Origin of the sequence: Paenibacillus sp. FSL K6-1122, assembly GCF_037977015.1 — a bacterium.
Lineage (GTDB): Bacteria > Bacillota > Bacilli > Paenibacillales > Paenibacillaceae > Paenibacillus > Paenibacillus amylolyticus.
Window position 1 is genome coordinate 6,738,924 of the sequence record NZ_CP150272.1, and the last position, 57,671, is coordinate 6,796,594.

49 protein-coding genes and 1 pseudogene (1 of these 50 only partly in view) are annotated in these 57,671 nt (G+C 48.8%); 7 read left to right on the forward strand and 43 right to left on the reverse strand.

What is annotated here, in order from left to right; translation table 11 throughout:
* Nucleotides 1-116 precede the first annotated feature (116 nt).
* Genes cydC through NSQ20_RS29965 form a run of 4 tightly spaced genes read right to left on the reverse strand, consistent with a single transcriptional unit; the run spans nt 117 to nt 6,386 of the window.
* Complete coding sequence (gene cydC / locus NSQ20_RS29950; protein WP_340031401.1) at nt 117-2,054, reverse strand: thiol reductant ABC exporter subunit CydC; 1,938 nt, start codon at nt 2,052-2,054, stop codon at nt 117-119.
* A 1-nt stretch (nt 2,055) separates the two neighbouring features.
* Nucleotides 2,056-3,969, reverse strand: coding sequence for a thiol reductant ABC exporter subunit CydD (gene cydD, locus NSQ20_RS29955; protein ID WP_340031402.1), 1,914 nt, complete (start codon nt 3,967-3,969; stop codon nt 2,056-2,058).
* Nucleotide 3,970: 1 nt separating this feature from the next.
* Nucleotides 3,971-5,026: a cytochrome d ubiquinol oxidase subunit II gene (cydB, locus tag NSQ20_RS29960; protein WP_255319948.1), complete on the reverse strand. Its 1,056-nt coding sequence runs from the start codon at nt 5,024-5,026 to the stop codon at nt 3,971-3,973.
* Complete coding sequence (locus tag NSQ20_RS29965) at nt 4,971-6,386, reverse strand: cytochrome ubiquinol oxidase subunit I (RefSeq protein WP_076251795.1); 1,416 nt, start codon at nt 6,384-6,386, stop codon at nt 4,971-4,973. The genes cydB and NSQ20_RS29965 overlap by 56 nt, the downstream gene beginning before the upstream one ends.
* A gap of 383 nt (nt 6,387-6,769) precedes the next feature.
* Between NSQ20_RS29965 and NSQ20_RS29970 the strand changes: the two genes are divergently transcribed.
* From NSQ20_RS29970 to NSQ20_RS29985, 4 genes are read left to right on the forward strand one after another with little or no spacing between them, the layout of a single operon-like run.
* Nucleotides 6,770-8,062: a hypothetical protein gene (locus NSQ20_RS29970; RefSeq protein WP_340031405.1), complete on the forward strand. Its 1,293-nt coding sequence runs from the start codon at nt 6,770-6,772 to the stop codon at nt 8,060-8,062.
* The gene (locus tag NSQ20_RS29975) at nt 8,059-9,054 is read left to right on the forward strand and encodes a glycosyltransferase (RefSeq protein ID WP_340031407.1); all 996 of its coding nucleotides are present in this window, start codon (nt 8,059-8,061) and stop codon (nt 9,052-9,054) included. The genes NSQ20_RS29970 and NSQ20_RS29975 overlap by 4 nt, the downstream gene beginning before the upstream one ends.
* Before the next feature lies 1 nt (nt 9,055).
* Nucleotides 9,056-10,597 carry a glycosyltransferase gene (locus NSQ20_RS29980; protein ID WP_340031408.1) on the forward strand — a complete coding sequence of 514 codons (1,542 nt, stop codon included), beginning with the start codon at nt 9,056-9,058 and terminating at the stop codon, nt 10,595-10,597.
* Complete coding sequence (locus tag NSQ20_RS29985) at nt 10,594-11,265, forward strand: class I SAM-dependent methyltransferase (RefSeq protein WP_340031409.1); 672 nt, start codon at nt 10,594-10,596, stop codon at nt 11,263-11,265. The genes NSQ20_RS29980 and NSQ20_RS29985 overlap by 4 nt, the downstream gene beginning before the upstream one ends.
* 271 nt (nt 11,266-11,536) lie before the next feature.
* On the opposite strand, the gene NSQ20_RS29990 is transcribed toward NSQ20_RS29985, so the two are convergent.
* From NSQ20_RS29990 to NSQ20_RS30010, 5 genes are all read right to left on the reverse strand, one after another.
* Nucleotides 11,537-13,573 (reverse strand): glycosyltransferase, encoded by a 2,037-nt coding sequence (locus tag NSQ20_RS29990; RefSeq protein ID WP_340031410.1) that lies wholly within the window; start codon nt 13,571-13,573, stop codon nt 11,537-11,539.
* A 78-nt stretch (nt 13,574-13,651) separates the two neighbouring features.
* Complete coding sequence (locus NSQ20_RS29995) at nt 13,652-15,622, reverse strand: glycosyltransferase (RefSeq protein WP_340031411.1); 1,971 nt, start codon at nt 15,620-15,622, stop codon at nt 13,652-13,654.
* Nucleotides 15,579-17,861 (reverse strand): glycosyltransferase, encoded by a 2,283-nt coding sequence (locus NSQ20_RS30000; protein WP_340031413.1) that lies wholly within the window; start codon nt 17,859-17,861, stop codon nt 15,579-15,581. The genes NSQ20_RS29995 and NSQ20_RS30000 overlap by 44 nt, the downstream gene beginning before the upstream one ends.
* A gap of 78 nt (nt 17,862-17,939) precedes the next feature.
* Nucleotides 17,940-19,385 (reverse strand): DUF6385 domain-containing protein, encoded by a 1,446-nt coding sequence (locus tag NSQ20_RS30005; protein ID WP_338707274.1) that lies wholly within the window; start codon nt 19,383-19,385, stop codon nt 17,940-17,942.
* A gap of 45 nt (nt 19,386-19,430) precedes the next feature.
* A complete protein-coding gene (locus NSQ20_RS30010) occupies nt 19,431-19,928 on the reverse strand; it encodes a DUF6385 domain-containing protein (RefSeq protein WP_338707275.1) in 498 nt (165 codons plus the stop codon).
* Nucleotides 19,929-20,125: 197 nt separating this feature from the next.
* On the opposite strand from NSQ20_RS30010, the gene NSQ20_RS30015 reads away from it, so the two are divergent.
* Complete coding sequence (locus NSQ20_RS30015) at nt 20,126-20,659, forward strand: hypothetical protein (protein WP_340031415.1); 534 nt, start codon at nt 20,126-20,128, stop codon at nt 20,657-20,659.
* A 30-nt stretch (nt 20,660-20,689) separates the two neighbouring features.
* On the forward strand, nt 20,690-21,271 hold the full coding sequence (locus tag NSQ20_RS30020; protein ID WP_036671589.1) for a hypothetical protein: 582 nt from the start codon (nt 20,690-20,692) through the stop codon (nt 21,269-21,271).
* 427 nt (nt 21,272-21,698) lie between these two features.
* On the opposite strand, the gene NSQ20_RS30025 is transcribed toward NSQ20_RS30020, so the two are convergent.
* The 25 genes and pseudogenes from NSQ20_RS30025 to lspA form a co-directional block, all read right to left on the reverse strand.
* On the reverse strand, nt 21,699-21,947 hold the full coding sequence (locus NSQ20_RS30025) for a hypothetical protein (RefSeq protein WP_340031416.1): 249 nt from the start codon (nt 21,945-21,947) through the stop codon (nt 21,699-21,701).
* A 34-nt stretch (nt 21,948-21,981) separates the two neighbouring features.
* Nucleotides 21,982-22,764, reverse strand: coding sequence for a hypothetical protein (locus tag NSQ20_RS30030; protein ID WP_076320090.1), 783 nt, complete (start codon nt 22,762-22,764; stop codon nt 21,982-21,984).
* Between the two features lie 645 nt (nt 22,765-23,409).
* A complete protein-coding gene (locus tag NSQ20_RS30035) occupies nt 23,410-24,756 on the reverse strand; it encodes an MFS transporter (RefSeq protein WP_340031417.1) in 1,347 nt (448 codons plus the stop codon).
* Nucleotides 24,757-24,825: 69 nt separating this feature from the next.
* Nucleotides 24,826-26,004, reverse strand: a complete 1,179-nt coding sequence (locus NSQ20_RS30040; protein ID WP_340031418.1) for a winged helix-turn-helix domain-containing protein — start codon at nt 26,002-26,004, stop codon at nt 24,826-24,828.
* 192 nt (nt 26,005-26,196) lie between these two features.
* Nucleotides 26,197-26,991 (reverse strand): ATP-binding cassette domain-containing protein, encoded by a 795-nt coding sequence (locus NSQ20_RS30045; protein ID WP_036606660.1) that lies wholly within the window; start codon nt 26,989-26,991, stop codon nt 26,197-26,199.
* Nucleotides 26,992-26,993: 2 nt separating this feature from the next.
* Nucleotides 26,994-27,914 carry an ABC transporter permease gene (locus tag NSQ20_RS30050; RefSeq protein ID WP_036606658.1) on the reverse strand — a complete coding sequence of 307 codons (921 nt, stop codon included), beginning with the start codon at nt 27,912-27,914 and terminating at the stop codon, nt 26,994-26,996.
* Between the two features lie 133 nt (nt 27,915-28,047).
* Nucleotides 28,048-29,097, reverse strand: coding sequence for an ABC transporter substrate-binding protein (locus tag NSQ20_RS30055; RefSeq protein ID WP_047840843.1), 1,050 nt, complete (start codon nt 29,095-29,097; stop codon nt 28,048-28,050).
* Nucleotides 29,098-29,419: 322 nt separating this feature from the next.
* Nucleotides 29,420-29,704 carry an Rpn family recombination-promoting nuclease/putative transposase gene (locus tag NSQ20_RS30060; protein WP_245838424.1) on the reverse strand — a complete coding sequence of 95 codons (285 nt, stop codon included), beginning with the start codon at nt 29,702-29,704 and terminating at the stop codon, nt 29,420-29,422.
* Nucleotides 29,705-29,864: 160 nt separating this feature from the next.
* Nucleotides 29,865-30,503, reverse strand: a complete 639-nt coding sequence (locus tag NSQ20_RS30065; RefSeq protein ID WP_036606722.1) for a winged helix-turn-helix transcriptional regulator — start codon at nt 30,501-30,503, stop codon at nt 29,865-29,867.
* 21 nt (nt 30,504-30,524) lie between these two features.
* A complete protein-coding gene (locus NSQ20_RS30070; protein WP_036606654.1) occupies nt 30,525-31,412 on the reverse strand; it encodes a rhodanese-related sulfurtransferase in 888 nt (295 codons plus the stop codon).
* Between the two features lie 240 nt (nt 31,413-31,652).
* The gene (locus NSQ20_RS30075) at nt 31,653-32,759 is read right to left on the reverse strand and encodes a hypothetical protein (RefSeq protein WP_340031419.1); all 1,107 of its coding nucleotides are present in this window, start codon (nt 32,757-32,759) and stop codon (nt 31,653-31,655) included.
* Between the two features lie 60 nt (nt 32,760-32,819).
* The gene (locus NSQ20_RS30080) at nt 32,820-34,325 is read right to left on the reverse strand and encodes a HAMP domain-containing sensor histidine kinase (RefSeq protein WP_340031421.1); all 1,506 of its coding nucleotides are present in this window, start codon (nt 34,323-34,325) and stop codon (nt 32,820-32,822) included.
* A complete protein-coding gene (locus tag NSQ20_RS30085) occupies nt 34,322-35,032 on the reverse strand; it encodes a response regulator transcription factor (protein ID WP_076320093.1) in 711 nt (236 codons plus the stop codon). Before NSQ20_RS30085 ends, NSQ20_RS30080 begins: the two co-directional genes overlap by 4 nt.
* Before the next feature lie 395 nt (nt 35,033-35,427).
* Nucleotides 35,428-36,267: an Rpn family recombination-promoting nuclease/putative transposase gene (locus tag NSQ20_RS30090; protein WP_036606647.1), complete on the reverse strand. Its 840-nt coding sequence runs from the start codon at nt 36,265-36,267 to the stop codon at nt 35,428-35,430.
* A gap of 85 nt (nt 36,268-36,352) precedes the next feature.
* Nucleotides 36,353-37,232, reverse strand: a pseudogene (locus NSQ20_RS30095) (AraC family transcriptional regulator).
* Nucleotides 37,233-37,485: 253 nt separating this feature from the next.
* Nucleotides 37,486-38,895 carry an MATE family efflux transporter gene (locus NSQ20_RS30100; protein WP_036606645.1) on the reverse strand — a complete coding sequence of 470 codons (1,410 nt, stop codon included), beginning with the start codon at nt 38,893-38,895 and terminating at the stop codon, nt 37,486-37,488.
* 236 nt (nt 38,896-39,131) lie between these two features.
* A complete protein-coding gene (locus NSQ20_RS30105; protein ID WP_340033070.1) occupies nt 39,132-39,995 on the reverse strand; it encodes a carbohydrate ABC transporter permease in 864 nt (287 codons plus the stop codon).
* A gap of 217 nt (nt 39,996-40,212) precedes the next feature.
* A complete protein-coding gene (locus NSQ20_RS30110; RefSeq protein ID WP_036606643.1) occupies nt 40,213-41,094 on the reverse strand; it encodes a sugar ABC transporter permease in 882 nt (293 codons plus the stop codon).
* 38 nt (nt 41,095-41,132) lie between these two features.
* Complete coding sequence (locus NSQ20_RS30115) at nt 41,133-42,452, reverse strand: extracellular solute-binding protein (protein WP_036606641.1); 1,320 nt, start codon at nt 42,450-42,452, stop codon at nt 41,133-41,135.
* 126 nt (nt 42,453-42,578) lie between these two features.
* Nucleotides 42,579-43,361, reverse strand: coding sequence for a response regulator (locus NSQ20_RS30120; protein ID WP_036606639.1), 783 nt, complete (start codon nt 43,359-43,361; stop codon nt 42,579-42,581).
* Entirely contained in the window at nt 43,358-45,115 is a 1,758-nt protein-coding gene (locus tag NSQ20_RS30125; RefSeq protein ID WP_081745844.1) for a sensor histidine kinase, read from the reverse strand. Before NSQ20_RS30125 ends, NSQ20_RS30120 begins: the two co-directional genes overlap by 4 nt.
* A 566-nt stretch (nt 45,116-45,681) precedes the next feature.
* The gene (locus NSQ20_RS30130) at nt 45,682-46,509 is read right to left on the reverse strand and encodes a carbohydrate ABC transporter permease (RefSeq protein ID WP_036606635.1); all 828 of its coding nucleotides are present in this window, start codon (nt 46,507-46,509) and stop codon (nt 45,682-45,684) included.
* A complete protein-coding gene (locus NSQ20_RS30135) occupies nt 46,509-47,375 on the reverse strand; it encodes a sugar ABC transporter permease (RefSeq protein ID WP_036606633.1) in 867 nt (288 codons plus the stop codon). The genes NSQ20_RS30130 and NSQ20_RS30135 overlap by 1 nt, the downstream gene beginning before the upstream one ends.
* Nucleotides 47,376-47,399: 24 nt before the next feature.
* Nucleotides 47,400-48,638 carry an extracellular solute-binding protein gene (locus NSQ20_RS30140; protein WP_235200711.1) on the reverse strand — a complete coding sequence of 413 codons (1,239 nt, stop codon included), beginning with the start codon at nt 48,636-48,638 and terminating at the stop codon, nt 47,400-47,402.
* Between the two features lie 449 nt (nt 48,639-49,087).
* On the reverse strand, nt 49,088-49,579 hold the full coding sequence (gene lspA / locus NSQ20_RS30145; protein ID WP_036606631.1) for a signal peptidase II: 492 nt from the start codon (nt 49,577-49,579) through the stop codon (nt 49,088-49,090).
* Nucleotides 49,580-49,757: 178 nt separating this feature from the next.
* Between lspA and NSQ20_RS30150 the strand changes: the two genes are divergently transcribed.
* Nucleotides 49,758-50,285, forward strand: a complete 528-nt coding sequence (locus NSQ20_RS30150; RefSeq protein WP_081745843.1) for a heme-degrading domain-containing protein — start codon at nt 49,758-49,760, stop codon at nt 50,283-50,285.
* Between the two features lie 78 nt (nt 50,286-50,363).
* Here the strand turns inward: NSQ20_RS30150 and NSQ20_RS30155 are convergent, their stop codons facing one another.
* The 9 genes from NSQ20_RS30155 to NSQ20_RS30195 form a co-directional block, all read right to left on the reverse strand.
* Nucleotides 50,364-51,311 carry a nucleoside hydrolase gene (locus tag NSQ20_RS30155; protein WP_340031422.1) on the reverse strand — a complete coding sequence of 316 codons (948 nt, stop codon included), beginning with the start codon at nt 51,309-51,311 and terminating at the stop codon, nt 50,364-50,366.
* A gap of 58 nt (nt 51,312-51,369) precedes the next feature.
* The gene (locus tag NSQ20_RS30160) at nt 51,370-51,774 is read right to left on the reverse strand and encodes a DUF350 domain-containing protein (protein WP_017691702.1); all 405 of its coding nucleotides are present in this window, start codon (nt 51,772-51,774) and stop codon (nt 51,370-51,372) included.
* On the reverse strand, nt 51,756-53,159 hold the full coding sequence (locus NSQ20_RS30165; RefSeq protein WP_340031423.1) for a glutathionylspermidine synthase family protein: 1,404 nt from the start codon (nt 53,157-53,159) through the stop codon (nt 51,756-51,758). Before NSQ20_RS30165 ends, NSQ20_RS30160 begins: the two co-directional genes overlap by 19 nt.
* A gap of 4 nt (nt 53,160-53,163) precedes the next feature.
* Nucleotides 53,164-53,448 (reverse strand): hypothetical protein, encoded by a 285-nt coding sequence (locus tag NSQ20_RS30170; protein WP_036671603.1) that lies wholly within the window; start codon nt 53,446-53,448, stop codon nt 53,164-53,166.
* The gene (locus tag NSQ20_RS30175) at nt 53,448-53,915 is read right to left on the reverse strand and encodes a hypothetical protein (RefSeq protein WP_340031425.1); all 468 of its coding nucleotides are present in this window, start codon (nt 53,913-53,915) and stop codon (nt 53,448-53,450) included. The genes NSQ20_RS30170 and NSQ20_RS30175 overlap by 1 nt, the downstream gene beginning before the upstream one ends.
* Nucleotides 53,916-54,304: 389 nt before the next feature.
* The gene (locus NSQ20_RS30180; RefSeq protein WP_340031426.1) at nt 54,305-56,386 is read right to left on the reverse strand and encodes an ABC-F family ATP-binding cassette domain-containing protein; all 2,082 of its coding nucleotides are present in this window, start codon (nt 56,384-56,386) and stop codon (nt 54,305-54,307) included.
* A 98-nt stretch (nt 56,387-56,484) separates the two neighbouring features.
* Entirely contained in the window at nt 56,485-56,646 is a 162-nt protein-coding gene (locus tag NSQ20_RS30185) for a hypothetical protein (RefSeq protein WP_017691697.1), read from the reverse strand.
* Nucleotides 56,647-56,757: 111 nt separating this feature from the next.
* Nucleotides 56,758-57,042: a hypothetical protein gene (locus NSQ20_RS30190; protein WP_076216814.1), complete on the reverse strand. Its 285-nt coding sequence runs from the start codon at nt 57,040-57,042 to the stop codon at nt 56,758-56,760.
* Between the two features lie 53 nt (nt 57,043-57,095).
* A protein-coding gene (locus NSQ20_RS30195) for a glycosyltransferase (RefSeq protein WP_036671606.1) crosses the window boundary here: on the reverse strand, nt 57,096-57,671 show its 3' portion. 423 nt of this gene lie beyond the right edge of the window; only the last 576 of its 999 coding nucleotides appear in the window; the start codon falls outside the window, past its right edge; it ends in the stop codon at nt 57,096-57,098.

Sequence of the window (57,671 nt, forward strand, 5' to 3'; positions counted from 1 at the left end):
GAAAAGGGGATGTCCCATAAGTCATGAATATGACAGGGGACATCCCTTGTTTGTGTTATTTTGTTTTAATGAACCTGAGACACGCTATTCGCTTCCATTTGCCGAGAAAGTTCCTGCTATCTGGAAGCGGCAGTAGGCAGCTTGCCCTCTACTGTCTGCAAGTCAGACCACCCCGGCCGATCAAGTTCGATTAGACGGCGGTATCGCTCTTCCCCAGCCAGCAATTGTTCGTGAGAACCTTGCATGGCAATCTTTCCATTTTCCATAAAAATAAGTTCGTCCATCTGTTCCGCACCAATCAGGTGATGGGTGACCCAGATCATCGTTTTGCCTTGCAAGTTGTCCAGGATGGTGCGCATCAACTCTCGTTCCGTCACCGGATCAAGCCCTACGGTTGGTTCATCCAATATAATAACAGGTGTCTCCCGAAGCAGTACCCGGGCCAGAGCGATCCGTTGCCTTTCCCCACCGGAGAAACGCAGGCCCGTCTCCAGCATTGGCGTATCATATCCCTGCGGCAAAGATTCGATTAGACCGGATAACCCTACTTGGGCGGCCACCTGACGAATCTCCTCATCCGTTGCATGTGGACGACCAATCCGCAAATTATTGGCTACCGTGGTGTCGAACAGGTATGGGCTCTGATTCAGTACTGCGATGACATCCGTGACACTCTCACCCAAGGTCTGCACAGACATATTATTGATCAGAACTTTCCCCGCAGACGGAAGTAATGCCCCCTGAATCAGCTTCAACAAGGTTGATTTGCCGCCGCCGCTTCGTCCAAGAATAGCTAATCGTTTGCCTTGTGGCAGATGAAGGGATACGTCCTGTACGGCGTAGGAATCATCCGCTGCATAACGATAACTTACGCGATTAATCTCGATGTCTGCTCTGAGTTTGGGTGGAATGCGAAGACGAATTCGTCTGTCTGGGATAACATTCGCAGCTGGCAAGGACTCCGATGTCTGTCCAGCCATCACGTTGCCGTTTTTTACTACAGAGATCGATTCGCCCGTTCCATCAGCATCACCAACTCCATTCTGCAACGGAAGATACCCTTTCCCTTCGAGCTGTTTCAAGCGATCCAGTGATTCCCGGTACTGTGGAAGATGCTCCACTGCATCCCCTACAGGCAGAAGTGATTCCGTAAGTGGAAATAACACCAGCACAAAAGCAACAATCATCACGGCAGGCAATTGCCCGATAGAAGCGGCATTTCCGGCCCATAACGTAACCGATACCACCAGCAGGCCAATGACAGACTGAGCCATCAGATCACGCCAGCGTGTCCAGCGCCGCAACTTGCGACGAATCGCGTCGACCTGTTCCTCCGCTTCTTCCTGTTGCTGAACAAATTCGGCCACTCGTCCACTTGCAAGCCAATCTCCCAGTCCAAGTACACCGTCGGTCAGACGGGTATACAACCTGCTGTTTTCCTTTTTCATCCGTACACGCCATTTCCACGTCACTTTCAGGGAGATCGCAGGTAACACGGCAACGAGAAATAACATATACAAGCCCATCCACACCGCAAATCCCAGATCAACACTGCCAAAGGCAATCACAGCCCCACCGTACATCACAAGTGCGGTAACGGCGGGAAAAACGGTGCGCAGATAAATATCCTGCAACCGCTCCACATCATCGGCGAGTGCTCCAAGTACATCCCCGGTCTGCATACGAGAACGCAGGAACAGGGCCTGTGGCTCCAGAATGCGATATAATTTCACCCGTTGATCGGCCAACACCCGCAGTACGGCATCATGTCCTGCCAATCGCTCGATATATCGAAACACGGCGCGGAATATCCCAAATGCACGTACACCAACAATAGGTACATACACCATCAAAATATTTTCAGGACGCAGCGCAGACTTGGAGATCAGAAATCCGGAGGTGAACAGTAGCAGTACCGCACACAAGGCAGCACATGTACCCAGCGCAATAACTGCGATGAATCTCCAGCGGTACTGTGCCACATACGGAGCAATCCAGCTATTTTTTTCTTTTCCGTTACGGACGGTCTCCATATGCTCATATCCGGACTTCATTTTATATCGCCTCCATCTGGGCCTGAATCATCTGATAATATACGCCTTGTCGTGCCAGTAACTCCTGATGTGTTCCCGTCTCTGCCACTGTGCCGCCATCCATGACAATAATCCGATCCATATGCGGCATCCAATGCAGACGATGGGTAGCCAAAAATACAAGTTTCCCTTCAAATAGCGGCAGCATCGTCTGTTTCAGTTCATACTCTGTCTCTACATCCAGATGAGCTGTCGGTTCATCAAGCAGCAGGATGTTTCGTTTACTAAGCAAGGCCCTTGCCAGCGCCACGCGTTGCTCCTGCCCACCACTGAGCTGTCTGCCACCAGCCCCAATGGGCTCATACAGTCCACCGGATAATGAGGACAGTAGCTTGGTTAATCCAGCTGCGCTAATGGCCTTGGCCACTTCCGCATCCGAAGCCTCCGGCATATAGAAACGAACGTTATCGGCCAGGCTTCCACTGAAAATATACGGATGCTGTGGGATAGCTGCCGTCTGTCTTTGCCAAGATTCGAGCATATCTGGTGTAACCGGCTGGCCGTTAGCCAGTACTTGACCCGAAGTAGGCAGCTGAAATCCAGCCAATACGTCAATCAACGTGGACTTGCCTGCTCCGCTGGCACCAATAATACCGATTTTGCCAAGACCCGTGATCTGAAATGTGACATCCTTTAGCGAATAAGGACCTTCATCATCATGCCGTACCTGTACATCCGTTAGTGCTAGTCTGCTACTCTCATTCCAAGAGAACACTGAGGAAGAGGAAGAAACAAGCTCAGGAGTAGTAGAAACAGAAGCAGAATCAGGAGCAAGATGCCCCGCAGCCATTTTATCATTCAACACGACACGTATGGTCGAAGTAGCGGCTTTCCTTTTACCCAAAGACAATGATGCATATCCCGTCCCATCCTCTGCCATGTCCGCATGCGCAACAACATTTGCATAGGCTTCTTTTTGTTTCTGTTCAGCAGCTTTCCCCCGTTCAATCACTTGGTTGATAGCCGCTCCAGCTTCCTTACCGTCCAATGTGGCATGATAATCAGCGCCGAGCATACGTACAGGCAGGAAATATTCAGGTGCCAAGATCAGTACCGTCAGCGCAGGGCCAAGTAGCATATGCCCTTCTGTCAGACGTAATCCCAGACCAACTGCTACGGAAGCAACGGACAACATCGTAAAGAAATCGAGTGCAAACGAAGAAAGAAAAGCCATGCGCAGAGTAGACATCGTTGCTTTCCGATACCGCTGACTGACCCGCAAAATGGACCCTTCATGTGTTTTGCTCTGTCCCAATGTTTTTAGCGTTTCTAGTCCACGCAAGGTATCAACAAAATGGTTAGCGAGTGCTTTGTAAGATCTGAATTGTCCGTCTATCTTACGCTGAGCTGCGAGGCCAATCAGAATCATGAATACGATCAGGATTGGGAGTGTCAGCATCAGAATAACCCCGGACATCAGATCCAGCTTGAACACATACAGCAAAATGACGATGGGTGTGAATCCTATGCCCAGCATGCGAGGAATAAATAGTTCCAGATACGTCTTGTATTGAGCTGTTCCCTCACGTGCCAGTGTGACCAGATGGCCTGTGCCCTCTGTCTTGGCATAACGCGGCCCGAGCCTGAACCACTGCTCCACCATCTGTCTGCGCAGATCAGTCCCTGTCCTCTCCGCATATCGTGAAGTCACGAGTTGTAACCAGAAGGATAGGGCGTAGCGGGCGGCAAAAGCAGCCAGGAACAGCAGCAGTACAGGGTACTGCTCCGTTACGGATGAACCTTCAAACAATGCCGTGATGGCCTGTGCCAGCCATTTGGCTTGCATAATGATCGTCATCGCCTGTAGCAGCACCAGCGCTGAGGCCAGCGCAAGTACCGGCCGGATGCCCGGCAGCTTCATCAGCCCCCGTCCCATATTAGTACTCCAGGTGGTGCTGCTCGTTCAGACGTTTGCGGAAGATATAATAACTCCAGATCTGATAGCCAAGAACAAACGGCAGCAATGTGCAAGCTACAATGGTCATTACTTTCAATGAATACGCTCCCGATGCGGCATTGTATACAGTCAGGTCATACGCCGCCCCAAAGGAACTCACCATCACTCTTGGGAAAAGTCCGATAAAGACCGAGGCAAAGGCAATTGCAATCACTGTTCCAGTCATACCAAAAGCCCAGCCTTCACGCTTCTGACGAACAAAGTATGCCGCAAGTGCAAGCGAAACTGCGCCAAGTACAACCATGATCCAAAGAGCCCAGCCGCGTACGGCGAACACATCCGTCATGAAATACGTCATTAACGCGTAAACGGCGAGCAGTGCAACCAGCGGCAGCATCAACTTTTGCGCTGTCTTCAAGGCACGCTCTCTGAGATCACCTACTGTCCGTAGTGATGCAAACAGCAATCCATGAACCAGACACAGCAGCGTTACACTCAAGCCACCAATCACGGTGTACGGATTAACAATATCGAGGAATCCTGCACGCAACTGCATCTCCCCATCAATGGGCAGACCTTTCATCAATGTGGCAAAGACCACGCCGAACAGGAAAGGCAAGAGCGCGCTGGAGACAACAATGATGATGTCCCATGTTTTGCGCCAGCGTTGCTGTTTCATTTTACTGCGGAATTCGAAAGCAACTCCGCGGCCAATCAAGGCAAGCAACACCACCACAAGTGGCAGGTAAAAACCACTGAACAACGTGGCATACCAGTGCGGGAAGGCAGCAAACATTGCTCCCCCCGCCGTAATCAGCCATACTTCATTACCATCCCAGAACGGACCGATCGAGTTGATCAGAGTCCGACGTTCACGGTCTGTTTTGGCGATAATGCCTGTAGACATCCCCACCCCAAAATCAAAACCTTCCAAAAAGAAGAAACCAACAAACAATACGGCAATCAGCAAAAACCACAACTCACTTAGTGACAACGGAATAACCTCCATCCACGCCGAACGGATCGGCCGATTCATCGTGATCTTCTGGCTTCTCGACCGCAAACGGTCCTGCTTTGATCTCACGTACGAACAGGTATACCATCACGATTCCGAGAACCGTATACGCAGCGGTAAAAGCGATGGTCGAGAACAGGATCGTTCCTGCGGATACGTTCGGCGAGACCCCGGCTTCGGTTGTCATATAGCCAAATACTGTCCATGGCTGTCTTCCTACCTCGGTCATAATCCAACCTGACGTATTGGCGATAAACGGCAGGGAGATGGCGAACACCATCAGATGCATAAACCACTTTCCAGCGACCTCCAGCTTCTTACGCATGGCTAGGAACGTACCGTATAGCGCCAATGCAATCATTAAACCACCCGCTGCGATCATAATGCGGAAACTCCAGAATGTTGTCCGTACCGGCGGGATGTAGTCCCCCGGTCCATACGTCTGTTCATACTCAGCTTGAAGCTCCTTCATACCTTTGACACTACCGGAGAACTTGCTGTAGGACAGATAACTGAGCAATCCAGGGATTTTGATCTCACCCGTACTCTCCTGTTTATCCGGGTCAATAAAAGCGACCACCGTCCATGGTGCCGGATCTTCTGTCGTTGTCCATGTGCCCTCACTGGCTGCCATCTTCATCGGCTGTGTCTCCACCAGATATTGCGCCTGGAAGTGTCCGGAGAAAGCTACACCAAATGAAGAAACAAGAGCGATAATGATCGCGATATTAAACGATTTGCGGAAGATCTCCACATCCTGCTTTTTCATCAATTTGTAGGCACTGATCCCGGTTACAACGAAGGCTCCTGTCATCAATGCCCCAAAGATTGTATGTGGGAACTCGACGAGCAACTGACCATTCGTGATGAGTGCAAAGAAATCATTCATCTCGGCTCGGCCGTTGTTAATCTCAAACCCAACAGGATGTTGCATAAATGAATTGGCTGCCAGAATCCACAGCGCGGACAGGAATGTGCCGACAAACACCAGCCAGATGCAGGCTAGATGCACTTTTTTGGACAAACGATCCCATCCGAATATCCACAATCCAATAAATGTAGACTCCATAAAAAACGCCAGTAGCGCTTCAATAGCCAGTGGCGCACCGAACACGTCTCCGACAAATCGGGAGTACTCGGACCAGTTCATACCAAACTGGAACTCTTGCAAAATACCTGTGACTACCCCGACGGCAAAGTTAATCAGGAACAGCTTGCCCCAGAACTTCGCCATCGTTTTGTAGATTTCCTTACCCTTAACAACGTACAACGTCTCCATAATCGCAACCAACAGTACTAGACCGATGGATAGCGGGACAAAAAAGAAATGGAAAATCGTTGTAAGTGCATATTGGATACGCGATAACATAATCGGATCCATACCGTTACCCCTTCTTTCTGTTCACTTCGCAGTATGCGTATTTGGCATTGAAGCTGCACCTTCGCTGTCTGTCCGCCAAATACGTTGATGAACGTATTGTGCCAGATTACCTATTTTATACATGTGAGAATTATCACAATCTTCCTCTCTAGAGCAAAAAAAAGTGATCCTGGTCACACAAAAGATAAAATTCAGCCTTTTATCACAGCTTGCCAACTTCATCTATTCATGGAAGATACTCATGTTTGGGACGGAATGCCCATATGTTAGTCTCAGGCATATCATGCGAAGTACCGTGAGGGCTTTACATATGAAGTGAAAGCATGAAACACATGCAGAGCGAATGACGCTCCATATTACAGTCAAGGTGAGGTGAACTATTCATGGAAAAACCTGCACCACTACCAGGTGAAGACACCGAAGCCAGCCTGGATAAGGCCAGTACAACACTGCCCCCTGTCCGGTATGTTCTCTTCCCTCGCAAAGGAGGCTGGTCATCCTTTCCCTATCCCGATATTGCTGCACTGCTGTCGATCGAGGGAGAGGTCTACTATGTCAGCAGCCTGACGCAAACAGAAGATGTACCTCCGGTCATTACCATCATCTCCCTCCCTGAGGCTGAGCAGCTATTGCTGGAACCTCGCACCGTAGCCGTAGTCGCCCATCCCTACTGGCTAATGGCTACAGCTTCGCTGGAGCCTGAGCTATGTATTGCCCTGCTCCCTGAGCCTGCTGGAAACGAAGCAGAATCTCCGCTATGGGAGAGCAGTATTTCCAAACTGGTCGGCATCGCCGATCTGGTAGGCACATCCTCCGAAACACGTTATATGAAGCTGTTATTCCAAGGCGTACGTGCCATCTGGCTGGGCGGAGAAGACCCTGCACCTGCGGGTACGATGCAAAAGGATGATCTCGAAGTCCCTCTCCGGGACTACGAACTGCTCTTCTTGCATGCGCTGCGGCAGATCCTGTCAGGCACTCCAGATAGCGTCACCCTGCTTCAATGCAGTGTACGTGCCGACTTCTACCGTCAGTTGCGTGCCAAAGCAGGTGCACATGAGACGATATCCTTTTTGCTGGCAGCCTATGAGTACTTGCTTGAAGATCCTCGGGCTATCCATTCACTGCAAGAGGCCTTTACCCACGCGGTCTTGAACGGTCGCAGTGATTGTGTGGTCTCCCACTATCGCTTCCTGTCTGCCATTCATGCCCGGTCCGGACAGTTGGAGGACGCCCTGCGGGTGTACGGAATTAGTGCAGCCGATGAACAAGAACGGCATCATTATGAACAGCTCTGTCGCTGGTTTGAGGCGGGAGAGGATCAACTTGTACGAGCGGAACTACTCCGTATGAACGATGATTACGGAAACGCCCTGCGTATCCTGGACGAACTTGGCGGAGAAACGGCGAGACATTGGAAATTCCGCATTTACCAGGAGACTGGACGTGTGGAAGAAGCACTGGCTCTGGTGCATGCAGTCGATATTCAGGATGATGCCAGTCGCCGGGATTATCAGCAATTATCCGGCAGTGCGCTGGCACTGCGAGGGGAACGACACGGGGCAGTCCGACATTTCCTTGAGACAGCACTGGAGGATGAAGATGCGCTGGCCCGGATTGTCGAGCTGGAGCTGTTGGATCATGCTGTACAGCAATTGCTTGGGGAGGTGCCATGATGCTGGACCCGAAGAAGCGTAGACAACAGTTGAATGGGCCAATGGTGCACAGGAATATCCGAACCGAAACCACTTACACGCCAACCGAAACAGTCGATCGAACACATACAGACGCATTGGAAAATGGCGATCACACCCCGGATCATGCACAACCAACGCAGGACATCCGAAGCCAAGTGCATCACTGGAATGATTCACAAGGTCAGGCAGAACAGAATGCTGCTGTAACACAAGAGGAAACAAGTGTATTCAAAGAGCCTTTCTCCATTCGTCGGGTTCGCAAAAGCAAAGGCAACAAGCTGACCGCCATGCTCCAGGTTCGCAATGAACGTGGCCGATACCTTGAAGAAGTATTGCATGATCTGAGTGAGTTCGTGGATGAAATCGTCATTGTGGACGATGCCAGCACAGACGGAACACCGGACATATGCAAAGCCTATCCAAAGGTGGTCCGTCTGGAGGTATTGGAGAAACCACTGTTCGCCGAGGAATGGCGACTTCGCAACACCTTGTGGCAAGCGGCTGCGGGAACATGTCCCGACTGGTTGCTCTCAGTTGATGCGGATGAGCTGTACAGCTCAGAGGCCAAGAAAGCCATACGCACTCTGATTAATCAGGAGTATGCGGACTGGTTTGCATTCCGATTCTACGATATGTGGGGTGGCCGGACCCACTACCGGGAAGATGATCTCTGGTCTCTGCACAAACGGCATACCGCTTCACTTGTACGGTATATGCCTGGATATCCTTATTTTTATCCACAACAGAATCATCATGTTCCCCGCCTTCCCTTGTCCTGCACGGTATTGCCTGGGGTCAGCACGGAATTGAAGGTTCAGCATCTCGGATGGGCAGGCAGTCTGGAGGACCGGGTTCGTAAATATTTGCGTTACAAGCGCATTGATCCTAGCGGTGAGTGGGGCAATCTTGCACATTACGAGTCTATTCTCGATCCGGAACCTCGGTTGATCCCCTGGAAGGAGGGACCGTGAGATGGGCGTGGTGAGTATTCTGACGCATAGTTTCACCGACGGGTACAACCGGGAATTCGGTCGTGTATTTGGTGGTGGACTGGAACGTTACATTCTGGATCTGTGCAGTGTCATCCGGGGACTCGGGCATATTCCCGAAGTTCATCAGCTGTCCTATTTTGAAGAATTCCAGACTCGGACGGAGCAGATTGACGTATTTGGTTATTCGTACGACATGGATAATGTACCGGAAGCCTTTGACCGGATGGCAGCCGCAGCGCGCGGCCCCGTGATCTATGCCAGCTGTCTGTGGCAACCCATTACCTACAAACCTGGCAGTCTTGGCATCTGTCACGGCATTAACTGGGATCGTCCCGGACTGCCACTGGAGACCAAACAACAAGTCGCGGAACATATTCAACTGGCTCTGGATGGACTCGTGCGCATTGTATCCGTGGATTCCCATTTCCAAACCTTTTGCCGGGCTGCGTGCACCTATACCGATCCAAGGCAGGTTGTCCTGATTCCCAATGCGGTGGATACGTCTTATTTCACACCAGCCCCACCAACACGAACCTTCGAGCAGAAACAGGAAGACGAATGGCTTGTCGCATGGAAGAATGATCTGGCGAGTCATGAAGAAAATGTTGGTGCAGTTATATCAGGGGTGCAAGCTGTAAAAGGCAAGGGTGGAATGAGTCGTGATGGAGCGAACAGTGGTAAGGCTAACGGAGATGGAGGTGGGGATACAGATAGCGATCCAGAACCAGAGGGGAAAGAAACGGTAGATCTCCATTTACAGTTATCGAAACGGGAAGAAGTCGAGGCAGATGGCGAAACGTATAGGTTTGCTCATAATCACCGGAATTCAAAGGATTGGGCTACGGAAATTCTAGTAGAAGCAGATGTTGAGTATCAGATTAATGGTCCGATTCAGGGACAGGTTGAAAAGAAAACTGTGGATGCCCGTATGACCTCTCCCCGACCAATTCGCATTATCTATCCACGCCGCATCAGCATGGAGCGGGGTATTATTCCAATGATGTTGGCGGCGGATAAACTACTTGGAGCCTTTCCAGATCTGGAGGTTGAATTTGCCGGGGAACTGGTTGAAGGCAGTACAGTCGGGAGAGTCTTTCGTTACTGGCATCGTACTCATCCACATGCGGAGCGAATTAACCAGCGCACGTATGATTTCCGGGATATTCGGGAGGCCTACCATCAGGCAGATATCGCTGTGATTCCAACTGTGTTCTCGGAAGGCACCTCCTATGCCTGTCTGGAAGCGATGAGCTGTGGACTTCCGGTAATTGCCTCCAATGTTGGCGGATTGAATGATCTGATTCAGGATGGTTTTAATGGACTGCTGGTACCTCCTGGTGAGCAGGAACTAACCGCTGCACTGGTACGCCTTGTACAGGATCGGGCCGAGCGAGAACGACTGGGAATCTATGCGCGCGAGACTGCACTGTCCTATGATCTTGCCAGGTGGCGGAGCCGGTGGAGCACGGTGTTGGAATCTTTTTTGGCAGAGACAGGATTGAAGGAGGGAATTCGGGGATGATGGATACGCCCAAGGCAACGGAATTCATGGAATCAAGATACATTCGGCAAAGTGACCCTAAAACGGACACACTGGTCTTCCCGCTGCATCCGGCATGGTGGAGCCGTCCCTACGAATATGAATGGGCCCGGCGGTTTGCACGTCCAGATGATGTGGTCCTTGATGCAGCCTGCGGCATCTCCCATCCATTCAAATTCTGGCTTGCAGAACACTGCCGCGAGGTTCACGCCTGTGACTGGGATGAACGCATTTTGTCTGAAGAGGCGATAAGACTGGATATTGTTTCTGATTTTGGGGAGCAAGCCGCTCAGGATCTGCCGGAATCAACTCTCGTCCGATTGCACCGTGCACAGGCTAATCTGGCCCAGCTTCCGTACGAGTCGGGTAAGTTTGATCGGGTGTTCTGTATCTCTGTACTGGAGCATCTGGATACAGGCACGATGCTGCGAGCTTTTCGTGAATTCGCTCGGGTGCTGAAACCAAACGGACAGTTAATCGCTACCTTTGATGTGCCCGAGATGCGGCCTGATCTGCTGGAGACAATCATGGCTGTCACCGGATTAACCATTGAAGATAAGCTGAATGTGAAAGAGCCAGACGATGCCATCTGGTCTGATATGTACGGCACGCCGATCCGCTGTTTTCGAGCGGTGATATGCAAAGGTTGAGACAAATTGGGTTACTTAGAGTTAAGTGCAGAGTGGAAAATTGAGGGCTTGAGAGCTCGACCCATTAGCAACGGAACAATACACGGTTCGGGAAATGCTCCGATTACCGGTAGCTCCGTTGCTTTTGCAATTTCAATCGGATGGGCTAGTGCGGGAATATGTGGGGATGTACAGGGGTTGGAGGTTGGGGACTAGAGACTAGAAATAAGAGATTAGTGATTAGTGATTAAGGATTAAAGATTAAAGATTAAAGATTAAAGATTAAAGGAAATTATAGGTGTACCAGTAACATGTTGCACTGGTTGGTGTACTCTTTGGCATAGGCTGCGCCGGGTGCTGTCAGGCGCAACAGGTTTTGCAGGCCCGGCGGGATTGTCGTCGCCGGGCGACCTGTGGCGGCAGGTTGCCGCGCAGTGAGTTGGGCCGAATTGGCCCATTCACGCGCCAGGTTCTGCCGCCCGGCGAGCAGCGCGAGCGTGCCCGCGAGGACTGCGTGAGCGGTGCGCTCCGAGGCGGGCACTTCGTCCGCTTGGGGCTGCTGCGCGCCGTCAGGCGTGCCGCATAGCGCAAGCAGCCCTTCGCGGACGCTCGCGGGTGCGCGCAGCAACCCGCAGCGTGCCGCAGGCGGAAGCGCTGCAAGCAACGCCAGCGCACCGCGAGGCGGCAGGGCTTGCAGCAGGCGCAGCCATGCGGCCCAGGCGCCTACGCCGGCGAGCGCTTGCGCAGCCGCGAGCACGCCGCCCGGCGCAGGCGCGGTCGGGCCGCCTGGCGCTGCGCCGCGGGGCGGGCTGCACGCCAGGCCGCTGCTGCGGGCCGTGGCCCCGCGCAGCAGCAGCGCCTCGGCGGCGTGGGCCGCGGCGGGCATCGCTGCCTGCTGGCGAGCCGCCGCTCGGGCGTTGCGCCCGCCGGGCTGCTTGTGGCCCAGCGCCCACAGCGCTAGGGCCACCTCTGGCCCGTGCTGCGCATGCGCCGCCCAGGGCTGCAAAGCCGCCCGAGCCGAGGCGTCCTCGCCCAGCTGGGCCAGCGCAAGCCCGGCGGCCAGCGGCTGTGCCCGCAGCGGGCCAGCAAGCGCCGCCGCATGGCGTAGCAGCCAATCCGGCCGATGCGCGGCAAGCGCGGCCGGGATCAACGCTTGCCATGCCGCAGGCGGCAAGCTTACCCGGGCGGCTGCGCTGGCGATGGCATGCGGCCGCCCTGTGGCTGCGGCCAGCAACAACAGCCGCTGCCATGCAGCCATGCTGCCGGGTTGCATGCTCAGCGCCGCCGTGTACGCGGTTTCTACCTCTGCCCAACGGCCAGCCCGCTCATATGCCATGCCTTCCAGCGTCAGGCTACGATAGGTCCCAGCACCAGAGACTGATGTATACCTGCTGGCTGTGGAAGCAGCTGATTTAGCCTGTTTTAACCAATTCAAGGCCACGTCCTCTCTCCCTTGATCCAGTTCAAGTACAGCACCAAACTCCAACAAATCCGGAAAATCCTCATACACGGGCGCCCATGCTTCCACTACAGCAAGCGCCCGTTCCGGGCTGCCAATCTCTCGCCAGGCGTAAGCCGTTTTCAGCACCAGATCCGAGTGATATCCACACTCCGGCTTAAGCTGTGCCAATAATGGCTGTAACAAACGGAGTGCTTCATCATACTTCGCTTGCTGAAACCATTCTGCGGCCAGAGCATATAACAACTCCGGTTGATCGCCCTCCTGATTCAACGCGAAACGAATCAACTGCATATTCCGTGCACCTTTATTTTTGTCGGTAATCACCTGCTCCAGATATCCGTAATGAATGACTTCAAGTCCAGAATGAAGCACACCTTGCGGAGCCAGTGCCATGATGGAAGAAGCAATCTCTTCATGAATTCTGCCCTGAAAGGCAATTCGGGGATCATTTCGGAACAAACGACACACCGCATCCGTCACATGCTCTTCACCGGACATACCCAGCAGACTTGTGACCTGTATCCAGTATCCCCACACGTCAGCCCTACTTGCCGCTAACAACCGCATGAGTTCTGTCTTCATCTGAGGGGTCTGTGCCCATACCTCATCCGCATCAAGCACCAGAATCCACGGTTTCGTAGCAGCGGCCAGTGACAGATTACGGGCTTCACTGAAATCTCCGTTCCATTCCGTACGAATTACAACGGCACCATGGAGACGCGCAATTTCAGTTGTATCATCTATCGAACCTGTGTCCACAACGATGATCTCATCCACAACATCCTTGACTGCATTCAAGCACCGCTGGAGTGACACAGCTTCATCCTTCACGATCATACACAAGCTAATCCCTATGCCCATATTCATCACCACCCCTCACCAAAGGAGTTCAGCCGCACCAATTAGCCCGCTGAATTAAGTTGAACTCCCGCTGCCTGATCCCTCTCAGCTCTCAAACCCGTCCGCTCCCGGCAACTCCAGCCGAATATGCTGAACGACAGGCCAACAACGGTGCCGCTGTCCATCTGTATGCTGAGCGAACACCTCCAGATGATGGTCCGCAGCACTGACCAATCCTTTCACCAGCCAGCTGGTTCCCGTCAGGGTATCCGAAGCCCCAGGGAACGAATCAATGTCACTCACCTTCCCGTTTTCCTTTTTCCCTTCCATCTCTTTCTCCTTCTCTCCCACTCGAACGCTCTGTTCCACCGATAACCCTTCTCCAGCCAATTGCTGTCGACACATCTGAATCAGGCTATGCAGCTCTTGCCATCTCCCGGACTGTACACATCCTTCCATCATTAGTCCGAGGGCCTGCCAGCCATCATACTCTGCTCCTGTAACGGTTCCGTCTATGCTGGAGTCCATCTCCTTCTTCGTTGTTGCTCTCAGACCAGCAATTCGTCCTGTCTGCACAGCAGGTTCCTCATTCGTTCCTTCACCCACCTGCGAACTACGCTTCAACCACAAGGTCAATGGATCATCTCCGTTGACTTTCTTCCCCTCGATCCACTCCAAACGTTCGAGCCATCGTGCAGACGAGATCGCGAGCAGCCCTTTTTTCCGCTGCACAGGTTCCAGTTTCAGACGCGCCTTGTTCCATCTTCCCTGTTGGATTTGGAGCATCGCCTCCGCCACAGATAAACGCTCCCTCATCTCTGCGGAGGGTTGTGAGTATATACCCGATAACAATTGCAGAGCCGCATCATAACAACGAGATTGCTCCAGAATACCCAATACTTTGTGTGTAGCCTCTTCCGAACTGAGTGCAAAGCGCTCCCTCACCAGCTCTGGAATCTGATGTTCCTGCCCGGAGACTCGCACAATTCGAAATATCCGATAGAGCGGAGGTAACAGACTCGATTTGGCACGTACCGCTTCCACGTAAGCATCCACCGCACCCTCCAGATCCGCCCTTCCTTCCAGTAATCGTCCTAACGTATACCACGTCTGATAGGTGCCGATGCCTTCTTCCGTATGGTATATGGGTGGAGGTGGTCCCATACGGACAGCTTCACGCAGCGAATATTCTGCCCGATCTGCATCACCCAATGCGTCTGCACATACCCCGCGATGGTGCATCAGATCCGTGTACTCTGGAAAGAGTTCAAGCGCAGCATCAATACGATCTAATGCCTCCTGCCAGCGATTCAGATGCTGGAGACAACGAACTTCATATTTGAACAGCAAATGCGCGTAACTGGTCACCGCAGGATCAATCCCCATCCGAGCCACACCAAACGTCTCCAAGGCCCGCTCCGCTTCCCCCACACGCAGATACTCGACACCCAGATTATAGTGATGGAACGGTTGATTAGGTTCTTCCTGCACTACCTGTTGCAGCAGGCGAACATTGCGGTTCACCTTATCTTTGCGCTCCACAATCGCCGTCTGATACCCATAATGATGGATGACCATGTCCGTCACATGAAAAGCAGCCTCTGAATTCCTACGGCAAATCGCCGCCGCAATCTGCTCATGAATTCGACCTTCGAACCGATGCTCCGGGGCATTACGGAAGAGACGCAAAACCGGATTCACGGTAACCCCCTGCTGACCCGTACCTGTATAGTTATGAATGTTTAAAAACAATCCGTCACATCCGCTGACCAACGTCCAGCTCCTGATCTGCTCCCGCGCAGCCCTATCGAGCGCCTCGTCCGCATCAAGAAAGAGAATCCAATCGCTGGAAGCGCGCTCCAGGCCAGCATTCCGTGCTGCGGCAAAATCTTCGCACCACTCAAATCGCACAACCAACGCGCCATATTGCTGCGCAATCTCCGCGCTGCGATCCGATGAACCGGTGTCCACTACAATAATTTCGTCCACCGCTCCCTGGACACTGGCAAGACAATGAGGCAGTAACTCTTCCTCATCCTTCACGATCATGCATAGGGAAATTCGTTCCGCTCGCAAGCTGATTCCTCCTTTCCTTTGCATGGAAAAGCGTACGCCACGGCATACCCTCGGTCGTTCGCAGCCTTTGTTCCAGTGCATTATGTTGTGCAGCGAGTACACCTGAAGAAGGAGATCGAACCAATTCCTGCCGAATCGCCTCCATTGCCAATCGCATGTAACATACAGCTGATCCAACTCGGGCCTGCCACATATCAGGCTCCCGCTCCAGAGCCTGCTCGAACAGAGACAGCGCTTGATCGTTGTGGCCTTTTGCATACAGCGTTTCACCCAGCCAGAATAACCCTTCGGCATCCAGCTCACTCTCGGTCATGCACTGAATCAGGATGTTCGCGGCTACCATGGTATACCCGTGACGATACAGCAGACTTGCAAACTTTCGCCTTCGAGTTAAAGTCGTTCCCCAATGATCACACATCATCATGGCCCGCAACTCATGCAGTTGCTCAGCAAGTGTGAGCTGTCCTGTCTTTACGGCTTGCTGCACAACCTTCTCTGCTACCATTTCTGCCTGCGGACCCCATTGAATAAGCTTCTGTTCTTGTGACGCAGGTTCCATGCTTCGCGGCTCTTTCGATAGCTGATCCAGCAGTCGATCCATGACCTTCCAAACGTTCTTTTCTTGTGGAAGCGTAGTTGCGAGGAACGCCTCGGATAATCTTAATCCGTTGGCCCAACAAGCCAGTGCCCAATCCATTCTGTGCTCAGCCAGCAGATTGTCTTCATGCACACACCCCACGTTCCAGTGTTCTTCTGCCAGTTGCAGTGCTTCGGAAACCCTATTCGCACACAACATCCAATGTATTTGATCCGCTACATGGATACGAGCAGTACACGAATCTGCATCCAGCATTTTCAATGCCTGTTCATATGCTCCACAGCCTGTTAGAACATGAATCATTTGCACCAGATGATCCTCATTTGTCACTGCATATGAATGGGGCATTTCACCACGAATCAAATCACCGTGATCTGACTCTCCGATTCCTCTGCTTCTGGTAAGTAATGTTTCTGCTATGTTCTCATCCGTTTCACCGGATTGTTGCAGCACGTCTGCCAACCCCGCCCATGCTGGAGCATATGTGAACATGCTGTCCAGAGCCAGCCCGTACAGATGTGCAGACTCTTTATAGAATCCCCGTTTCTGTGCAAGTCTTGCCATCGCAGTATAGGCTCTGTAACTGTTAGAACCCGCTTCCGTTACATATGACGCGTCTAACGTGCTACCGCCATCACTGTGTCCAACACGGTCTATTCCCTCCCGACAGTCCGTTGCTCGAGCATACGATTGATATGCACGCTCCTCCAAACCTTGCAGCTCCAACGTCTCCCCATACAACAGGTGCAGATCAGCATAAGATGGATAACGCTGTCTTTCCACAGCCAGAATTGCATGCGCCTCGTCGTAACGTTCCGATCCCACAAGAGTCTTTGCATAATCTCTAACCAGTGTAGGTCGATATGGTGCGAGCAACTCTGTCAGGTGTAATGATTCACTGAACGCTTCAATTGCCTTTTCGACCTCACCAAGCTGGCAATACGTTACTCCCAGATTGTACAGGTGAAAAGGCTGTGCAGGCTCATCTGCGAGTTCCCGCTCAATCAGTTTCAAATTACGTCTTGGCTTATGCTCTTGCGCAATCGTTGAAGCCAGATATCCATCATGAACCAGACATAGTGGAGCAAGCGGTTCAGTTTCGATCAATTGGTTTTGTTCATCTGTATAGGTCTCGCTCTTATTCATATCAGTAGCCTGATCTAGGACAAGCTTGCTTGGGAAACAACGAACCAACTGCTCATGGACGCGTCCCACATATCGATACTCCTGATGAGCACGGAACAGCCTCACCGGCCGAGAGATAACGCTCTCTTCTACCCCTTCGCCGTATCGATTTTCTATGGTAATACGTAATCTTGAAATGCTTTTATGGACTTTAGGTAAATAATTCAGCAGTTCTTCCAATCCCTGCGTAACGTACTCGTCGGCATCCAAACACAGGACCCATTCCGTGCTCGCCAGAGGCAGGCTGATATTTCGTGCATGGGCAAAGTCATCTTCCCAACAGGCGTGCAACACCGTTGCTCCATACGTTCTGGCGATCTCGGGTGTACGGTCAGATGAGCCAGTATCGGTGATAAAACATTCCATGCTGATATGCTTCAAGCTGTCGAGACAGCGGGGCAGGTGATGTTCTTCATTTTGCACAATCATATGAATTCCAAGTAAACGGTTCTTCAAATCCAACCACCTCCAATACAAAAAAGTACATGAAGTCCACCAAAGGAACTCCATGTACCTATATGACAAATAAATGGGTTATGTGCCTTGTCCATTGAAGAACACATCAATCGTGCTTGGTGCACCGATTAGGCTGGAGCGGTAGGAAAGACGCGTGTATTTGAGAAAACGCTGCGGTACCAATACATCGACTGACCCGGACAAAATGCCCGTTACCGTCGTCACATCCGTGTACCAGTTCGTTCCATTGGCGCTGATCTCAACAAGAGCATCTACCCGGTTTACACCCGGCCCCCGGTTATATACAAAGAAAGAATACGTGCCAAATACACTGGTCGTAACCGCCGGGAGCGCTGTGAAGGTGTTGGCGGTCGGGGTGCTTATGAGTTGGGACTCCTGGAAACTCTTCTGTGAAATGGATGTCACACTGCTAAGTGTTCCCGCTGTAATTGTAGCACCCAGCACACTGGTAATCGTTCCGTTCAACAAATTTGTCAGGGTTCCTGCGGTGATCGTTGCCCCGAGTACACTCGTAATCGTACCGTTCAGCAGGTTCGTCAATGTACCAGCAGTTACGGTTGCGCCAAGTACGCTTGTAATGGTTCCGTTCAATAAGTTCGTCAGGGTTCCGGCTGTAATCGTTGCTCCCAGTACACTCGTAATCGTACCATTCAGCAAATTGGTCAACGTACCCGCTGTTACCGTTGCACCGAGTACACTGGTGATCGTACCTGCGGTAATCGTTGCTCCGAGTATACCTGTGATGGTACCCGCCGTGATGGTCGCTCCAAGCACGCTAGTGATCGTTCCAGCGGTAATCGTCGCTCCCAATACACTGGTAATCGTACCATTCAGCAAGTTCGTCAATGTTCCTGCGGTCACCGTGGCCCCGAGCACACTCGTGATCGTTCCGGCGGTAATCGTTGCTCCCAATACACTGGTGATCGTACCATTCAGCAAGTTCGTCAGTGTTCCTGCGGTCACCGTGGCTCCGAGCACACTCGTGATCGTTCCGGCGGTAATCGTCGCTCCCAATACACTGGTGATCGTACCATTCAGCAAGTTCGTCAGTGTTCCTGCGGTCACCGTGGCCCCAAGCACACTCGTGATTGTACCGTTCAACAAGTTTGTCAGCGTTCCTGCTGTTACAGTTGCCCCGAGTACACTTGTAATCGTTCCCGCCGTGATCGTTGCTCCCAATACACTTGTGATCGTACCATTTAGCAAGTTCGTTAATGTACCCGCTGTAACTGTGGCTCCAAGCACACTGTTGATCGTACCTGCCGTGATCGTCGCTCCAAGTACACTCGTGATCGTTCCGTTCAGAATGTTGGTAATGGTTCCGGCGTTAATTGTAACCGTGGTCAGACCTGAGATGTTACTGATGGTTCCGTCCAAAATAATGCCAACCACGTTCCCGCTTGTATCCGTTCTGACAGGCTGGGCTGTGCCTGTACTATCCTGGCCAAAAATCAACGTTCTCAGATTATCCGGATTCGTATTAAACGTTGTAAAGTTAGGCATGTGCCTCGTCCTCCTCCCTGGTCAAATCTGTGAGATCATACTCCCTTATGGCATACGCTGCGCCTGAAAGTAAACATCGAGCCGGGTCGGATGATCCGGTTCAACGGATCGAATTGCAAGCCGGGTATAGTGCAAAAATCGCAATGGTACCAGCGCTTTGGTCTGGCCTCCCGCGACCACCTCCTGGCTGTCCACAGCATAATCCACGGCATTGGGGCTGATCTGGATCTGTACAAGAGCCGGATGTTTTCCCCGATTCACAACGCCATAGGTATACATGCTGAGTGATGAGGTGTCTTGTGCCGGGAGTGAATCCATGCTGCTACTGGTTTCGGCTCCGACATACGTATGCTCTGTAAAACAATGAATAGCACCAGGAAGTTTCGTACGTGAGGAAGCACCCTGCTTGAACCGGGGACGAGTAATCCGGGAACAAGGGGGTTTCAGCAATTTAGCGCGGCAGGAATGACGGGAGCGGCGGCGACTGACATATTTAGTTGGTTGCTTCGTTCTCTTCTTGCTTTGCTTCGCTGTTCGACTCATCTCGATTTCCCCTTAAAAAATGTGCTTACGCATCGTATGCCCGGATTGGATATACGGGCACGGCAACCGCCGTTATTTCCAGATATACGGCTCAGTCCCCAATCCATTTTGCTTCTTTCACATACACTGCAAGTACAATGAAATACGAATCAATCGGAATGTTGCTCAAATGAACTGGTCTATGGGAGGTGGATGAGATGACCAACTATAATGTATTCAACCAATCTAATCGTCCCCTGTTTACTCAACTGACCAATACCTTCTCAGCCCCGGGCATTGAAGCGTCACCAGACAGCGGTGCAGCTGCTGCAGGCAGTTTTTTTGCCCTGACGACCAACAATACCTTAATTCCTTCCAACCAGAGTCTTCTTCTACAGATCCTGAATGCGGCCGGCAGCGGCCGAACAATACGTATATCCAGCCTCACAGGAGGCACAACAGCGGCAGCTACTCTTGTTATCTATTCAGGAGGAACCGTGACTGCTGGTAGCACACCAGTGCCTGTCAATACGTTACTTGGAAATACCAACGCCAGTGTAGTTACCACAAGACAAAATACAGGTACTCTGGGGGGAACCTTCACGAGCATCGCAAGTATTCCGCTCACCGCAGGAATGTATTCACTGGATCTGAATGGCTCCATTATTGTTCCACCGGGACAAACATTATCCATTAGCGTAGGCACGGGGAATCAGACTGCAGCCATTAATCTGTTCTGGTGGGAATTCTGAGTTTGACCCTGATAAAAGGAGGTGCACACTGTGCCGAACAATAATGTATTCAACCCGTTAAGCCAGCCCGTCTATACGTCCAACACCAACACGTATATTTCTCCCGGCATTGTTGCACCTCCGGAGAATAATGCTGGCAGTACAGGCAATCTGTACAACGCAGGTTCCACCAACTCCACAACACTGGGGTTGCTGGGAGGAACGGTGATCGCCACCGTACAATTGGCCAATCCCGCAGGGAGTGGGAAAACCCTATACGTCTCACGGCTCTCTGGTGGAATTACGGTATCACTCAATCTATTATCTTCCTTCAGTGGTTCCATGAGTCTGAGCGCTAATGGAACACTGACATCGCCCACCACACTAACATCAGTAAACAGCAATCTTTCCAGCAGCAATACCAGCGTAGCCACGGTACGGTTCTCTGCTGCTACACCTTCAGGAGCGACCCCATTGATGGCTATGCCCCTTCAAGCAGGGCCGTTTCTGTCCAATGAATTTGGCCGTTACGTGGTTCCTCCGGGTCAAGCGATTAACCTCTCTGTCAGCGGATCACTTTCAGTTGGTGGGCTGATGGCCTCCACTGCTTATTTTGCTTGGTGGGAAGTATGATTCGTTCAATATATAACATTCTAGGATAGCAAACGGCCGACAGACATTAAAAAGAACCGGCATATGCCAGTTCTCGCCATGTTTTAATCTCTTTAGTGTCTATCTTTCTTATTTCCCTAAAAGCATATGGATTTGTACTTCGAAGATCGAACCATCAAAAAAGCACTCTATCATAATCCGTTACCTCTACCGATTGTTCAGCACAGAGCATAATGAATTGCTCCCACTCCGGTTTTAATAAGTTATCTACACTTATACCTTCTAAGTAGTTACGAGAATGTAATGGCCACCTAATGTGGCGGCGACACGTAAAAATTCATGCTTGCAGTGTGTTATATTCTCACGGACATAAAATCGATTCATTTAAGATCAAAAAGAGCACCCGTATGGATGCTCTCTAAGAATGAGTAAAACGATGATTTATTATTCAATGCAATTCTTTCTTTTTGTCCATTTCAGCCCATACTAGATAAATAATTCCTAGACATAGTGCAATTATTTCTGGGACAAAAGAAAAGGATCTAGTAACTGACAAAGCGTACTCAAACATACCCTCACCTAAAACATTATCTTTGCGGCCCATAATTGCCGCAACAATAAAATGTGTACTATTTCTCGAAATAAACAATATGGCAGAGATGACAAGGAGGGTAATACCAGCTGCCCGTTTATTCATATAATCATTCCTCCTTGGTATCAATAGATTTGTTTTAATTCGGAACTGTATCAGTTTCCATTATTACATAGAGCCCATCAGGCAATCCTGCATTTCCTTTTTTCGCGATATAAACGTCTAGAAAATATGTCTCATCAGTTATTTTCACATTGGTCTTACCATCGAAGTTCCATAGTTCTTCATACATTGTACCAAAAGAATTACTCATGTTGGGAGTATATTGCATCCATGAGTATTTTTTTGGAGGTATTGGTTGAGCAATTGAATCAGTGTTAGAGTATGAGTTGCTCCACGATGCCCCTACTGATACCCCTGCAGTAAATGCTTTTTTTGTATGAGAAGCGGATAAACTAACGTTACTCGTAAAGGATTGTGAAGCCGCAAAGGAGATAGTTCTAGTGGCAGTTTGTGTCCCAGAATTATAAACCGGAACGGAAATTCTGCGAGCTAAATTTTGCCGATACACTGTAGGTACGAAGCCAGCCTGAACGTATCTACTTCGATCAATCAAAGCAAATGGTGTAATCAAATCATCATCATTAGAACGACTCTTTAAATCCCCAATATTAATTCTATTAGTCATAATACTTTTCTGTGCCTCTAAAAGTTGTTGTTTTTCCTCATTTTCCTTTATTAAAAGATCATACTGCTCAGTATTAAGCTCTTTTTTCACCCCATCTTCAACGATAAATGCTCTTGATACATTAGACTCGGCCGAGACTGTATTTTCAGTTTCAGCAAAAGCAGCTGAGCTGGTACCTCCTACCAGTGCTACTACTAAAGACAGAATTACAGGAAACTTCAACTTCAACTTCATTTTTCACTTTCCCCTCTCTTAGGTTTATTTACGTACAACCAAATACAATTAATGTATTAAATGTATCTGATTATAATAAGAACACCTTATCTCAGTGTAAAGTTATGGAATTTTATAAAAAAATAATAATTTATTATCCATATGAGAAAATAACATCCATATTTATAGGTTTCCACACCAGATCCAAGATATAATCACTAAAAAAATACCGATGAGGATCACCGTTTCTTTGAATATTCAAGCTCAATCAGAACAACACGTACTCTTCATCTAAGAATAGTTTTGGGAATTGATCTCTCACTTTTTCTTCCTTTAGAATTTACAATCATTTTATAAGAAAATAGTTGAGCGTCACTGCTCCAGGGTTTAGTAACCTATAATTCACGGATTCTTTCCTCTTATTCATGTTCAGGATAAGGAACTATATCAGGATCAAGTAATGCATCATCAATTCCTAAAATATTGAAGATACGCTTGTCGTATCTTATTTACATGTAAGTTCGCTTCTCTCGGCTTTGGTAAAACCATGATTATCTCCTCACTCTTTTATGGTAGGAACAGCTAGCTATTAAGAGAGCCCCAAGTTTTAATACGGCTAGTTGTCTGACTGTGGATACAATGATGTTAGGAATTGGGTCAAAGCTGTCAGGCCGATTCCTGCGGAATGTTCTCTTTGGCTTCCGTTATGAGAGGCTGTTTCCTCTCCCATAAGATACGTTGTAGCAGTATGCCGGCAAGACCAATTACCAGCGTAGCGAGACCGATATATTGAAAGGTGGGGCTCGGCCCCGCAACTCGAATGAGCGCTCCACCTGCAAGTGGAGCTACAACCAGTACAACACTGGATAACGAGTTTTGAATGCCAAAGACGCGCCCTACATAGGCAGGAGGGGTCTCCTTTTGCAACAAATAATTCAGTGTTACCATAAAGAGTCCATTACCCAGCCCAATGCAGAGGCCCCAGATAATGACCCAAATTTCAGGTGTTTGTGGGCCGATCCACCCCAGCGCAGCGATTCCGGCACCCACGAACAGATATCCTCCACCCAGTCCCCACCCATACCCAATTCTAGGCAAGCGATTTAACAACAAAATGATGACGACTGCCCCGGCTCCTGCCGACGACCCCAACCAGCCGAGCAGTGATTCATTACCTGGCTTGATCTCCCGAAACAGGGTCGTAAACTGATAATCAATCATGAGGATGGCCATGAGTCCAAAACAGCCGAACAGAATCGTACTCAGTACGGTGCGACTGCTCTGTATAAAACGCCAGCCTTGCTTCCACTGGGAGAACAAAGATTCCGATCCATCTTTTTCACTAGCAGCACTCCCGTCTGATTCAAGGGACTCCGATTTCTCCACCAAACGCCGCAAGGGCCATAATACCGCACCTGACAACAGGCGGGTACAGGCATTAATAACAATACAGATTTGTGGTGAGAAAAAGGCCAAAATGACTGCACCCAGAAGTGGTCCCGCCACTTTCGAACACTGGCTCACAAAACCGTTTAGGGATGATGCCTGAAACAGATGCTCCTCTGCCACCACCTGGCGGGTTAACGCCTGCTGAGCTGGAACGTGAAAAACTCCCATCGTGGCCCGCAGGGCAAGAAGTGGAAGCAACCATGCCGGGCTTGGCGCGAATAAAATAGCAATGGTTAATCCCACGGTGATCACGTCACACAAGATCATGATCTTTACTTTGTGCAGTCGATCAGCCAGAGCACCTGCAAAGGAGCCCAGCAGTATGCCTGGGACAGCCATACATACAGGAATAAGTGCAATGATCAGTGGGTCAGCACCCCAGCGGTAAGCCACCATCACCTGGATCGCAAGTGCATCGAACCAATCTCCAAACGTAGCCAGTGAGTATGCGATAAACATGCGGACAAACTGGAGGTTAGTCCATAAGCTTTTGGAAGATTCCGCAGATGAGGCGGGTGATTCGGTGGATTCATTAGATGTGGGTTCATTTGAAATGACGGTCATACATGTACTTCCTCCCTTGATTACAGCCGCTTGCGGTCTGTATGTTCCTTGGCTGTAATCATAAGGGCGTTATATCAGAGGAAGATCAGAGGATGGGGAGGTATGAGATAAAAAGTTACGTATTTCATCTACAATTTGTTGTCCATATGCGGGTACACCGTAACTTTTGCCGACCTCCGCATACACTTGACGATACTTACTGCGAATTCTACCTTCAATTCGATGATGACCCAGGAATAGGAGAATCTGATATGCAGCATTCAGATATAGCGGTGCGTTCAGCGACATTTTCAATACATCCAGACCGTCATCCATTCTTAACTCTGCCTCACGAATCCGTCCCTGCCGAAGTAACCATAATCCTTCCATCATCTGAAAACGCCCGATCTCTCGCAGATACGGGGCATCCTTCAATCCTGATTGCAGGACTGCCATCTGAGCCTCAACAGCTTCACCGCTGCCACCCCACAGTTCCACATACAACGCTGCAAGTGCTACAGGCAGTCTGAAATTCTTGAGCTCGTCAGTCTCTATTACACGATATGTTTCTTCCAGCTGCTCTTTGGCACGTTGATATTGGCCCACCTCTACATAGACTTCAACGATGTTGAGAATGCGGAGTTCGCGAAGCTGATCGGCAGACAATGCAGCTGAATTCAGCGCCTGTTCATACAACTGAATACTATCCACTGGCTCGATCAGGGGGTGCACGAAAATCAGTAGCCAATATAGTCGCTCCTCAAAGGGAATTTCTTTCGTTGTAATCAGCCATTCCAGATCTCCCTGTATAAAACGGATATACAACTGATAATAAGGGGCAATCTGAATGCCAAGTGCTTCCTGTTGTTGAACCAGGGTCTGTATGGCGTTTCCCTGCCCAAACACATGATATTTACGAAGTAATCCGTGAATGACCTCCTGCATTTCTGGGTCCTGAGCAGAGGGGCTAGCGGGTAGAGCGGACTTGTTCTCATACACAGCAAGCCGATATCCGTAGCCCCGTACTGTATCCAGACGGATCTCATCCCAGCGTTTCAATTTCTTGCGCAGGCGATAGATATGATCGTCCACAGTGCGTTCAACCGGATATTCAAGCGGCCATACCCGATCCAGCAGTTGACTGCGGGTGAAGGCTTTCTCCTTGTTTTCATACAGGAAATGCAGCAGTGCAAATTCCTTGGCGAGTAGACAAATGGATTCCGTTCGCCGTGTTACCGTATATGTCCCTTCATCCAATTGCAAAGACATGCCTGGTTCCTCCTACTATGTATAATTCGCTGATCCGAAATCGTATAGATTCATTCCATTTTTTCAACGTGTTCAACATACCATAAAAACCCTTTGCGAGAACGCAAAAGGTTTTTATCGTCTAACTTATAGATGGCTTAGATTGTGGATTACGGTACGTATAGCTGTTCTTCCAACAAGTGTTCCCTTGTCTTAACCCAGCACGACACGATCATCTGCCATTTTTTTGCCGCTAATCCGTTCGAATTCACCAAGCAACTCAGGGACAGTCAACGTACGCTTGCGCTCTTCGCTGACATCCAGAATTATTCGGCCTTTGTCCATCATGATCAGACGGTTACCCAGACGAATGGCCTGCTCCATATTGTGCGTCACCATCAATGTAGTCAGTCTCATCTCACGCACAAGTGTCTCCGTCAGTTCCGTGATCAGTTCGGCACGTGATGGGTCAAGGGCTGCCGTATGCTCATCCAATAGTAAAATTTGCGGCTGGGTAAACGTAGCCATTAACAGGCTAAGTGCCTGGCGCTCCCCGCCAGACAAGAGACCCACTTTTGCATTCGGCCGCTTCTCCAGTCCAATTCCCAGCTTCTCCAGTTGCGTGTTGAAAATCTCCCGTCTGGCACGGGTAACTCCGAAGCCCAGTCCGCGTCCTTTGCCACGTTTGTATGCCATCGCCATATTTTCTTCAATGGACATATGTGGTGCTGTTCCTGCCATTGGGTCCTGAAACACCCGGCCAATCCAGCTGCTACGTTTATGCTCCGGCAGGTTTTTAATGGAGCGGTCATTGATCAGTACATCGCCCATATCCGGCTTCATCACACCCGAGATGATGTTCATCAGCGTAGATTTACCGGCCCCGTTACTACCAATCACCGTCACAAAGTCTCCCGGGTTCATCGTCAGATTCACACCGACTAGCGCGGTCTTCTCATCCGTTGTACCTGGGTTGAACAGCTTGGTTACTTGCGTAATCTCCAGCATGATCACATACCTCCCTTCGCCTGTTGACCCCCGGATCGCATCAACTCTTCCGTTCGTTTGCGAGCCAGACTACGCTGCTTCATGGAGCGTTGCATCGTTGGGAATACAAGAGCAATAATAACGATCACCGCGGTGATCAACTTCAGATCAGATGTATCAAACCATTCAACCTGTAGGGCAAGTGCAACCACAATCCGGTATATAATTGAACCAACGATCGCTGCAAGTGTAGCCCAGAATACCGTTCTTGCTCCAAGAATGGCCTCACCGATAATGACGGAAGCCAGTCCTATAACGATCATACCGATGCCCATCGTGATGTCTGCAAAACCTGATTGCTGTGCAATGAATGCACCGGACAGGGCAACCAATCCATTGGATAAGCTGACCCCTACAATGGTAGTCACATCCGTATTTGCACCAAAGCTGCGAATCATACGTTTGTTATCACCTGTCGCGCGGAGTGCCAGTCCAACATCTGTTTTCATGAACAGATCGAGCATAATTTTAAACACCAGCACGACGATGATAATTAACACCATGACATGCTCACCTGAGAATGGATTATCCATACCCATAATGGATTTATTCGGTGCGCCAAGAATACGCATATTAATGGAGTAGAGCGCGATCATCATCAAAATCCCGGATAATAATCCGTTGATTTTGCCTTTGGTATGAAGCAGACCTGTACAAGCCCCAGCCACCATGCCGCCAGCCATTGCCGCCAAACAGGCTAGCCAAGGAGAGAAGTCATTGGAGATCATAACCGCCGCGATTGCGCCTCCTGTTGTAAAACTTCCGTCTACGGTAAGGTCAGGAAAATCGAGTATGCGGAACGTAATATATACACCAAGTGCCATCAGTGCATATAAAAGCCCCAGCTCGATCGCCCCTTCAATTGAATTCCAGCTTATACTCACACTACTTCCTCCCTGTCTATCGAAAAGAATGAGGCGAACCCGTTGCATGTTCGCCTCGCATCCATACTGCCGGATTACACTCCGGTCAGATTATTGAATCAATCTCATAACTCATTAAATTTATGAATTGATTCTATTGAATAATGTTGTTTTCCTGATCTTTTACTTCCGCTTTCATCTCATCCGTAACCGTGATACCTTGGGCTTCAGCCGCTTTCAGGTTCAGGATCAGATCCAGTTTGTCCGGAACGGTGACTTTCATATCACCAGGTTTTGTACCATTTTTCAGAATGTCCGCAGCCATCTCACCCACCTGATATCCATGGTCATAATATTTGAAGCCAACGGTTGCGAAAGCTCCTTTTTCAACAGTATCCCGATCACTGGAGAAGAACGGAATTTTATTACTGTTTGCCGTTTGGATGATCGTATCAACCGCACTCACGACAGAGTTATCAAGCGTGATGTAGAAAGCGTCTACTTTGCCAACCAGAGAATCCGTAGCCTGTTTTACTTCTGATGTATTCGTAACTGGTGCTTTCACCAGCTTGATATTATGTGTTGCGAGCGCTTTTTCAGCGTTATCTGCCATAACCACCGCATTTGGTTCACCTTCGTTAATGACCAAGCCCACCGTTTTCACATCCGGCAGATTTTTGGCGATAAAGTCAGCCAATTGTACAATAGCCTCCGGATTCGTGTCGGATGCACCTGTAACATTGCCGCCCGGCTTATCCATATCGGTCACCAGTTTGGCACCCAGTGGGTCTGTCACTGCTGCAAACAACAATGGCTTGTCCTTCACTTGTTGAGCCAGCGCCAGCGCAGATGGTGTTGCGATGCCGAGTACGAGGTCATTTTTGGAATCACCCGAGATTTTCTGTGCAATGGACAGGTTGTTCGTCGAATCACCTTGCGCGTTATTGTAATCAATTTTGAGGTTCTTGTTCTCTTCAATGCCCGCTTCCTTCAGGGCTGCGATGAATCCTTCACGTGTAGCATCCAGAGATGGATGTTCAACAATCTGCGAGATGGCAATCTGATATGATTTTTCCTCGCTGCCTCCACCTGTTGTAGTCCCTGATCCTTCGGATTCCGAGCCTGTACCGCTGTTATTTCCGCAACCTGCTGCAACGATCATTGAAGCAACCATCATCAGTGACATCCAAAATTTCTTTTTCATGTGTGAGAACCCCTCTCCATCTTATAAAATGTGGTTACCCTTATCGAGATTCCATTGACACGATAGGGCGGGACAAAACAAACGCTTCAACGCATTGTTGCTTTGATCGACAAAAGCAGACAAATATAGACTTTTCTCATGCGACTGAAGTCCATGACCCGTGTTGGTGTTTTATTGTTCCCCTAATATTAAGGGGCCTCCCGATATCCGTCAATGGTTGAACCGCTTCCAATTTACTTTCATCGTATGGTTGTGATAGAAAACATTACATAACGAAAAAAAAGCAACCCGCAAGTTATGCGAGTTGCCTAGTATATCTAGCTTATTTTTCTTGCTGGATTGCTTTCACTTCAGCAGAGGTTAGTCCCGTCGCTTTGACAATGGTCTCTCGATCAAAACCTAAATTGAGCATATTCATTGCGATTTTCCGCTTGCTCTCAGTTTCACCTTCTTTGATCCCTTCTTCTCGTGCGCCTTCCATCATGGATACTTGATCCCGTAAAAACTTTTGACGTGCTTCATATTGTTGGCGGAACTCTTCATCCTCGCTCAGTTCCTTCAATAGATTCATGGCCTTTTTCAAAGCCGGTTCGGGTTCGTGCATCATTAACGCCTCCCATCTAATATTGAGTTATGTATAAAACATCTGGATGTTATTTCAAATTATATCACGCATCTCACCATAAATATAACGTGTTTACGTTATTTCTATTTAAAAAAAAGAGACTATTTCGACGAATCGAAACAATCTCTTGTGTATAAACCAATTAATTCCCCGACGCTTCGCGAATCTCATACTTGCACCTTTTGCCGCCATCGGCGTAACATTCAGTACGCTCCACCTCAGCTTGAAGTAGCGAGCGGAACAGTTCCAGTTCACAGCGGCAAGCCTGCTTGTAGACACTCGCGACTTGTACAATCGGGCAGTTCATTTCCGTAATGACGTAGGTTCCATCGTCTTCTCTGGACGCATCCGCCATATATCCGTTGGCATTCTGGATTCGAGCGAGTTCCTCCACCCGTCCAGCCAGATCCTGGCCCTCCATCTGTGGCAATCCGCTGCGAAGCAGCTTGTCCCGGCGACTCTCGAACAATGCATCTACCACACCGCTCCCGGCTGAGTCAGACAATTCTTCAAGCAGTTCCAGCGTAAGGGAGGAATATGATTTTGGAAAAAAGCTGTCCCCACGTACCGTCAATTGGTACACCGAGGACGGACGTCCGGCCGTAGCCCGGGCCTCCCGAACCTCAATCCAGCCGTCCTGCTCCAGTGCCGTCAGATGACGGCGAATGGCCATGCCGGTCAGACCCAGATCAGCTGTCATTTCCCTCGCGGTCAATGTACCTTGCTGCTTCAGCATGAACAAAATCCGTTCACGCGTCGTTCGTTCCTCTTCGCGCTTCACGATCAGCACCTGCTCTCCTGCTTATGCGTGTACCGGTGCTGCCTCCCGGCAGGCATCCGAGCAAAAGCGGTTATGCGTCTCTTCGCAATCCTCACAGCTTACATGCTGTAGGTTGCAGGTTGGACAATTAATATATCGGTCATGTGTCGTTCCACAGTGATAACAGCTGGCAATGACAATATCCTCTTCTGTCCGGTTAATCGGTACAGAGATCCGCTCGTCAAACACGTAACACTTACCATCGAACAGATGGCCTTGTACTTCCGGATCTTTACCGTACGTGACAATACCGCCGTCCAATTGAGCCACATCCTGAAATCCTTCATTGATCATGAACCCGGTCAGCTTCTCGCAGCGAATGCCGCCAGTGCAGTAGGTAATAATCGTTTTGTCCTTCATGTCACCCAGGTTCTCGCGGATCCACTCCGGAAACTCACGGAACGACTCCACATCTGGACGGATGGCCCCGCGGAAATGACCAATTTCGTATTCATAATCATTGCGACCATCGATAACGATAACGTCATCACGTTGTAGATGTTCATGGAACTCTTTCGGCGAAAGGCGTTTGCCGCTAGTCACATTTGGGTCAAGTTCATCTTCCACACGGAAGGTTACCAGCTCTGCTTTGTGACGAACAAAGATTTTTTTGAACGCATGCTCCTCGACATCATCAATCTTGAACACCATGTCGCTGAACAGCGGATTAGCCAGCATATCTTTCATGTACTGTTCCGTCTGTTCTGGCGTTCCGGATACCGTACCGTTAATGCCTTCGGATGCGATCAGAATACGGCCTTTCACACCAAGGTCCTTACAGTATTGCAGATGCTCTTGTGTAAACGTCTCGGGGTCTTCAATCTTCACGAACTTATAATATAAAAGCACGCGGTACGCGCTGTTACACATGTATATCACCTGTTCCTATTCCATGTTGTTATTGGCCGGATCATCCGGCAAGACGACTACGTTGCAACCTTACTTCTAAAAAAGAAAATAAACAGCCGCCCGAAACATCGTCTCGAACTGCTGCCTGACATTCGACTTTTATTCCTGCATTCTAGTTTATCGGAAGCGGAACAGCTTAGTCAATATAAATGTATAGAAAGGCATGAAAGATATGGAACATATCTTTCTGCACCATTCACCCTATTCCGAGATCGTAATGACCGAGGTTACAAAGTGATACGATTCATTCTCCAATACCGCCTGTGATAACAGGATTTTATTTCCTTTCGGGCTCCAGGCGAGTGGGTCAGAAGCGTTGTCCATATCGGCCGAGATCTGGAACTGTTCTGCCGACTCCGTGTTGGAGACAAATAGCCCTTTCTCATTATCATTCTCAGAATTGATGGTGTATGCAATCTTGGAATCATCACCCGACCAGCTTGTGCCGAAAATCTGTGTGCCTCTGGCAAGCGTGGCCTTCTCATTGCCTTCCAGATCGGTGAGCACCAGCGCCCGTTTGGTATCCGCTGTTCTTTTCACAATCGCAAGCCTTGTTCCATCATTAGATGGGATGACCCACTCCACACTTTTCAGCACCTGTTTTACTTCACCCGTCTTCGCATCGTATGCATTCAACTGGCCGTCCTCGCCCGTAATATAATAGAGCATATCGCCTGACACCTTGATACTCCGTACATTGAAATTACCTGTTTCCACCAGTATCTTTGTTGTACCGTCCACACTTGCCGAGATCAGATCACCCTTCATATTGGGGAAAACGACATGTTCATTATCCAGCCATGCGCCTTCTTGGATGAATCCATCCTCCTTGCCAGCAGGGGTTGTCTCCCCGTTATGCAGGTTCAGGAAGTAGCCTTTGCCCGTATTTTCCTCCGGCTCGCGGTAGAACAGGTACTGACCATCCGGTGATACCAGCGGTGCACCCAGACTGGCTTCACTTTCTTTGAGCGGCGTGTCTGTGCCTTTCGTCAGATCATACATATATAAATTATGCGGGTATCTTTCCTGGCCTTCAACCGTGACGGGTTTCAAGGACTTGTTCTCTTTGTCGGATACAATCCAGTCGTCACTTAGCCATGCGATCCCGCGCATATTCGGCAATTTATCAATTTTCTCCAGCTTGAAGCTCTGGTACACGGACGTGTTGGTATTATCTTTTACCGTAATATCCGTGCCCGTTTTCCCGCCTTGTGCGTTGCCCCCCGGCTCCGTTGTTCCCCCGCATGCCGCTGTCGTTAACAGGGCAATGGCTCCGAACGTGCCCATAGCTGCTTGTTTCCAATTCATGATGGTCCCCCCTGGTTTCTCTTGCTATAGACCAAGCATATACATCGCATACTTCCAAAGTTATTCAGACTTGTTTCGAACTTGTAAACTTGAATCAGCCAAAGGGAACATGAGCTGGAACGTCACACCTTCCCCATCTTCTGGATCGCCCGACAGCAGGGTGATTGTACCGCCCTGTTTTTCAACAAACTGCTTCACGAGAGATAGCCCCAGTCCGGTTCCGCCGGTTTTTCTGGCTCTGTCTTTGTTCACGGTGTAAAAGGGTTCAAAAATTTTCTCCCGCGCCTCTGCCGGAATCGGCGTACCCGAGTTGTAGATGCGAATGACTGCTTGACGCTCCTGCATCCGTAATTCATTCTTCACCCGGATCACACCATCCGGAACGTTATATTTGATGGCATTATCCAGCATGTTGATGAAAATATGCATAAGACTCTCCCGATCGCTGCGGATCACCGCCGGTTCAAGATCCAGTTCCATGTTCAGCGCAAACTTCTCCGCTTTCCCACGCATCCGGCCACAGGCATCCTTCAGTAGCGCGCTGACCTCTACATCTTCGGCCTGGTTCTCAAAGTCATACTTCTCCAAGGCAGATAAATGTAAGACTTTCTCGACCATCTCGTACAGCCGCTCCGTTTCTTTGCCAATGTTACTCGTGGCATCATCAAGCAGTTGCGGATCATCCTTATACATGTCGAGCAGCTCCACATAAGCTTTGATCGATGTCAGTGGTGTCTTGAATTCATGGCTGATGTTACCGATATATTGTTTCTGCTGCTGTTCCAGCGCTTGAAGTTTCTCAATCGCCAGTTGCAGCTTCTGCTGCTCCGCATGCATGGCTGTGATATTTTGCTGAATGGATGTACTCATATAATAAATGCCCTGCCCCAGCTCCCCCAACTCATCCTTGCGCTTTAAAGGAGACTCCGTAATGTAATTCCCTTCGCGAATGGAATCTGCGGACCTCTTCAGTCGGGTAATCGCAACGGCAAACCGATTGTAGAACAGATAACCTAATATGAAGCTCAGCGCAACAACGACAATGCCCGCCCATATGAACAATTGAAGGATGCGAGTATAGAATTCATGGTAGCTTTGGACCGGATATTGCATCCATACAGCACCCATCTGTCCATCCGGACCGTCCAACGGTGCCGCATAGAGCAAGGTATCCCCTTGTTCATGATAGGCAATTTTATTTTGCAGTGCATAGTTGAGCGTATCCTGAACAATCGCACTCTCCCCAGAGCTGATCGATGAACCGACTTGTTGGCCTTTCATATCATAGAGCGCTATCGGCAATCCGGTAGAGTTGGCCAGTTCCTGTGCAAGCCTGCGGCCGTTTTGTTGTAAAAAAACGTCCTGTTCCAGATGAACGGACTCCGTGTAGTAGGACTGTCGCACATTCAGATTCACCAGCCGTGTCTGCTGTGATAAAATACCTTCAATTTGTGACTGCTGATTGCGTTCAATACCGCGCAGAACCAGTGAACTAAGCACAACCACCGTTAGGATAAGCAATGCTGCCAGAAAAACACTGAACTTCAGCTTGATGCTGACTCTCATATGGCCCCGCCTGTTTCAGGTGCAGATGCTTTGTAGCCAATCCCGTATACGGTCTGTAATTTTTGCTGATCCGTATCTCCAATTTTTTTACGCAAACGCTGGATGTGAATGTCAACGGTCCGTGTCCCACCCGCATACTCCATGCCCCAGACCCGGTCCAGCAGGTCGTCTCGTGTGTACACACGCTCGGGATTGGACATGAGAATGGTCAGCAGGTCGAACTCTTTTGGTGTCAGATCCAACTTCTCCTCATTCACGGTCACCGTGCGGTGAGCAACATGAATACGCAGTGTGCCATTCACGATGGCCTGATTCTTCGAATCGTCAGGTGGTGGACTGCTTTTCTCGACACGGCGCATCAATGCTTTTACCCTTGCGAGCAGTTCACGGATCTCGAATGGTTTGGTCATGTAATCATCGGCGCCCATTTCCAGGCCAACGATTTTGTCCACGATATCATTTTTGACGGTCAGCAAAATAATGCCGATATCCTCGCGGTCCTCCAGCCTGCGGCATACGCCGTATCCATCAAGCCTGGGCATCATCACGTCCAGAATCATGACCTGTGGGTGAAACGATGCGACCTTGACCAAGGCCTCTTCGCCGTCCCTCGCAGTATCTACTTCATATCCTTCGCGCCGCAGCGCGTAAGCAATGGCACTGACAATACTTGATTCGTCATCTACCACGAGCACTTTTTTATTCATGGGATTCATCCTCTACGTTACACGAGATAACTTCAAGTGCAGTACCGTCTTCTGATCGCTGTTATCCCCAGATTTCTTTAATCCCCTTCTTCCAAAGGGGAAATCCGGTGATAAAGGGCGTAGCATATGCTTCCGAAGTAGCTTTCTGACAGAAAGCTTTGAACTTCGTTTCTTCAGACTGGTTCTGCACTCTTCGTTTTCGTGTAAATATTCAGTTCTTTTTATTTATGTTAGCAAGATCTTTGCGATTTAGCTATGGATGAGTTTGCAATTTGTATGAGAAGCTTTCATCCTCTCAGCTTGGACTTGGCTCTACTTTCTTTATACCCCAATGACGACAAAAAGAGCCAACCCGTGATTGGATCAGCCCTTAATCTATAGATTCCCGTTTCATGTTACTGTTTAGGCAATAACTTCTTAATTTCATCTTCAGAGAGTCCAGATGCTTTAACTATAGCAGAGAGATCTACGCCAAGTGTGAGTAACTCACGAGCCATTTCTCTCTTGCCTTCAGCCGCTCCTTCAGCTCGTGCGCCTTCAATCATTGATTTTTCGTCACTCAATGCTTTCATTCGAGCATCGTAGGCCATTCTGGTGGACGCATCCTGACTCAGAAATTCCAGCGTATCCATCGCCTTTTTCAACATCGGTTCATTCATGGCCAGCACCTCCCAGTTTGATGTATCTATTCCTTTAAGGAATAATAACCAATTCACGAGTCCGCCTTTTTCCATCGGAACAGAATACTCATCCAATTTGGTTAGTTCCATCACATGTATTTCGATATCATCCGTCAAACCAATACCTGTATGATCTTCTCGTAAATGAAAAACATTGTGATATCGCTCATTATCCAGACAGGAGTAGTTGAGTATATTAATAGTCACGCATTTTTTGAGTAGACTATAGTTTTCACCCTTTTTTATCTGATGAAAGTACATCTCACTCCAATAAAACAACGTCCTTTTCTCCATGTTATACGGGTTAAACAGCTGCATTTCAATGTTAATTAGTTTGCCTTCTACCGTCTTTGCTTTAATATCCAGAATGGATTGTTTATCCTCTGGACTATCCTTATCTGTATACGTGTTAACCACAGTGATCTCCGTAAGAGGAGATTCGCCGGTCTCTATAAACGTGCTGTTCAGAAAAGCTAACAAAACATCTTTGTTTTGCTCACTTCCAAAAATGCGTTTGAACACAAAATCTACTCGTGGATCGAGTAATTCCGTCACTCAGCATCAGCTCCATTCTCACCAGCATTATATCATAATTCCCATATAGCCTCAGCTTGATAATGGATCTGCACATAAATTGCTTCTACTCCTCAAATGACAGATTCAGCGGCTCGTCCGACATCTCGTACTCTGTCTCCATATGTGTCAGTGGTGTGTTCAGATCAACCTCCTCGAAGCGGAAGCTGTCGACCCACACTTTTCCTTTGCCGTTCAAAATAACCCCGAATGAAATGACCGCGCTGCCCTCCGGCACATCAAGCACAATACTGTACTGATTCCATGGCTGCGTACCCGTGATTGGCCGATCATGCATGTTATCAAATTGAAGTACATCATGCACGTTATTATCCACACGCATCCATAATCCGCAGAACGCATCCACACGCTCGGTCTTCACGAATCCCGATAATTTCATTCGCTTACCCACATACTTGTCCGCTCTGAACTGTTGCATCATTGTTGCAAACTCGTTGGGCTCCATTGGCGTAACGGCCTTCAAATATCCTGATGCTTTTCCCTGATGCACTTCGGCCGGATCAATGCCCATCTCATAATTCTGCGGGTGACTCCCGGTTAACATCCAACCTGTAATTGTTGACGTCTGGTTCATCTGTAATTCTCCTCCTCTGGTTCTTCCTTCGAATAATTTCAGATCGAACAATTTGCGAAAACGTCCTGGTGGCATGCCATATAATTTGCGGAATGCACGGGTGAAGGCTTCTTGACTCTCAAAACCACAAGCCAGAGCGATGTCCAAAATGCCCGCATCCGTCGATCGGAGGGTGGTGGACGCCCAGACTCATCCGACGGTTTCGGATATAATCCACCACGGTCATGCCCACCTCATTACGGAAAATTCGATGGTAGTGATATGGCGACAACAACGCCTCGGATGCCACTTCTTCCAGCCCAATCTGCTCATGCAGATGAGTCTCAATATAGAACAAACTTTGCTGAATCATTGCACGGTAACGGCTCAACTGAGGTAAAGCCCCCTTCCATATCCTTACTATACGTGAATGGTGTAACCGCTGTTTTGATCAATTTTGCTATCTTCACCTCTGCTTACCTCTGCCGGAGATGCAAAAAGAGCCAATCACGGATGGAATCCTATCCGTAATTGACTCTTCTGGGAAACCGCCGTCCTGTGGCTACTCTAGAGCCACTTCATTGATCTACAGCAGGTTCATTTATATCTTTGCACAACATTCTTCGTCAGACAGCCGGTACCGGCTGTGCACCAACCTCTTCGTCATCATGCTCCACCAATTCATGTTTCTCCCAAGCTCTGCTCTTCCAGCGGAAGAACATAATGACCGCGCGGGTCCACTCATCTGCCGCAATGGCAAGCCACACACCCGCGAGCCCCAGATGAAGCTTGAATATGAGCAGGTACCCCAGTGGCAGACTCATGCAGACCATGGAGATCAGCCCCATGTATACCGGGAATTTTGCATCCCCTGCCGCACGCAGGGAACCAATGATTACAATATTGCAGGTACGCCCGGTTTCGAGCAAAAGACTGAGTAGAATCACTTGAGCCCCCAGCTTGATAATTTCCGGATTATCCGTAAATATGCTCATCAGCGGCACACGGAAAAAAATGATGATTACATCAATGATAACCGTGGCAAGAAGGGCCCATTTTACACTGTCAAAAACACGTTTGTACGCATCGTCTTTGCGCCGCGCACCCACAAGCCGACCTACAATGATCGATGTCCCCATACCAATCGCCATGCTGAACAAGTAGATATAGCTGGAGATGTTACCCGCATACTGCTTGGTTGCCATAGCTTCTGCGCCCAGATAGGTCACATACAGCGTGAACACGAGCTGGCAGGAATGATATACCATGGATTCCATCGCAGACGGAATGCCAATCCGCAGAATTTTGCCAATGAATTTCTTAGACAACTTAATGTAGTATTCAAAATCCACCCGTACCTCGCTCACACGATACAACAACCAGAAGAAGATCAGCAGGCAGATAAACCGGCTTCCCACCGTAGAGATTGCTGCCCCTTCCACTCCAAGCTTCGGAAGGCCGAAGTGTCCAAAGATCAATGCATAGTTACCAACAACGTGAATCACGTTCATGAATACAGCGACATACATCGTTTCTTTGGTATAACCATGTGTACGAATCGTCGCAGCCAGCGCATTAATGAGCGCCTGAAGGAAGATACCGCCACCGACTATATTTATATACGAACGGGCAAAATCATAAATTTCGCCTTGAATGTTCAGGAGTGATAACAAATGTCCTCCGAACAGAAGGAAGATTCCGCTCAGGACCAGACCTACGATAAGATTCAGTGTGATCGCATTACCCGTAACTTGTGCTGCTTCACTTAACTTTTTGGATCCGATATATTGTGCGACTACAATCGCAGCACCATGTCCAATGACTTCCAATACAAGGATAGCGATAGAAATAATCTGATTGGCTGCTCCAACGCCGGAGACCGCATTATCGGATACCGAGCTGAGCATGAGCGTATCCACGCTCCCCATCAACATAAATAAGAAGAGTTCCAGGAAAATAGGCCATGTAAGTCGAATCAGATTCAGATCCTTGGCATCAGAACGAAGGGACTCTTTGGTTGAGGATATTGCTGTCATTTTCTCACCTTTCCCATGTGGGCTTTAATTCTTAGGGTATGTTAGCACAGGTGGTTTGAAAATGCAGTAGTTTTGCGAAAATAGTTGAAAGTTTTTTGTAATTCCATAAATAGGTATTTTCACTGCTTTCATAAAGCCCCATTTCCGTAAGCTTATCAGAGGTTTCAGAAGACAAAAAAGGCCCCTCCCAACTCGCTTTTAAGCAAGTAATGGAAGGACCTTGGACCCTCAACCTTTTAACCTTTAACAGAACCCGCAGCAATGCCCTCCACAATTCGATTACTCAAGATGAGAAAAGCAATCAGGATTGGCATAATGCTAATCATCAGCGTTGCACCAATGGCTCCCCAATCCGTTGTGTATTGACCAATAAAGTTCTGTACCCCAACAGTCAGGGTTTTGTACGAATCTGTACTGATGAACGTATTAACAAAGATGAATTCATTCCAGTTATAGATCATGTTAATGATCGCCGTTGTGGAAATGACCGAAGACGTCATTGGCAGCACAATCCGAAAGAAAATCCGATGCACGGAGCAACCATCCATCACTGCGGCTTCTTCCACTTCCCGGGGGAGAGCGTAGTAGAATCCAAGTAGAATCATAATGGTAATTGGCATATTAAAGGCAATATAAGACAGGATGACTGACAAAGGATGATCTGTGAGATGAAGCTTCAGGAACAAGCTGAACAGCGGGATCAACGTGGAGTGTACAGGGATCATCAGACCCACCATGAACAGCCCCAGCACCAGCGAACGACCCTTCCAGCGCATACGTGTAATGGCAAAGGTCACCAGACTGGCGAACAGCACGGTGATCACCACCGAGACCACCGTAATCCATACACTGTTGAAGAAGTACAAGCTGATATTTCCCTCTGTCCATACCTTGACATAGTTTTCCCAACGCGGAGTAGCAGGAAGGGAAAAAGGCGCCATGTCGAATACTTCCTGATTATTTTTAAGCGAGAATAACAGCAGCCATACCAAAGGTAAAATTTGCAGTAAAGCTACCAGGGACAATAGGAAATACAGCAGAATATATCCAAATCTCCTTAACCATGCCGAACCTCGGCTTGTCCCCGGGTAAGTTGACAATCTTACAGCCGTATCCGTCTTCACCGGGATGGACCTCCTTTCATTTCACTAGGGCGTGTCTGGAAACTCCGAAGGTGGCAGATTTTGCCGAATTTTCGTTCCAAGCAAGGAAATTTTCCGCAGGCGTGCCGGGGCACGTCAAGGGAAAGTGACGCAGCAGGGGGCGAAAAGGCGGTAAAAGGATGCACTTCAGCGAGTTTTCAGACACGAACTAGCGTCAGGAATACTGGATCGTATCTTTGGATGCTGTCGCTTTACGAAGCAGCCAGGTAACCAGCAGACAGATCAAGAGCAGGAAGAACCCTACAGCACTGCCGTAACCAAAGTCGAAGCTACGGAACGCCTGACGATACATATAGGAGGCCATCACTTCGCTGGAGCCATTTGGTCCGCCATCGGTCATCACGTAAATGAGGTCAAAATACTTGAGTGAGCCCACCACAGCCAGTACCACAGTCACCTTGATGACTTCTGTAATAAGGGGCAGCTTGATTCGAAAAGCGATCTGCCAAGGACTTGCCCCATCAATCCGGGCTGCTTCCACCAGAGATTCCGGAATATTTTTGAGGGCCGCATAATAGATCAAAATATAGAAGCCTGCATACTGCCATAGAATCGGTACGAACAGTGCATACAGCACCAGTGATGGCTCCGCCAGCCAGGCTGGCGGATTGCTGAAGCCGATCGCTTCCAGAAAGGTGTTCAGCACACCATTGCTGGGATGATAGATCTTCAGCCATAACTGGGCGATCGCGACCGAAGACAGCAGCATCGGGATCAAATATATTTTGCGGAACAGATTGGCCCCCTTGATCTTGCCTGACAGCACCAAAGCGATCATCAGATAACCGATCAGACTCAGCGCAGAGAACAAAGCAAGCAAAAAAGTATGGTTCGCACTCTGCCAGAATGTTCCGTCTTGAAGAAGTCTGGCGTAATTATCCAATCCAATAAAGGTCATTGCACCGATCCCGTCCCATTGCATCAACCCATAATACCCGGTGAGCACGATCGGGATGTAGACCAAGACCAGCAGCAGAAGCAGTGCAGGAAGCACGTACAACGCAGCAACGAGACGGTTGGACATGACTTTGTCCATCACATTATCCTCCCTTCAAGCGTTCAAACGTGTGTACGTCAATTGCCTTTATCAATTGCAGCCTGATGATTCTTCACAAAGTCCTCCGGTGTTACCGCTTTGCCAAACAACGCCTGAATCATGTCCAGATGTGCCTGAGCGGCTGCCGGTTTCATCTGTACGTCTGCAAAGAGTGTAAGGCTGCTGGCCTGATTCAATTCGTTGAGCAGGTCAATGTAAAGCTGTGGTAGCTGTACTGCAGCTGTATCCACTTTGGTTGCCGGGATGACGCCTGCTTCAGTTACCGAACTTTCACCCCATTTTTCCACAAAGTATTGCACAAACTTCTGCGCTTCTTCCTTCACTTTGGAGTTCTGGGCCACGAACAGTCCTACACCTGGACCACCTACCCAGCTGTTAATATCGCTCTTGCCATCTTCCATTGTTGGGAATTTGAAAAATCCGATCTTGTCCTTGAATTCCTGCGGGATGTCCGGGTTGGTCGTAAAGTTTGGCAGTTCCCAGGTACCCATCAGATACATGGCAGCTTTTTCGTTCATGAATTCGGATTTGCCCTCATCGTTAGACAACCCGTTGAAGCCTTTGTTGAAAGCATTCATATCCACCAGTTTTTGTACCTCGGCAGCAGCTTGAGTCAGCGCAGGATCGTCAAACTTGCCAGAGCCATTGATGGCCTTTTCCAGTGCATCTCCACCTAACCGATTCGCCAGATACATATACCAGAGTGAGCCAGTCCAGCGGTCTTTATTGCCCAGTGCGATCGGCACCTCACCGTTCTCTGTCAGTGTCTTCAGCATACTCAGGAATTCATCGTACGTTGCTGGCGGCTGCAAGTTATATTTTGCAAAAATGGCTTTGTTATAATAAATGGGGGAGATATTCAACTCAATTGGTAGCGCATATGTTTTACCGTCTATCGCATAAGCTTCTGTTGTTCCGGCTATGAATTTCTCGCCCAGAGAGTCACTCAGCAGATCATCGACCGGTGCGAACAGGTTCCCCTTCACATAAGGCTCCAGAAATCCGGCAGCCCAAGTTACACCAACATCGGGAAGTTCATTGGATGCCGACAGAATTTTCAATTTGTTCTTATATTGTTCATTCTCCAGCACTTCCTGCTTAATGGTTACATTCGGATGATCCGTCTGATACTGCTTGATGATATCGTTGACCAGTTTGTTTTGCTGTGCGGAACTGCCTGCTGGCCAGAGGTGCATGAATTTGAGGGTTACTTTCCCATCTGTGCCGTTGCTGCCTGTTTCACCCTCTTCATCCGAACTTGAACTGTTACATCCGGATAAAATTACGGCGAGAACCAGCGTCCATGACAGAAGAATGGCCATCGTCTTTTTGCTCATTATTCCAACCCCCTTGGTTTTTTCGGTTAATGTAACCGCTTTAACCAAATTGTAGCACGGGCCTATCACACCTATAAGACCAGAGTAATTTGGAAAAACTCCACTTTTTTGAGGTTATTTGTTATTTCATTCAGATAGGGAATGCCGATATTTGCTTGGACTAAGCCCCTCAAGACTTTTAAATACTGTGATAAAATACTTATCCGTCTGATAACCCACCTGTTCCGCAATCTCCGAGATTGGCATCGTTGTCTGCACAAGCAACTCCTTCGCGCGCTGAATGCGTTTGCGGGTAAGGTATTCACTAAAATTGATGCCGATCTGTTCCTTAAACAATACGCTGAAGTAACTGGAGTTGAGATGGAGTAAATCAGCGATTTCACGCATGGTCACATGTTCACCCAGATGAGCATCCACATAGGTCAAAGCTTCACTGATCTGGCTATTGAGCCTCTGTTCCCCTCGCTCCTTAACATCCAGCAGCTTGGGGTCAACCATTTCCTGCATCGTTTGAATACGTCTCTGTTGTTCGCTGAACTTTAGGGCTTTTTCGACGGTCTGCAGCAATTGTTCCTTATCAATCGGTTTCAACATATACTCCACAACACCCAGCTTAATGGCCTGCTGGGCGTATTGAAAATCGGCATGCCCCGACATAATCAGGACAACAGGCTTGTTCGAAAAATGTTGAATGGCTTCAATCAGAGACAAGCCAGAGAATTCCGGCATGCGAATATCCGTTATTAACAGATCTGCCGGCTTTTTCTTGAGCCATTCCACAGCCTCGACGCCACTTTCTGCAGTCTGAATGTGATTTCGTCCTGCCGACCATCCTTCCAGTGTTTTGCGAATACCCTCTCTTGTACGCGGCTCATCATCCACGATAAGAATCGTTTTGTCATGAATCATATGCACCCCTCCGTTCCCATGGGAATCTCAAAGCAAATGACAGTTCCTTCCCCAACCTTACTTGTTATAGAAAGCTTGCAACGTTCGCCAAGTTGGCTGCCAAAGTAAAGCTTCAGTCGCCGATGTACGTTGATTAGACCTACGCCTGTACCCTTGTTAGATACAGCGGGCCCGCCATGTAAAGCATGAATGACAGATTGAAGCCGTAATTCATCCATACCGGGACCATCATCCCGAACCTCAATGCGAACCAGATTTTTCTCGGTCGAAGCATCCACATGGACGCTTATCTTTCCCGGGCCCAGTTTACTTTCAACCCCATGAAGAATCGCATTTTCAACTAAGGGCTGTATAAGAAGTTTCGGTATTGCGACCTTACGCACCGCATCACTCAGCTGAATCTCCCATTGCATTCTCTCTCCCAACCGCATCTGCATAATTTGAAGATAACGCTCGGCGTGTTCCAGCTCGTCGGCAATCGTAACCCATTCATCCTGCTGCGAACTGGAGATGATGTAGCGAAATAATCGGGACATCGCCACCACCATACGTGCCATCTCCTCGTCTCCCTTCTCCTCAAGGGACCAATAGAACGCTTCCAGCGTGTTGAATAGAAAATGGGGATTAATCTGAGATTGCAACGCCTTCAACTCGGCCCGGGACTGCATGACCTCCTTCTCATGAACCACACGGGTCAATTCATTCTGCCTGTAGACCATCTGGTTATATACGTCGTTGAGTTCATTGATCTCCATCGTAGAGCTAACCATTAGATTAGGTCTCATTGCTCCCGGCTGTGCACTGCGCATGGCCCTCATCAGACGTATGAGCGGACGTGTAATCATTGTGGACAGAAAGAAGGACATGATAAGGAACAGAACAACACCAATCATTCCCGAAACGAGCAGCGCCGTTCTCAAGATGGATACACCTTCCGTTGTCTCCCGCAGCGGGGTCAGGACAGCAAGTGTCCATCCCGTTAACTCCGATTTTTGCCGGACGACGATATAGGATTCCTCCCCGTTCTGCACGACTGATCCACTGTCCAATATGGCTTTGGGATCGAGATTGATCTCCAGATCGGAAGTCACCACTTCGCCCACCCCATCCAAGAGCATGATAGAGTCCTGCGAACCATCTGCCCCATTCGAATCATTGAGTTGAAAAAAACTGCGCTGCATCCGCACCACCACATAACCTCCATGTTCGAAAGAATGATCCAGCAGGTTAATCCGTCGAATAGCCAGAAGCACACCCGGATCTTCAGGGTCAGCACCTGCCCATACCAGTCTGCCTTTTCCTTCATCCGCCAGGTTGATCCAGTTGCGCTCCACTCTGAGATCGAGGGATCGGTCATCCATCGGAAAGATGCGGTTATAACCCGTAGTGTATATCTCCATACTTTGCGCGCCGTTGATGAAAGACTGATAACTGCCTGCAATCTGCAAGAGAGCTTGCCGCTGATTAAAGGTAGCCGGGTTGCCCTGCTTCTCATCGCTGAGCAGACGTTGCACATATGCATCATCCGCCACCTGGGCGGTCAGCGAATTCACTTGTGCAATGATTGCATCCAATCTGCCACTGGCTTGGACGGCGGTTTGGTGAATATGTTTCTCCGCATTGCTTTTCAGCAAAGCAGCTACCCGATCATAAGCCGATATGCCTGCGAGCAGCAGAACAACAAGCATCACCATAACGAAACCAATGAAAATCTGATTCCGAAGTGAGTTAAAATGTCCTTTTTTCCCGTGCAACTTCCCCATTCTCCTCTCTTTTTGGCATGTAAAAGAACCCACCACCTTACGCCCGTGCTCTTGAAGACTGGGTACAAACGATGCCGGATTATCTACGTATTCAGTTCTTCTATATAAAATGAACAAAAGAATATTTACACTAGCCACTACGATGACAGAATAACCTTCCAATCGCTGTTATCCCCAGATTTTTTGATTCCCTTTTTAAAGGGGAAAATCCGGTGATAAAGGCGAAGCATATGCTTCCGATGCAGCTTTCTTTCAGAAAGCCTTTAGCTCCGCTTTTTCAGGTTATTTCTGCCCTCTCCGTTCTCGTATAAATGTTTAGTTCATTTATATAGTTAAAGCGCTTGCAGAAATGAACCTTACTCTTCTTCTCTCTTAGTCTTTGTTTACCGATTAAACTAACGACTAAAAAATAGCATAGTTTTACAGGTTAATCAATCCTCCCGAATAGTTCCCAAACGTTAAATGACAAGGATCAAAAAAAGAGAGGGGACTTTTAAAGTCCACCTCTCTTTGTTCATATCCCTTCACACATATCCTTCTCTGTGACACATCTTCAGTTATTTCACAGACCCTTGGGTAACCCCGTTGATGATCCACTTCTGTGCAAACAGGTAGATGATAATCATCGGTAGCAACGCGAGCAGGTAGGATGCAAACGCAAGGTTAAATTCAGTATTAAACTGTCCTTGGAATACATACTGTACCAGCGGCAGCGTGTACTGTCCCGGATCACTGATAATAATGAGTGGTAGCAAGAAATCGTTGTACGTGGATAGGCATGTCAGAATACCAACCGTGGCACTGATGGGTGCCATGAGCGGGAAAATGATTTTCCAGAACGTGCCCCAAGTTGTCGCCCCATCTACAAACGCCGCTTCCTCAAGCGCTACCGGAATGGACCGGATGTAGCCAACGTATACAAATACGTTGAATGCCAAGCCATAAACCGTGTGAAGCAGGATCAGACCTACCAGATTTGTCATCTCCAGCGATGCGGTCAGCTTAACAATCGGCAGCATGATGATTGGAAATGGAATGAACATCGCGCTGACAAAGTAATAATACAATCCTTTGAAAAACTTGCGTTTCTCCATATTCCGCGCAATCGCATAGGCTACCATCGAGTTACTGAGCAACGTCAAAAGCACGGTGGATGCGGTAACGATTGCACTGTTACGGAACGATTGGAAGAAGTTTGTCATGTCGATGGCTCTCGCGAAATTCTCCCAGTGAAGTGTTGTCGGAATGGCAAAGACCGATTGGGCCATCTGTTCCGGATTTTTCAAAGCTATTGTAACGGTCATATACAATGGGAACAGGATAAACAGGGTACCCAGCACAACAAGCAGCATAACGAGCCAATTGATTCGTGTACGGCTTCTCATTACAGATCCATCTCCCTTCTTTGCAGGAACCGGATTTGCAGAATTGAAATCACCGCAATAACGATGAAGTAAATAACCGAGTTCGCAGATTGATAAGCATATTCGCCGCCTTCAAATCCGCCGGTGTAGATCAGATGGGAGATGGACTGCGTCGCCCGTCCGGGACCACCGTTGGTCAAGGCTACGATTTGGTCGAAGACCATAAGTGAATTTTTCATCGCCAGCACCATATTAATGGTGAAGAACGGGGCAATAAGCGGGAAAGTAATGCTCCAGAATTCACGCCATTTGCCTGCGCCGTCGAGGTTGGATGCCTCGTATAGTGTCGTTGGTATCGTTTGCAGACCAGCCAAATACAGAATCGTATTCAGGGCCACCGATTGCCATACTGCAACAATGACAATACCGATCCAAGCCAGGCTCTCGCTACCAAGTATGTTCGTGGATAGCGCGTTGATGCCCAGATTTTGTCCCCAGATCGGGAATACGTTGGAGAACAGGTAGTTAAATATGTAACCTACGATCAGTACACTCAGAATATTGGGCAGGAAGTAGATGCCGCGGAAAAAGTTACGGAACTTGATCTTGGCATTCAGCCCGAGTGCAATGAGTAAGCTCAGAATATTGGTCAGGATCGTCACCACGATCGCAAATTTGAACGTAAACCAGTAGGCATTGCCTACATTGTCATCTTGGAACAAGTTGAAATAGTTTTTAAAACCAACAAAATCATATTCTTTCCCGAAACCGTTATAATTCGTAAATGAATAATAGATGCCCTGGAGGGCCGGCAGCGTCATAAACACAAAGAACAACACGACTGCCGGAACCGTCATCCAGTAATAGGGTGCGATACGCTTGTTCATACTCCATCCTCCTTCTGACAAGGCTTAGCGCCGATTAGCAACCTTGTCCCATTCTTTGTCGAGTGTATCTAGATAGTTGTCGATGTTTTGGTTCTGCAAAAAGGACTGTACGATGGAATTCAGCTGCACGGCAGCCGGAATATAGTGATCGGGAAAGTCAATAACCTTGCCCTTCTCGATATAAGGCATCAATTCCTGTACGGCAGGATCATCCTGCTTCACGCCTTTTACCGCAGAGAACAGCGTCTGTTCGTCAATGTATCTTCCGATATTTTCAGGCTCTAATAGAAACGCAATAAACGTCTCTGCCTGCTCGCGATTAGGCGTGTCCTCCGCAATGGTAAACAGGGAGTCGATCCCGTTCACCAGCTTGATCTCGCTTGCATCGTTGCCCGTAGGGAATGGGAAGAAACCGATGTCAACATTTGGGTTCGCTTTGCGAATCTCCGAGATGGCCCAGGTTCCCTGGATGTACATGAAGGCTTCACCGTTAGCGAAGGCACGGTTACCGTCCGAATAAGCTTTACCAAAGTTATCGCCGTGACCGTATTTCATGAGTTCCAGTTGCTTCTCAGCTACCTCGCGGTACTTCTCCTTGAACGTCATTTTGTTATCGCGCCGCTCTTGGTAGAAATCAATACCGACCAGATTGGAGGCTAGTGCATTGAACGGCAGGCTCGTCTGCCAGTCATCCTTGTATGTGAAATAAAATGGAATCTCACCTGCATCCTTAATCTTTTGGGCGGTCGCAATGAGTTCATCCCACGTCTTGGGCACGTCCAATCCCATTTCCTTAAACAACGTTTTGTTGTACATGATGCCGTTTGCATTAGTCGCGTAAGGAATACCTGTCACTTCGTCCATGCCTGTGAGATCATTCAGCATTTGTATGTAGTTCGGATCAATCGTCTGGAGTAATGTGCTATCCGTCAGATCGGTGAAAATATCACTCTGAGCCAGAATGGAATAGGTGTCGGTTGCCCCCATGGCCATAATATCCGGAATATCATTTTTGACGACACGCGTCTTCAGTACTGTCTCCGCATCGGGCGGATTCACCTGTGTCACTTGGATATCGTCATGCTCCGCATTAAACGTTTTAATTAATTCATCAAAGGTTGTTTTGGCTTCAGGCTTGTTCTGGAAAAATTCAATCTGCACTTTGCCATTCGCGCTATCTCCACTGGTACAGGAAGATAAAAGTACAGCCATCATTCCACACAGCAACATTGTCCCGAGAGCCTTGGTAAGCGTTGTTCTCATGTTGTACCTCCCTCAGCTTAATAAATTGAACTAATGTGATTTACACAGTGTCACTCCGATTGCAGTACCATCTTCCGATCGTTGTTATCCCCAGATTTTTTTGATTCCCTTCCTCAAAGGGAAAATCCGGTGATAAACACGCACGCTGCGCTTCTTCAGTTTGGTTCTGCACTCTCCGTGTTCGTGTATATCTTAGTTTCACTTTATATACGTAAAGATTTACCCATAAAAATAGTGAAATAACCATTTGGTTAATCCTTCCAAACTAACTTCAATCTGAATGGATGATATAGGTCTTTATTATTTCTAAAACGGTTTCGGTAAAAATGAATCACGGCAGTTCTTCCCATGACCCGAATTGGGCATAACAAAAAGGACACTGGATAATATCCAATGTCCCTCATTTAATAAGCTTATATTCAGCCACTGTAACGCTTTTATCCAACCTATTACGAACGTTCTGCTTTCGGCAAAGCATTACGTAAACGCTTGGCCCGATAACTCTGATATGCACGAATCAACATGCCGATGATAATCATGACCACACCGATGTTAATTGCAACATCAGCGAGATTCAAAATCCCGCGTCCTGACGGAAATACGAGGAAATCCGTTACCCGGGCATAGATAAATCGATCGATCGCATTTCCTAAAGCCCCGCCGACCATAAAACCCGCGCCAGCTTGCATCCAGAAACCGCGAATCTCACCTTTACTCCGGTAATACAGCATGCCCGCTATGAACAGAACAGCAATCACACCGAACAGACGCGCATTTCCCTGAAACATGCTGCCAGCCATTCCACTGTTCTCGTAATGCTGTAACTGCATGCCCGAGTTACCCAGTCTCATGACGTCGCCAACTTCCATATACATCCTCACTGCAATCTTGGTTCCCTGGTCCACCAAAGTCACCAGCAGTGCTACAAAATAAAACAGCATCGTGCTTCTCCTCCTGCCTACGTAGCAATAACTTATTTTAACTTTAAGAGTTATGTATATTAGGTTCCCTTCACTTTAACACAGCCGATGTACGGTCTCCAAATGAACGGTCTTTAACCACGCAAATAACGTTCACTAACATCGTTCAGACTGCATCCAGAAGGGACTACACCAATCCATGTCGAATGTAGACATCAATCATATACGTAAAGGGGATGCCTGTAATTTGAACCTGACCACGACAGAGAAATTAAAGGAAATGCAACAGGAAGAAAAGGACTTGGTATTTGACACATTTGATTCTGAAACAGCACTCCAACTTGGCCAGCATCTGGTCGAAGAAGCGAAGCGTCGCTCCCAAGCCGTGACCATCGACATCACCCTGGAGGGGCATCGCCTCTTTTTGCATGCGATGGAAGGCACTCATCCCGACAACGAAGACTGGATTCGCCGCAAGAACAACGTAGTGAATCATTTCTCATCCAGCTCTTGGCACACGGCTCTGCGGTTGAGAAGTGAAAACCAGACACTTGAACAAGACTTCAATCTGCCTTCATCGGACTATGTCCTAGCCGGTGGCGCTTTCCCGCTGATTCTGAAAAATGAGGGACAAGTCGGCACCATTACGGTATCAGGTCTGCCTGATGAGGAAGACCATGATCTGGTCACGACAGGCATTCGCTCGTTTTTGTTGCAGCAAGATTAGATTAAAATGGGCAATAAAAAATCCGTACCTGGGATAGGCACGGATTTTCTTCTTTTTCCTGTAGTTAAATTCCTGCGTTTATTGGATCGCCGAGAGAACGTCCAGCAGCATAGATTTGAATTTGGGCCGATCGATGGCTTCACAGACACGTACATTCGGCTCTTTGCCAAAACGTCCGTTGATATCGACCACGCTATATCCACGTGTCAGTTCTCCTGCCGCTTCCACGTCCACATAATATTGACCCGACTTGGTCATGATGGATTCATCCGCGGCTACAGCCATCAACAACGTATCGGGATGAGTGGTGCCATTGAGTTTATGTACCGACTTGTTGAACTGCATAACCACTTTGTTGATTGCAGTGAAGAAATCGGCACCCGATGTACCCAGAGCCGCAATCTCTGCATGATCGTCATCGTCCATCACTGAATATTGCGTGCACATCTCCCAACCAACCATCGTGATTGGAATGCCTGCATGCAGTACAATTTTCGCTGCTTCCGGGTCCACGTAGAAGTTATACTCCGCCGCCGGTGTAATATTGCCCAGTGCATTATTCGTTCCGCCCATGATGTACAGGTGAGCAATCTTCGGAATAATCGTTGGGTCTTTCTGGATCGCCATCGCAATATTGGTCAGCGGGGCAATCGCCAGAAGTTCAATTTCACCTGGATGTGCATGCACCTTCTCAATGATAAAATCAACCGCATGCCTGCTCTCGGGACGCTGATCTGCCTTCGGGAAATGCGCGCCGCCCATACCATCATCGCCATGCACATCTTCCACTGTCCGGTGCTGAGCTTTACCGTAGGCCATTAGCGGACGTTCGCAACCTTTATACACAGGTACCTTGCCGCCATGTCCAGCAACCTGTACCGTGTACAGGGCATTTTCAACCTCTTGGTCGAATTGTACGTTACCGCCCGTAATGGTGATGCCTTCCACCTGAAAGTGATGCAATGCCGTCAGGATCGCAATCGTATCGTCTCCTGCTGTATCTGTATCGATGATGACTCTTCTCATGATGCCGCGCTCCTTCTTCCGTTTATATAGTACATTCTATAAAACACTATGTCTTATTTTACATCAAAAATGTACCGATGACGATGGAAACGCCGATGATAATCGAACGCAGCAGTTGTGCTACCGCCATATTGCCTCGTGCGATTTCGTCACACACCCGCATTTTTGGAATCAGGAAATCAAATATAATATAGACCAGGCACAGCACAATAATTCCAAACGCCGACCACAGCAGCATATCCAACCACGAATGCGTCGAGAAAGATACCATGCCCACAATAATACACAGTCCCAGCAATTTGCTGCCCATGTACATGCCTGCCGCCTCGTTACCTTTGGCGATTTCCTCACTATCGTTATACCGGGTCAATTTGCTAAAAGCAAAATATCCACATACCAATACCACCAGCAGAATGCCTACACCCACCGCCACATTCACAAGGTTTAATCCCAAGTTTTCCATTCCTTCTTCTCCTCCTCATCATTCATCCGTTCACGAACCGTAGCCGCGCAATAATAGGCCATATCTCCGGTTACTTTCTCCCCGACCCGTGGTAGTATCCCAGCCAAACGCCCACCGATAACAAACACCCCTGTAAGCAGATAGCCGCTGTACACTCCATCTTCCGTCTCAATCACGGCCTGTTCCATCGGAACCAGCTGCTGATAGATCTTGGGCTGATTTTCGTAATAAGCTGTAATCTCTTCATCCTCTTCTGTCGCTCCAGATGCAAGATTGGATTCCAGCGCCTCGTTAAGAGGATGCTCCATCTCCTGCTTTCCAAAGGCATTGTCCGTTCCTCCATCCAGCAAAAGAGTTCCTCTGCCTTCGCGCCCCCAATAACTCTTGGCTACATATGATATGGCGTTCAGCTCGAAGGGCTCAGATGAAAAATAGGTGGGCAGCAGATATCGGGAAATCACGTCCATCTCTGCTTCATCAAAGAGGGTAAACCCGCAATACTCCGGGGTTTGCTCGTTCCGCTCATAGAGCGACCAGATCGCCGCCATGAAGCCTTTACTCTGCATCAGTACATGCTGAACAGGATTCATCAGGCCCAGTCGTCCTTCACGTACAAGTTCAAGCAGTGCAGCACCAATGTCCACCCCTGTCGTCTCATCCCGATCATCGATCAGATACTCCAGTGGATAAAGGCGATACAATAGGTTAATCTCCCGCCCCCGATGGTAAAGCGCCTCCCCCGGAACAATCTCCAGTTCCTCCAGTGGAGCATAGAAGACTTCATATCCGGCTTCCTGACAACGTTTCATCAGGTATTCCGTATTTGTTCGATCTTCGACATGTTCGCCAAAAGAAGTGAATGTCACCGGACCCTTTAATCCCTGCTCTGCATAGAATTCGAGCCATATCCTGAAACACTCCCGAATACGTGTATCCATCTCGGCAGATGGTGCAGTTAGCGTAGCATCCTCAGCAATATCGACCAGAATACCTTCCAATGCAGCAGCCTCCGGTATACCCGTTGGGGTGTCCGTATTATTTTCAATACACTTGGGCCCAGCTTCTCCGATAATCCAGTCCTGACGGGTAATGCCTCCAGTTACCAACTCCATACGTGCCGCCGGGATAAGCCCGGGATGGATACCGAGCTGATGCTTCAAAAAAGAATCCGGCATATATTGCTGGATAAATCGCATCACTTTACAGTAAATGCCGTCTACCGCCTCGGCTGCGGTATGCAGTTCCAGCACCTCCGAGGGAGAGTAAACCGTTAATGCTGGCACACAATATTGCTTCCCGTACATTCGATGATATGGAATCTGTTGTTCCGTTTCACCCTGAAATACCTCTTCGTGACTTAACGGCAGTTGAACCACTTGCCTCATCCGGTTATCCTCCCGAGCTACGGAAGAAGCTACCGAAGCCGCTTGATTTGGACTTGGATTTGCTATAGGAGCTGTTACTATCCTTGTTGCTTCGATAAGACGACCCACCGTAGTAATAGTGCCCACTGCTGGAATCATATTCACATCCGGTATCATACTCCGGGTCACATTCATCATTGTTGCTGCCACAACCGGATAACACGGCAGGAACCGCCAGCATCAGGGAGAAAGCAACCAGCTTTGCTTTTGATCCGGGTTTCGATGCTTGCCCCCGCTCTTGGTCACTCATCACAGATCCACCTCTTTCATATAAAACAACACTTTCTTGCAATCCGCATCCAGCACGGAATACAGGAATTCATACGTCTTGCCAGCGCGAACCATGTAATGGTCCAGCAGTTGCTCGGCAAGCTCCATCGTATAGGTGGAGGATACTGTGAGTTCCAACTCCTGAAATGAACTTCCATTCCAGAGCATATACTCTGCGCTGTACATGGAAGACATTTTGCACATCGCCAGCGCAGCATCCGCAATGGCTGCACCGTACTCATCCGGCATCTGTTGGTCATATGGCGTTACATATACTGCATGTTCCCGCCCATCCTGGCATTCATTGGACAGATGCGCCCAGAGTTTGTTTTTCACCAAGGTGGCATCCACCAGTTTGCGCATGAACAGTTCATCTCGTGTGACTGAAGCCTGTTCCAGCACTCCCGTCTCCGCCTGTCGATCATCCGACCAACTCCGATACGTCAATGAATAATAGATACCGATAACCTCCCTTTTTGCGAGCTCTTAGGTGAGCCGTTTCAATTCATACAAACGTATTTAACGCATCAGAAGGAAAAAAGTTACACTAGTGAATCAATTTCATAGTACCTTTAGCTGCTTCAAATCAAGGCTAGACATAGATCGAAATGGTTTAATTTGTCTATGTCTAGTTACAAAACTCCATTTTTAGTGATTTATGAAATTGATTCTATTCACCATGACATGTAATAAAGAACATGTTGGCTACCTTCGTTCTCCGATTAAAGCAGGAAATAACATACTGTTTTCTACTTTTGGTATGTAATCCAGTTCAAAAAGGCCGGAGAAGACTCTCCGACCGCACTTGTTCAATCTTATGCTCATGCCATTCGGACTTATAACTCAGCCCACTGTGCCAATACATCATTATAATCAGCGGACAATTGCTCACGTTCATTCCAGATTTGTTCCAGTTCAAGCGGATTGTTCTGTACGGTTTCCAATTGTTGGTCCAGCACCTGAATTTGTGCCTCAAGACGAGCCAACGTCTGTTCTAGCTTCTCCGCAGACGGTTTGTTGCCATTGCTACTTCTATGATTCGATGCCGCTGCTGCCGAAGAGGCCATCGCCTTACCTGATTCAGTAGAAGCTTTATGACCATGACTTCCACCGGCAGCTACAACAGTGGATCCGTTCATTGTCGAGGTTGCTCCTGGCTTCTTCCCTGATCTGGCAGTCCAGCCAAGCTCGGACGTTAAACCTGACTTCATCTCTGACTTGGTGTTCCCACGAGAAGAAACGCCCACGCCTGCTGTAGCCTGAGTTGTCGCCGCCGCACGAGCTTGCAAATCAAGCTTCTTCTCACGATACGCCTCATAGTCTCCCAGATAAGCGGTCATCTGACCGTCCTCCAGTTCCCAGACACGGGAAGCGAGGCGATTGACGAAGTACCGATCATGCGAGATGGCAAGTACAGTTCCTTCAAAATCAACCAAGGACTCTTCCAGCGCTTCTCTGGATGCGATATCCAGATGGTTGGTTGGCTCATCGAGCAGCAGTACATTGGGTTTACGTTGCACCAGTAGAGCTAAACGCAGGCGCGTCCATTCCCCACCAGATAACTGTCCCACCGAGCGGAATACATCCGCTCCATAGAACAGATATCGGGCCAGAATTCCGCGAGCCTCTCCTTCCTCCACACCTGCTTCCAGACGGAAGTATTCGAGTACGTTCAGCTTCGGATTCGTGGGTTCCTCCTGTTGAGCCAGGTATCCCACATCCACGCGAGCACCCCACTCCAGCTTGCCCGCATTGGGTTGCTCGTCACCAAGCAACAGCTTGAACAGGGTCGTCTTGCCGGAGCCATTGCGGCCAATGAGTGCAATTTTATCTCCATATTCCAGCAGACCCGAGATTCCGCGCAGGATTTCACGCTCACCATAGCTCTTCTCGACCTGTTCCAATACCGCTACCCGTTTACCCGTTCGATCCGTAGGACGCACATCGAACTCGGCATTTCGGCGCTCCAGTACAGGACGCTTCACCTGTTCCATCCGCTCGATGGCTTTACGCATAGAAGCCGCCCGTCTGAAGAACTTTTCATTCCCACCAACTCGGCCCCACTCCTCTAACTGGCGGATCGTTTCTTTCATTTTTTTGATAACCTTCTGCTGCTCCTTGAACTCCTCGAATTGCTGCAACAGCCGTTGTTCCTTCACTTTCATATATTCCGTATAACCGCCAGCAGATGTTTCCGCTTCTCCATCCTCCAGCTCCAGTGTTCGATTCACGACCCGATCCAGAAAATAGCGATCATGCGAGATCAGGACAATGGTGCCGGGATATTCTCGTAAAAATCCTTCCAGCCACTCAACCCGCTCCAGATCAAGATGGTTTGTCGGCTCATCCAGCAATAACAGGTCGGGTCTTACGATTAGCTGTGAAGCCAGCACCACCCGAGTCTGCTCCCCACCGGACAGGGAACCAAAGCGCCAACCATAGTGTGCCTTGGCGATATCCAAACCGTCCGCCACCTGATCGATCCGGGCATCCATTTCGTATCCACCCTCACGCTCGAACTGGTCTTGCAGTGCCGCGTAGCGTTTCAGCAGGCGCTCCAATTGATTAGGGTCTGCTGCACATGCCGGATCGGACATCTGCTGCTCCATTTCCTTCATTTGCGTGCGACATATCATAAGCTCCTTGAATCCAAGACTCAGTACATCCAGTACGGTATGGTCATCCAATCCTTCTGGAACCTGAGCCACATATCCCATTCGTGTATCTTTTTTGATCATCAATTGCCCTTCATCCGGCTTGTTCAGTCTTGCCATCAGGCGCATAAGTGTGGTCTTGCCGCTTCCGTTGCGGCCGATCAGGGCGACCTTGTCACCTTCCATAATTTCAAACGTAATGCCGTCCAGCACCAGATGTGCTCCGTGGTATTGAGTCAGTTGTTGCGCGCTAATAATCATCATAATAAGGTTCCTCCTATGGTATGGAAGATCCTGACCGCAACACAAAAAGAGCCGCAGGAGGTTAGCTCCGCGGCCCTTCAGAATTCAAGCAATATCGCTTATCGTCCGAATGAGGTCAAGGCAGGCATCTTCTCGCAAATGTTAACTTCCGTATATTCAAAATTGGACAGACTTCTCCCGTTGGTCAGAAAAGTATGAACAATGCCAGCCATAGCAATCGGCAGCTGGCTAATACGGTTGTTAAGCATCTCGTGATTCACCTGTCTTCACCTCCCCTGTCATAATTAATGTCAATATATCACAGACGAATGCATTCCTGCAACCATCCCATCGCCCAGTTCATCCTTACTCCACAGTAGCTACTGCTCTGATTAATCCCTGCCCCGTCGCCGAAGCATTACATCCCTGATCGCCACCGTAATAAGTGTTAACATTCCCGAGGTACCCAGTGATGCGCCAAGCAGGGCATATCCGATGCCGTTCCACCCGCCAATATCGATGCTGATCATGATTACAACGGCACCGCCGAGCAAGGCCACACATGGCAATATATATTGTACCCACGTCATTCGGCGTCCTTGCAGCCGGTAGATAAGCCATTCAATCAGCAGCTGCACCGCCCACATTCCCAATGTCCACAAGATCAGTACTTCCATAAGGTTCCCCTCCTGTTGCTGGATGGATCAAGCCCTGTGTTACAGACCTTACGTTACTTCAACCAATCCGAGAAAAAGTGTCGGTACCCTTCTTTCATCTTCGTGCGCGAAAAGGCACCAAACGCATACTCCCGGTTGTCTTCTGACACACTGCGCGGGGCAGCCGCAGCCATGTTCACCAGTTCAAACCAGTTATCCTCATTGCCTGCAAAGGCATGCGTGGATCGAATGTGACCGTAGCAGGCATGCTCCGGCTTCACGACCATTTTGCCCATCGCCATCGCTTCCGTCAACGGCATCGCAAATGTATCAAAGGCCGAACAGTTCCAATATACCTTGGATGAGTTCATCAACGTAAATATCTCATCCTGCGTGAGCGCAAACTTCAGCTTCACGTTGGAAGGAATGTCGTACTTCTTCATGGTTTCCTTATAGCGTACACCGCCAAACACCATATATACTTCCTTGTCCGGGTTCTGCCGAGCGTATTCCAGCACCAGATCCGGGCGACGATTCGCTTCATCCCTACCGATCCAGAGCACCCGATTATGCACAACCTGACTCGGATCATAGTGCCGGTTCGCCAGCTCTTCGCTAAAGCCAATCGGGATAACGTTCACGTCATGTAC

Excerpts from the sequence above, each read along its gene's own strand:
- NSQ20_RS30005 (WP_338707274.1), bottom strand. The coding sequence starts at position 19,385 with ATGCCTAACTTTACAACGTTTAATACGAATCCGGATAATCTGAGAACG.
- NSQ20_RS30045 (WP_036606660.1), bottom strand. The coding sequence starts at position 26,991 with ATGCTGGAGATTACGCAAGTAACCAAGCTGTTCAACCCAGGTACAACG.
- NSQ20_RS30060 (WP_245838424.1), bottom strand. The coding sequence starts at position 29,704 with ATGATGCACGAACCCGAACCGGCTTTGAAAAAGGCCATGAATCTATTG.
- NSQ20_RS30040 (WP_340031418.1), bottom strand. The coding sequence starts at position 26,004 with ATGTCTTTGCAATTGGATGAAGGGACATATACGGTAACACGGCGAACG.
- NSQ20_RS30160 (WP_017691702.1), bottom strand. The coding sequence starts at position 51,774 with ATGGAAAACTTGGGATTAAACCTTGTGAATGTGGCGGTGGGTGTAGGC.
- NSQ20_RS30030 (WP_076320090.1), bottom strand. The coding sequence starts at position 22,764 with ATGAAGTTGAAGTTGAAGTTTCCTGTAATTCTGTCTTTAGTAGTAGCA.
- NSQ20_RS30190 (WP_076216814.1), bottom strand. The coding sequence starts at position 57,042 with ATGGAAGTACTGATCTTGTGGACATTGGGAATGTGGGCGGTGCAGCTG.
- NSQ20_RS30070 (WP_036606654.1), bottom strand. The coding sequence starts at position 31,412 with ATGTGTAACAGCGCGTACCGCGTGCTTTTATATTATAAGTTCGTGAAG.
- cydC (WP_340031401.1), bottom strand. The coding sequence starts at position 2,054 with ATGAAGTCCGGATATGAGCATATGGAGACCGTCCGTAACGGAAAAGAA.
- lspA (WP_036606631.1), bottom strand. The coding sequence starts at position 49,579 with ATGCTGTTTTATTTTGTAGCACTGCTGGTGACTTTGGTGGACCAGGGA.
- NSQ20_RS30110 (WP_036606643.1), bottom strand. The coding sequence starts at position 41,094 with ATGGACAAAGTCATGTCCAACCGTCTCGTTGCTGCGTTGTACGTGCTT.
- NSQ20_RS29975 (WP_340031407.1), top strand. The coding sequence starts at position 8,059 with ATGATGCTGGACCCGAAGAAGCGTAGACAACAGTTGAATGGGCCAATG.
- NSQ20_RS30010 (WP_338707275.1), bottom strand. The coding sequence starts at position 19,928 with ATGAGTCGAACAGCGAAGCAAAGCAAGAAGAGAACGAAGCAACCAACT.
- NSQ20_RS30055 (WP_047840843.1), bottom strand. The coding sequence starts at position 29,097 with ATGAAAAAGAAATTTTGGATGTCACTGATGATGGTTGCTTCAATGATC.
- NSQ20_RS30025 (WP_340031416.1), bottom strand. The coding sequence starts at position 21,947 with ATGAATAAACGGGCAGCTGGTATTACCCTCCTTGTCATCTCTGCCATA.
- NSQ20_RS30140 (WP_235200711.1), bottom strand. The coding sequence starts at position 48,638 with ATGAGAACAACGCTTACCAAGGCTCTCGGGACAATGTTGCTGTGTGGA.
- NSQ20_RS29970 (WP_340031405.1), top strand. The coding sequence starts at position 6,770 with ATGGAAAAACCTGCACCACTACCAGGTGAAGACACCGAAGCCAGCCTG.
- NSQ20_RS30130 (WP_036606635.1), bottom strand. The coding sequence starts at position 46,509 with ATGAGAAGCCGTACACGAATCAATTGGCTCGTTATGCTGCTTGTTGTG.
- NSQ20_RS29980 (WP_340031408.1), top strand. The coding sequence starts at position 9,056 with ATGGGCGTGGTGAGTATTCTGACGCATAGTTTCACCGACGGGTACAAC.
- NSQ20_RS30170 (WP_036671603.1), bottom strand. The coding sequence starts at position 53,448 with ATGAGTGACCAAGAGCGGGGGCAAGCATCGAAACCCGGATCAAAAGCA.
- NSQ20_RS30115 (WP_036606641.1), bottom strand. The coding sequence starts at position 42,452 with ATGAGCAAAAAGACGATGGCCATTCTTCTGTCATGGACGCTGGTTCTC.
- NSQ20_RS30080 (WP_340031421.1), bottom strand. The coding sequence starts at position 34,325 with ATGAGAGTCAGCATCAAGCTGAAGTTCAGTGTTTTTCTGGCAGCATTG.
- NSQ20_RS29965 (WP_076251795.1), bottom strand. The coding sequence starts at position 6,386 with ATGGATCCGATTATGTTATCGCGTATCCAATATGCACTTACAACGATT.
- NSQ20_RS30180 (WP_340031426.1), bottom strand. The coding sequence starts at position 56,386 with ATGATGATTATTAGCGCGCAACAACTGACTCAATACCACGGAGCACAT.
- NSQ20_RS30100 (WP_036606645.1), bottom strand. The coding sequence starts at position 38,895 with ATGACAGCAATATCCTCAACCAAAGAGTCCCTTCGTTCTGATGCCAAG.
- NSQ20_RS30085 (WP_076320093.1), bottom strand. The coding sequence starts at position 35,032 with ATGAATAAAAAAGTGCTCGTGGTAGATGACGAATCAAGTATTGTCAGT.
- NSQ20_RS30015 (WP_340031415.1), top strand. The coding sequence starts at position 20,126 with ATGACCAACTATAATGTATTCAACCAATCTAATCGTCCCCTGTTTACT.
- NSQ20_RS30120 (WP_036606639.1), bottom strand. The coding sequence starts at position 43,361 with ATGATTCATGACAAAACGATTCTTATCGTGGATGATGAGCCGCGTACA.
- NSQ20_RS30075 (WP_340031419.1), bottom strand. The coding sequence starts at position 32,759 with ATGAATTGGAAACAAGCAGCTATGGGCACGTTCGGAGCCATTGCCCTG.
- NSQ20_RS29985 (WP_340031409.1), top strand. The coding sequence starts at position 10,594 with ATGATGGATACGCCCAAGGCAACGGAATTCATGGAATCAAGATACATT.
- NSQ20_RS30035 (WP_340031417.1), bottom strand. The coding sequence starts at position 24,756 with ATGACCGTCATTTCAAATGAACCCACATCTAATGAATCCACCGAATCA.
- NSQ20_RS30165 (WP_340031423.1), bottom strand. The coding sequence starts at position 53,159 with ATGAGGCAAGTGGTTCAACTGCCGTTAAGTCACGAAGAGGTATTTCAG.
- NSQ20_RS30135 (WP_036606633.1), bottom strand. The coding sequence starts at position 47,375 with ATGAACAAGCGTATCGCACCCTATTACTGGATGACGGTTCCGGCAGTC.
- NSQ20_RS30155 (WP_340031422.1), bottom strand. The coding sequence starts at position 51,311 with ATGAGAAGAGTCATCATCGATACAGATACAGCAGGAGACGATACGATT.
- NSQ20_RS30150 (WP_081745843.1), top strand. The coding sequence starts at position 49,758 with ATGTCGAATGTAGACATCAATCATATACGTAAAGGGGATGCCTGTAAT.
- cydD (WP_340031402.1), bottom strand. The coding sequence starts at position 3,969 with ATGGGACGGGGGCTGATGAAGCTGCCGGGCATCCGGCCGGTACTTGCG.
- cydB (WP_255319948.1), bottom strand. The coding sequence starts at position 5,026 with ATGAATCGGCCGATCCGTTCGGCGTGGATGGAGGTTATTCCGTTGTCA.
- NSQ20_RS29990 (WP_340031410.1), bottom strand. The coding sequence starts at position 13,573 with ATGAATATGGGCATAGGGATTAGCTTGTGTATGATCGTGAAGGATGAA.